The sequence below is a fragment of the Streptomyces sp. NPDC005070 genome, from assembly GCF_053600395.1.
This window is the reverse complement of the sequence record NZ_JBSFZS010000050.1, coordinates 1-56,482: the sequence shown is the minus strand read 5'-3', so window position 1 is coordinate 56,482 and position 56,482 is coordinate 1. Positions and strand designations below refer to the sequence as shown.

The following is a 56,482-nucleotide window of genomic DNA, read 5'->3' as shown; positions in this document are numbered from 1 at the left end:
CTGCGACGCGAAGGGATCACCGACTTCGTGGTCCTGGAACGGGCCGGCGGCGTCGGCGGCACCTGGCGCGACAACAGCTATCCCGGGTGCGCCTGCGACGTCCCCTCGCATCTGTACTCGTTCTCGTTCGCGCCCAACCCCGAATGGCCGCGCACCTTTTCCGGGCAGGAGCACATCCGCGCGTACCTGGAGCACGTGGCGGACGTCTTCCGGCTCCGGCCGCACCTGCGGTTCAACTCCGAGGTCACGATGATGACCTGGGACACGGACAAGCTCCACTGGCGCATCGAGACCAGCAGCGGATCCCTGACGGCGGACGTCGTGGTATCCGCGACCGGGCCGCTCTCCGACCCCAAGATCCCCTCGGTCCCGGGGGTCGACACCTTCACCGGCAAGGTGTTCCACTCGGCCCGCTGGGACCACGACTACGACCTGCGCGGCAAGCGGGTGGCCATGATCGGCACCGGCGCCTCCGCCATCCAGATCGTGCCGGCGATCCAGCAGGACGTCGCCCGGCTGACGCTGTTCCAGCGCACCCCGCCGTGGGTGATGCCGCGGGTCGACCGGGCCATCAGCGGCGCCGAGCGGTGGCTGCACCGGCGGCTTCCCTTCACCGCGCAGGCCCGGCGCGGACTGCTGTGGGGCATCCGGGAACTCCAGGTGCAGGCGTTCACCAAGCGCCCCGACGAACTCGGCCTGGTCGAGCGGCTCGCCAGGCGGAACATCTCACGCGCCGTCAAGGACCCGGAGCTGCGCGCGAAGCTGACGCCCGACTACCGGATCGGCTGCAAGCGCATCCTGCTGTCGAACGCCTACTATCCGGCGCTCACCAAGCCGAACGTGGACGTCGTCGCTTCCGGGCTCGACCGGATCGAGGGCTCCACGCTGGTCGCCGCCGACGGCAGCCGGGCCGAGGTCGACGCGATCGTCTTCGGGACCGGCTTCCACGTCACCGACATGCCGATCGCCGAACGGGTCGTCGGGGCGGACGGCAGGACGCTGGCCGAGTCGTGGAAGGACGGCATGAAGTCGCTGCGCGGAGCCACCGCGGCCGGCTTCCCCAACTGGATGACGATCACCGGACCGAACACCGGGCTCGGGAACTCCTCGATGATCCTGATGATCGAGTCCCAGCTCAACTACATGGCGGACTTCGTACGGCAACTGGGCGTCCTCGGGGGCCGCGTGGCGCTCGACGCCCGCCCCGGCGCCGTCGACGCCTGGAACCACCGGGTCCAGGAACGCATGAAGCGCACGGTGTGGAACACCGGCGGCTGCACGAGCTGGTACCTGGACGCCAACGGCGTCAACACGACCGTGTGGCCCGGCACGACGACCGAGTTCCGGGGCGCCACGCGCCGCGTCGACCTGGGGGAGTACGACGTGCTGCGCGCGGGCGAACCCGCACCGGGAGAGACGCCGGAGGCCGCCCCCGAGCCGCGTACGAAGAGCACCCGCGAGAAGAAGGTGGAGGCAGGCGCGTGAGCCGACCGACGCACGAGGCACAAGGGGCGTACGCGCCTCCCGTACCGGCGCGGGAACTGATCGCGCACTCCGCGGACGGCGCGCGACTGCACGTCGAGGTGCACGGCCCCGAGGACGCGCCCGCCGTCGTCCTCGCGCACGGCTGGACCTGCTCTACGGCCTTCTGGGCGGCCCAGATCCGGGACCTCGCGGCCGACCACCGCGTCATCGCGTACGACCAGCGCGGGCACGGACGCAGTCCCGCGAGTGACGCGTGCAGCACCGAGGCGCTCGCCGACGACCTGGAGGCGGTGCTCGCGGCCACCCTCGCGCCGGGCGAGAAGGCCGTGCTCGCGGGCCACTCCATGGGCGGGATGACGCTGATGGCGGCCTCGGCGCGGCCGCGGTTCCAGGAACACGCGGCGGCGGCGCTGCTGTGCAGCACGGGGAGTACGCGGCTCGTGGAGGAGTCGCGGGTGCTGCCGTGGCGTGCCGGGCGGCTCCGGACGCGTCTCACCGGGGCCGTGCTCGGCTCGCGCGCACCGCTCGGGCCCGTCACGCCTGTTGCCCGGCGGATCCTCAAGTACGCGACCATGGGGCCCGGTTCGTCCCCCGTGATGGTGGACGCGTGCGCGCGGATCGTGCACGCCTGTCCGCGTACCGTGCGCCACGCCTGGTCAGCCGTGCTCGCCACGCTCGATCTCGACGCGGGGGTACGGCAGTTGAGGGTGCCGACCGCGGTGATCGCGGGCAGCGTGGACCGGATGACACCGGTCGTGCACGCGCGCGCCCTCGTGGCGGCGCTGCCGAACTGTGTCGGCAGCACCGAGCTGCCGGGCCTCGGGCACATGACTCCGGTGGAGGCGCCGGAACTGGTGACCGCCCGGATCAGGGAACTCGTCGCCACGTACGCCGTGGAGACCGCGCGAGCCGAACAGGCCGAGCGGATCGCGGAGACCGCAGGAATCACGGAGACCGCAGGAATCGCGGAGACCGCAGGAATCGCGGAGACCGCAGAGATCAAGGAGGGCGCATGAGCAAGGTGAGCCTGGAAGGGCAGGTCGCCGTCGTGACGGGGGCCGCACGCGGTGTCGGTGAACTCCTCGCCCGCAAACTTTCCGCGCGCGGGGCGAAGGTCGCGCTGGTCGGACTGGAGGCCGACGAGCTCAAGCGGGTCTCCGAGCGGCTGCGCGGCGAGAGCGACCACTGGTACGCCGATGTCACCGACCACGAGGCGATGGCGCGGGTGGCCCGGGAGGTCGAGCAGCGGTTCGGGAAGGTGGACATCGTCGTCGCGAACGCCGGTGTCGCGAGCGGCGGGCCCTTCGTGGACTCCGACCCCGTCGCCTGGCGGCGGGTGATCGAGGTGAACCTGATCGGATCGGCCGTCACCGCGCGGGCGTTCCTGCCGGCGCTGACGGCGAGCCGGGGCTACCTGCTGCAGATCGCCTCGCTGGCCGCGATGACCCCCGCCCCCATGATGTCGGCCTACTGCGCCTCCAAGTCCGGTGTCGAGGCGTACGCGCACAGTCTGCGCGCCGAGGTCGGCCACAAGGGCGTCCGTGTCGGCGTCGGGTATCTGTCCTGGACCGACACCGACATGGTGCGCGGAGCCGATCAGGACGACGTGATGCGGGAGTTGCGGCAGAGGCTGCCGTGGCCGTCCAACAAGACGTATCCGCTGGGGCCGGCCGTCGACCGGATCGTGGCCGGCATCGAGCGCCGCTCCAGCCATGTGTACGCGCAGTGGTGGCTGCGCGGGATGCAGGGGATCCGGGGGTACCTGCCCGGTGTCATCGGGTCGGTCGGGCAGCGCGAGATGCGGCGGTTCGAACCGCGCCTCGGCGCGGTGCGGACCGGGCTGGTCGGGGCCGGCGGGGCGGCCGACGAGCAGGAGCGGAAGTCGACGGCTCCCTGAGGCGGGCGGAGGCGTCCCGGAGGCGTCCCGGAGGCCTGCCGAGGGCCCGCACAGGGCTTCCGGCGGGCCTCCGGAACACGTCCCACCGGCGTGTCTCACGGTGAGTGACTGACCGAAATGCGTGCTGTGTTCCTGCGTGTCAGTCTGGTCGAGGCCCGGACCTTCCCCACTCCGAGGGGGAGATCGAGGGCCGAATCCCTCACCCGCAACAGGAGTGAATCTCATGAGCATGCAGGACCAGTTCAAGGACAAGGCCGAGCGGATGAAGCAGCAGGGCAAGCCGCAGGCCAAGACGAAGACGCGCCCCGAAAGCCGCCACCCCGAAGGCCGCCAGGACGAGGCGAGCCGTCGTGCCCCGGCCGGCCGTGACGGCGCGAAGCCGGAGCCGGAGCGTGCTCAGCGGGAGGCCCAGGACCGCTTCGACCAGGACTACGACGTCTGACCGAAGCACCTGCCAGGCCTGCTCGGCCTGAATGAATGGGGCGCCCTCCTCCTGGAGGGCGCCCTGTTCGCGTGCCCGGTCTTCATGCCCGGTCTTCCTTCATGTCCGGTTTTCATGTCCGGCATGGATGTCCGGCTTTTATGTACGGCCGCGCCGGGCCGAGTCAGCTCCGCCAGCTCCGGGCTACGCCCGGGCCGGACTGGGGCGACTCGTCGGAGCCGGGAGCCGGGAGCCGGGAGCCGGGAGCCGGGGGCCGGTTCGCCGCTCCGCTCCGGTCGGGCCGGTGTCGGGTCAGTCCGGCCTCGGGGGGAGCTTCGGCCGTCGTCGGTCGGGCACGTCCGAGTGGTCCGGCGGCGAGGCCGCGGGGTGGGTGCGCAACAGGTCGAGGGAGAGCTGGATGGCGTCGTCCAACTGGGCGTGACGGCCCTCCGCCCAGTCGAGCGGGGTGCGCAGGATCTCCAAGTCCGGTGCGACACCGTGATTTTCGACGGACCAGCCGTACGCGTCGAACCAGGCGGCGTTCATCGGCACCGTGATGACCGTGCCGTCGCCGAGGCTGTGGCGGCCGGTCATGCCGACGACGCCGCCCCAGGTGCGCTGCCCCACGACCGGGCCCAGCTTCAGCAGTTTGAAGGCGGCGGTGATCATGTCGCCGTCGGACGACGTCGCCTCGTCGGCCAGCGCCACCACCGGGCCGCGCGGGGCGTTGGAGGCGTACGACACCGGCTGGGCGTCACGGGTGAGGTCCCAGCCGAGAATCGTGCGGGTCAGCTTCTCGACGACGAGTTCGCTGATGTGGCCGCCCGCGTTGCCCCGCACGTCGACGATGAGGGCCGGGCGCGAGACCTCCATCCGCAGGTCGCGGTTGAACTGGGCCCAGCCGGAGCCGCCCATGTCCGGGATGTGCAGATAGCCGCAGTGACCGCCGCTCAACTCCCGTACCACTTGGCGGCGTTTGGCCACCCAGTCCTGGTAGCGCAAGGGGCGTTCGTCGATCAGCGGGACCACGGCCACCCGGCGGGAGCGGCCCTCGCCCTCCGCCGGGGTGAAGGTCAGCTCCACCGTCGTGCCGCCCGCGCCCGCGAGCAGCGGATACGGTCCGGTGACCGGGTTCACCGGACGTCCGTCGACATGGGTGAGGACCGCGCCCTCGCGGATCCCGGCCCCGGCCAGCGGTGAACGCGCCTTGGAGTCGGAGGAGTCGCCGGGCAGGATGCGCTTGAGCATCCAGTTCCCGTCACGGCAGACGAAGTTGGCGCCCAGCAGGCCCTGCCAGCGCTGGTACTGGGGCGGGCCCTCGTTGCGGCGCGCCGGACTCACGTACGCGTGCGAGGTGCCCAGTTCGCCGAGCACCTCGCGCAGCAGGTCCGCGAACTCGTCGGGGGAGGAGACCCGTTCGACCAGGGGACGGTACTGCTCCAGGATCGCGTCCCAGTCGATGCCGCACATGTCCGGGTCCCAGTAGTAGGCGCGGATGATGCGGCCCGCCTCCGCGTACGCCTGGCGCCACTCGGCGCACGGGTTCACCTCGTGCAGGATGCGGCGCAGATCGATCCAGACGGTGGAGTCGCTGTCGCCGGACTCGGTCGACGGGACGGCGCGCAGGTCTCCCTCGTCGACGACGACCAGCCGGGAGCCGTCGCCGCTCACGGCGAACCAGTCGAGGTGGTCGACGAGTTCGGACTTCTTCGCCTTGGTGATGTTGAAGAACTCAAGGGTCGGCCGGCCGGTCGTGTCGTCGGGGTTGGCGAACGTCTCGCCCAGCGCGCCGGAGATCGGCCAGCGCAGCCAGACCAGGCCGCCGCCCGCGACCGGGCGCAGCGCCGAGTACTTGGAGGCGGTGACCGGGAAGGGCGTCACCCGGCTCTCCAGGCCTTCGAGCTCGACGGTCGTCGCGGTGCCGTCGCCGGACCCGTCCTCGACCGGGTCGAGCCCCCCGGCGACGGGCCGCCCGTCGGGGTTCAGCGCGAACGGGGAAGGGGTGGCGGAGGACAGGGGGACGAGGTAGGGGCGGCAGCCGAGGGGGAAGGACAGGTCGCCGGTGTGCACGTCGTACACGGGGTCGAAGCCGCGCCAGGAAAGGAAGGCGAGATAGCGGCCGTCGCGCGTGAACACCGGATTCTCGTCCTCGAAGCGGCCGTTGGTGACGTCGACGATGAGGCGGTCCTTTATGCGGGCCATCTTGATCTGCCGCAGGGAACGGCCGATCCCGGGGTGCGACCAGGTCAGCCAGGCGCCGTCCGGTGAGAAGGCGAGGTCCGTCACCGGCCCGTTGATGGACCGGATGAGCTCGGTGACCTCACCCGCCCCGCTCGTCGGGGCGCCACCGGATTCCACCCCGGCCCCGGTCCCCGCCCCGTCCTCGTCCCCGTCCTCCGTCCCGTCCTCGGGCCCGTTCCGCGAGGCGTCGCCGGACCCACCAGACCTACCAGAACCACTGGCCTCGTCGGCCCCACCAGATCCACCAGCCCCCTCAGCCGCTTCGACCTCCCCGGATTCCCCGGCTTCCCCGGATTCCCCGGCTCCCCCGGTCTCCCCGGATTCATCGGTCCCCCCGAGCCCATCGACCCCATCGAGTTCCTCCAGCCCGCCCAGTTCGGCACCCTCCCCCGGCTCCTCCGTGGCGTCGAGCAGCAGCAGGCGTCCGTCGTTCGAGGCGATGGCGAGGCGTTCGCCCTGCGGGTCCGACACCAGTTCCTGTACGCGTCCCAGCCGGCCGGAGGCGAGGCGACGCGGCTCGCGGGCGCCGGTCGCGCGGGGCAGGTAGGCGATCTCGACGGCGTCCTCGCCGTCCGCGTCGGTGACGTAGGCGACCTGGCCGCCCGAGCCGAGCATCTCCGGCAGCCGGACCCGTACGCCCGGGGTGTCCGCGATGGTGCGCGCGGGCCCGTCGCGATGGGTGAGCCAGTACAGGCTGCCGCGTACGACGACGGCGCTGGCCCGGCCCGTCTCGTCCACGGAGATGCTGTCCACGTGCTGCGCGGCCGGCACCGGGTACGTACGCCGTCCCGCGCGCGGACCGCCCAGCAGGACATCTAGGCGGCGGGGGACCGACTCGGGGGAGAGGTTGTCGACGATCCACAGATCGCCCGCGCACTGGTAGACGATCCGGGTGCCGTCCGAGGAGGCGTGCCGGGCGTAGAAGGCGTCGTGATCGGTGTGGCGGCGCAGGTCGGAGCCCTCGTACGTGCACGAGTAGAGGTTGCCGATGCCCTCGTGGTCGGAGAGGAACGCGATCCGCCCGTCGACGAACATCGGGCAGGCGAGATGGCCGCCGAGTTCGGCGACGAGTTGTCTGCCGTGCAGCCAGATACGGCCCATGGCCCCGCCCCGGTAGCGCTTCCAGGCGGCCGGTTCGTGCGGTGGGGTGCCGGTGAGCAGCAGGGTCTTCCGCTCGCCCGCGACGTCGGCGACGCCGATGTCCGAGACCGGGCCCCAGGGCTGTTTGCGGCCGGGGTCGCCGTCGGTGGGGACGGAGTAGGCCCAGGTGAAGTAGGAGAAGGGCTGGCCATGCGAGGCGACGGCGAGGATGTCGCCCTCGGGGGACCAGCCGCACACCTGGGTGTCGGCGCTGCCCCAGTAGGTGAGCCGGCGGCCCGGTCCGCCGTCCACCGGCGCCAGATGGATCTCCGGCACGAGGCTCCGCCAGCTCGTGTACGCGATCCGCCGGCCGTCGGGGGAGAAGCGGGGGTGGCCGACCTTCGTACGGTCGACGGTGAGCCGCCAGGCGCGTCCGCGGCCGTCGAGCGGGGCCAGCCACAGGTCGTCCTCGGTGACGAAGCACAGCCGGTCGCCGCTCAGATGCGGGAAGCGCAGATAGCCGGAGGAGTTCTCGTCCGTGGTCGCGTTCTCGTACTCGTCGCTCACCTCCCCATGCTTTTCCGCTGGAGTGGCCCCGGCAACTCGTGGCGCCGGGGGCGCGTTGTGGGACGTGGGTGCGGGCGGGGATACGGAAGGTGCGCGTGGGGGCGCGTACGTTCCCGTACGCGCCCCCACGCTCGCCCCCACACGCGCCTCCTCACGCGCCCCGCCACGGCCCCACTCGCCCCGCGCCGGTCCCACCAGTCCTACCGGTCCCACCGATCCCATCGGCCCCCGGCCGTGCGCCCCGCCTCGTCCCGGCGTGACCCAGCACACGTACGAAACGGTTTCGTTTCGCTGGTGTCCCGGGGTATCTTCAGGGACATACGAATCCATGTCGTCCGAAGCGGGAGAGGTGAGTGGGATGACTGAAGCCGCAACGGCGCGTCGCAGTCGGATCACGCCCGAGCGTGAAGCCGAGCTGTACACGGCCGTGCTCGACCTGCTTCGGGAGGTCGGCTACGACGCCCTCACGATGGACGCCGTCGCGACCCGCACCCGTTCCAGCAAGGCCACCCTCTACCGCCAGTGGGGCGGCAAGGCCGAACTCGTCGTGAAAGCACTGCGGCACCAGAAGCCGCTGAAGTTCTCCGACCTGGACACCGGGAGCCTGCGGGGCGACTTCCACGCACTGACCCTCCGGCAGGACGACTGCCAGATGGAGCGGGACTCCGCGCTGATGCGGGGCCTGGCCATGGCGGCGCACTCGAATCCGGATCTGCTGAAGGCGTTCCGGGAATGGCTGATCGAGCCGGAGATGGAAGAGCTGCGCATGGTCCTCCAGCGCGGTGTCGACCGAGGTGAGATCCGTGCGGACAACCCGGCGATGGAGTACGTGATGCACATGCTCATCGGCGCCTTCGCCGCCCGCACCATGATCGACGAGCTCCCACCGACACAGGCCTTCCTGCATTCGTATGTCGACGCCGTGGTTCTCCCCGCTCTCGGCGCCTGACGTCCCGCACCCGACCCCGCACCACCGCCACCTCTTCTCTGCAGATCTCTGCAGTCGCACCTGACGCGCCGCTCACGTCGTCGGGCTGATCCCCCCTGCCCCCACACGGGTGATCACACCAGCCCCTGCCCTTCCACGACCTGACCGGGAGTACGCCCTCGTGGCCACGTTCCTCTACAAACTCGGCCGTCTCGCCTTCCGGCGCCGGCACTTCGCCGCCCTGATATGGGTGGCCCTGCTGACGCTCGCGGGTGTCGGCGCCGCCTCCGCGCCCGTCGCGGGATCGTCCTCCTTCTCGATCCCCGGCACCGAGGCGCAGAAGGCCTTCGACCTGCTGGAGAGCCGCTTCCCCGGGATGAGCGCCGACGGAGCGACCGCGCGGGTCGTCTTCAAGGCGCCCGCCGGCGAGAAGATGGCCGACAAGGACAACAAGTCGGCGGTCGAGAAGGCCGTCAAGGTGCTCGGCACCGGTTCCGAGGTCACCTCCGTCAGCGACCCGTTCAAGACCCAGGCGGTGAGCAAGGACGGCTCGGTCGCCTACGCCTCGGTGAAGTACGAGGTCTCCGGCATGGAGCTGAAGGACGCCTCGAAGGACGCCCTGAAGGCGGCCGCCGAGGACGCGCGGCACTCCGGACTGACCGTCGAGGTGGGCGGTGACGCGCTCCAGGCGACGCCCGAGACCGGTTCCAGCGAGGTCATCGGCATCGCGATCGCCGCGGTCGTCCTCGTCATCACCTTCGGTTCCCTGATCGCCGCCGGACTGCCGCTGCTGACCGCGCTGATCGGCGTCGGCATCGGCGTCTCTACGATCACCGCGCTCGCGAGCGTGCTCGACCTCGGCTCCACCACCTCCACCCTCGCGATGATGATCGGCCTCGCGGTCGGCATCGACTACGCCCTCTTCATCGTCTCCCGCTACCGGGCCGAACTGGCCGAGGGCCGCGAACGCGAGGAAGCGGCCGGACGCGCCGTCGGCACTGCGGGTTCGGCCGTGGTCTTCGCCGGACTGACCGTCGTGATCGCGCTGGTCGGACTGTCGGTCGTCAACATCCCGATGCTCACGAAGATGGGTGTCGCCGCGGCGGGCACGGTCGCCGTCGCCGTCCTCATCGCCCTGACCATGATTCCCGCGCTGCTCGGCTACGCGGGCCGCAGGGTCCAGCCGGCCGGCCAGAAGAGCAGGCTGCTCGGCGGCGGCCGTGCCGCCAAGAAGCAGGGCAAGCCCAATATGGGCACGCGCTGGGCGAGCTTCGTCGTCCGCCGCCCGCTCGCGGTGCTGCTGCTCGGCGTGGTCGGCCTCGGCGCCGCCGCGGTTCCGGCCGCCTCGCTCCAGCTCGGCCTGCCCGACGACGGCTCGCAGCCGGTCTCCACCACCCAGCGCCGGGCCTACGACCTGCTCTCCGAGGGCTTCGGGCCCGGTTTCAACGGTCCGCTGATGGTCGTCGTCGACGCGAAGGCGAGCGACACCCCCAAGACGGTGTTCAGCACCGTTCACGACGAGATCAAGGACCTCAAGGGTGTCGTGAGCGTGAGCCCGGCGGCCCCCAACAAGGCCGGGGACACCGCGATGATCACGGTGATCGCCGACTCGAAGCCGTCCTCCGTCACGACCGAGGACCTGGTCCACAAGATCCGCGGCACCGGTGCCGACATCAAGGCCGAGACGGACGCGACCGTGCTCGTCACCGGCTCCACGGCCATGAACATCGACTTCTCGCAGAAGCTCAACGACGCGCTGATCCCGTATCTCGCGCTCGTGGTCGGTCTCGCCTTCCTGCTGCTGATCGTGGTGTTCCGTTCGATCCTCGTTCCGCTGAAGGCGGCCCTCGGCTTCCTGCTCAGCGTGATGGCGGCCCTCGGCGCGGTCGTCGCGGTGTTCCAGTGGGGCTGGCTGTCCGGCCTGATGGGCGTCGAGGAGACCGGCCCGATCATGTCCATGATGCCGATCTTCATGGTGGGCGTGGTCTTCGGTCTCGCCATGGACTACGAGGTGTTCCTCGTGACGCGCATGCGGGAGGCCTTCGTCCACGGTGAGAAGCCCGGTCAGGCGATCGTCACCGGGTTCAAGCACGGCGCGCGGGTCGTCACGGCCGCCGCCGTCATCATGATCGCCGTGTTCTCCGGGTTCATCGGCTCCAGCGAGTCGATGATCAAGATGATCGGCTTCGGTCTCGCCATCGCCGTCTTCTTCGACGCGTTCGTCGTCCGGATGGCACTCGTCCCGGCGGTGCTCGCCCTGCTCGGCAAGCGGGCCTGGTGGCTGCCGAAGTGGCTGGACCGCGTGCTGCCGAACGTCGATGTCGAGGGCGAGGGCCTGCGGGCGCTCGAGGAGAAGCCGCGTGACGGGGACCACGACCGCAAGCTGGTCGGGGTCTGACCCTCGGACGCTTCCGCGGTCCGACCTCGGCTCCCGCGGCCGGACCGTTCACCCGAGAGACCTCGCCGACGCCTCGGCGAGGTCTCTCGGGTATGTGCCGTTCCTCTAGTGCGCCACGGGCGTGGCGGCCATGTACGTACGGCGGAGGAACCGCATGAGCGCCTTCGTGTCGAGCTGGACGACCGCCACCCCTTGCGCCGAGTGGAACTCCAGGACGGCCTGGACACGGCCGCACGGCCAGATGCGGACCTCGCCGCTGTCGACGGGGACACGCAGACCCCGTTCCAGGAGTTCGCGGTCGAAGGTCCACTCGTGCGGGCCGGGCAGCGTGACGCACACCCGGCCGGGATCCGCCTCCGGGTCGTACCGGAGGGCCACCGGGACGGCCCGGTGTTCGTCGTCGAGGGAGTCGGCGGTGTCCGTCACGATATGAGCGCGGGCGTACTGTTCGACGGCGTGCATGTACCGACTCCTTACGCTGCGTCACCTATGTGGAAGATGTGAATTCCGTCACCATTCCAATGTCGCACATCTCGCGGAAACCGCTCTCCGGCCGTCCGTGACCCTCCCTCAGGGAACGCCTGCCCGCTCGCGGCGGGTCCATGTGCGCGGCGGCCGCATTCACCCCCGGCGGTCCGGGCTCCGAGGCCGGCGGACCGCTCCCGCGCGCCCGTTCGCCGCCGGTGAACTGCTCCCGTACGCCTGCCTGTCGCATGTTGTTCGCGTGTCCGCGCTCTTGCAAGTCATTCGCAACAAGGCACTATCATCGGACGGTGCACGTACCTGACGGATTCATCAATGCCCCGGTCTCCGCGGTCACAGGCGTGGTCGCCGCAGGCGCCGTCGCCGTGAGCCTGCGGGGTGCCCGCCGTGAACTCGACGAACGGACCGCGCCGCTCGCCGGCCTCGTCGCCGCGTTCATCTTCGCCGTGCAGATGCTGAACTTCCCGGTCGCCGCGGGGACCAGCGGACATCTGCTCGGCGGCGCCCTGGCCGCGATCCTCGTCGGACCCTTCACGGGCGTCCTCTGCGTCTCCGTGGTCCTGCTCATGCAGGGCATCCTCTTCGCCGACGGCGGGCTCACCGCGCTCGGCGTGAACATCACCGACATGGCGATCGTCACCACGGTCGTCGCGTACGCCGTCTTCCGCGGCCTGGTGAAGGTGCTGCCCCGCACGCGGCGCTCGGTCACCGTCGCCTCCTTCGTCGCCGCGCTGCTCTCCGTCCCGGCCGCCGCCGTCGCCTTCACCCTCATCTACGCGGTCGGCGGCACCACCGACATCGCACTCTCCAAGGTCGCCACGGCCATGGTCGGCGTCCACGTCCTCATCGGTATCGGCGAGGCCGTGATCACGGCGCTCACCGTCGGCGCCGTCATCGCCGTACGGCCCGACCTCGTGTACGGCGCCCGCGGCCTCCAGCAGCGCCTCAAGCTGCGGGTGAACGGGGAACTCGTCGACACGCCCACGGCCGCCCCCGCCCCCGTCGCGGCCCGCTCCTCGCACCGGAAGGTGTGGATCACCGGCCTGGTCACCTCCCTCGTCCTCGCCGGGTTCGTCAGCTTCTACGCCTCCGCGAGCCCCGACGGCCTGGAGAAGGTCGCCAAGGACAAGGGCATCGACGCGAAGGCCAAGGCCCACGCCTCCGACGACTCGCCGCTCGCCGGATACGGCGTCAAGGACATCTCCGACGCCCGGCTCTCCGGCGGTCTCGCCGGGGTGATCGGCGTCGGCGTCACCGTCGTCGCGGGCAGCGGCGTCTTCTGGGCGGTCCGCAGGCGCCGTACGGCCGACACCTCGCCCGCCTCCGTGCCGGAAGGCGTCTGAGGTGGGCGCGGGCCACGCCCACAAGCTGTACGTGCACGGGCACTCGCCCGTGCACGCCCTGCCGCCGCACACCAAGCTCGCCGCCACCCTCGCCTTCGTGGTCGTGGTCGTCTCCACCCCGCGCGAGGCGATGTGGGCGTTCGCGCTGTACGCCGTGCTGCTGGCCGTGGTCGCCCACCAGGCCCGCGTACCGGCGGGGGTCCTGCTGCGGCGGCTCCTGATCGAGATCCCGTTCGTCGCGTTCGCGGTGCTCATGCCGTTCGTGGCGGAGGGCGAACGGGTGGACGTGCTGGGCCTGTCCCTGAGCCTCGACGGCCTGTGGGGCGCCTGGAACGTCCTCGCCAAGGGCACCCTCGGCGTCGCCGCCTCCGTCCTGCTGGCCTCCACGACCGGACTGCGCGAACTGCTCCTAGGCCTGCAACGGCTGAAGCTCCCGCCGCTCCTCGTACAGATCGCCTCCTTCATGATCCGCTACGGCGACGTCATCACCGACGAGATGCGGCGCATGCGGATCGCGCGGGAGTCGCGCGGCTTCGAGGCGAGCGGAGTGCGCCACTGGGGGGTGCTCGCGAAATCGGCGGGCGCGCTGTTCATCCGCTCCTACGAACGCGGGGAACGCGTGCACCTGGCCATGGTGAGCCGGGGGTACGCCGGTTCCATGCCCGTCATCGACGAGGTGACCGCGTCCCGGGCGCAGTGGTCGTACGCCCTCGCCCTTCCGTTCGCCGCCCTTGTCGTATGCCTGTTGGGATGGACCCTGTGACGCCTGCCGCAACTTCCCTGGAGGTCTCCGGCCTCGCGTTCGCCTACCCGGACGGGCACCAGGCCCTGTTCGGCGTGGACTTCCGGATCGGGCGCGGCGAGCGCGTCGCCCTGCTCGGCCCGAACGGCGCCGGCAAGACCACCCTCGTCCTGCACCTCAACGGCATCCTGACCGGCGGCGCCGGAACGGTGACGGTCGCCGGACTCCCGGTCGGCAAGCGGAACATGGCGGAGATCCGGCGCAAGGTCGGCATCGTCTTCCAGGACCCGGACGACCAGCTCTTCATGCCGACCGTGCGCGAGGACGTCGCCTTCGGGCCGGCCGCCGCGGGTATGAAGGGCGCCGAACTGGAGGAACGCGTCCGCACGGCGCTGGAGCGCGTCGGCATGGAGGCCTTCGCCGACCGCCCGCCGCACCACCTGTCCTTCGGGCAGCGGCGCCGGGTCGCCGTCGCGACGGTGCTGGCGATGGAGCCGGAGATCCTCGTCCTCGACGAGCCCTCCTCCAACCTCGACCCCGCCTCCCGGCGTGAACTCGCGGACATCCTGCGCTCGTTGGACGTCACCGTCCTCATGGTCACCCACGACCTGCCGTACGCCCTCGAACTGTGCCCCCGCTCCCTCGTCCTCAGCGACGGTGTGATCGTCGCCGACGGCGCGACCGGTGACGTCCTCTCCGACGACGGGCTCATGCGCACCCATCGTCTGGAGCTTCCCTTCGGGTTCGACCCGCGCTCCGTGACAATGGGGGCGTGACGAAACAAGAGGACGTCGGGCCGCCGGCCGGGTCGCTGCTGCTCGACGACCAGTTGTGCTTCGCCCTGTACGCCGCCCAGCGGGCCGTGACAGCGGCGTACCGCCCGCTGCTGGACGAGCTCGGCCTCACCTACCCGCAGTACCTCGTCCTGCTGGTCCTGTGGGAGCGCGGCGAGACCACGGTCAAGGAACTGGGCGCCGCCCTGCACCTCGACTACGGCACGATGTCGCCGCTGCTCAAGCGGCTGGAGTCGGCGGGGCTCGTACGCCGTGAGCGCTCGGCGCACGACGAACGCTCGGTGCGTGTCGCCCTCACCGGGCGTGGCGAACTGCTCAGGGAGCGCGCGGAGGACGTACCGCAGGCGCTGCTCACGGCGACCGGCCTGAGCGAGGGCGACGTCGCGCGCCTGCGCGAGGAGCTGCGGCGGCTGGCCGAACGCGCGGAGGGCGCGGCGGCTCGCGGGCGCTGACAGTTCGTCGCCGCCCGAGGCTTCCCGAGGCCCATACCGACCGGTACCTTGTGCACGATACATTTGTGCGCGATGCGCCTGTGTGAGCTTCTGTTGCCCACTCCGGGGGAGGTCCTGCCGTGATCGACGGCGCCGTTGTCGACACCCGTCCGACGAAGATCATGTATGTCGCCGAGGCGACCGCTCACGGCGGCCGCAACGGCCATGTGACCAGTCAGGACGGGCAGCTCGAACTGAAGGTGGCGATGCCGCCGGCGCTGGGCGGCGACGGCAATGGCACGAACCCCGAGCAGCTCTTCGCCGCCGGATTCAGCGCCTGCTTCCACAACGCCCTGGTCATGGTCGGCCGTCGCGCGGGCCTCGATCTCTCCGGCTCCACCGTCGCGGCGAAGGTCGGGATCGGCCCCAACAAACTGCGCGGCTACGGACTCGCGGTCGCCCTGAGCGTCTCGCTCCCCATCGTCGACGAGGACGTGGCGGCGAAGCTCGTGGACGCGGCCCACGAGGTCTGCCCCTACTCGAACGCCACCCGCGGCAACATCGAGGTCACGATCGTGCTGGGCTAGGCGCCCTAGGAATCGAAGGCCGCGGACGCGTGTTGCACTCATTGTCGGTAGAGGTGAGGCGACAGGGAGCGCGGGCGTGGACGTGAACGGCACAGTGACGGAGGGCTTCGAACCGGTCAGGGAGGCGTTCGCGGCCAACTTCGCGACGCTGGGGGACCGGGGCGCCGCCGTCACCGTGTACCGCGACGGACACAAGGTCGTCGACCTGTGGGGCGGCACCCGTGACGTCGACGGCACCGAGCCCTGGGAACGCGACACCGCCCAGATCGTGCGCTCCGCGACCAAGGGCGTCGCCGCCGCCGTACTCCTGCTGCTCGCCCAGCGAGGACGGCTCGACCCGGACGCGCCGGTCGCCGCCTACTGGCCCGAGTACAAGGCGCACGGCAAGGAGCACACGCGCGTACGGCATCTGCTCGCGCACCGGGCCGGGGTTCCCGCCGTCGACCGCCCGCTCACCCCCGCCGAGGCCGCCGACCCCGACCTCACGGCCGCGGCCGTGGCCGCCCAGACACCCGCCTGGGCGCCCGGGGCCGCGCACGGGTACCACGCGCAGACGTACGGCTGGCTGACCGGCGAGCTGGTCCGGCGCGTCACCGGGCGCACGATCGGCCGGTGGATCGCGGAGGAGCTGGCCCGGCCCCTGGACCTCGACCTGTGGGTCGGGCTTCCGGAGGCGGTGGCCGGCCGGGTGGGCCGGGTCGCGCAGACCGAGGCACCGGCCACGCCGGGCGGCCTCAAAACCCGCCCCAAGCGGGCGGTCTCCGACGCGTACGCCGACCCCGGCAGCCTCACCCGCCGCGCCTTCGCCGCGATCACCCCGATGCCCGACGAGAACGATCCCGCCTACCGCGCCGCCGCTCTGCCCGCCTCGAACGGCATCGCGACCGCCGACGGCCTCGCCCGCTTCTACGCCGCGCTGATCGGGGAGGTGGACGGCGTCCGGCTGTTCACACCGGAGACGCTGTCGGCCGCGCGCTCGGAGCAGTCCGCGGGACCCGACCGGGTCCTCGTCGTCAACACCCGCTTCGGACTCGGCTACATGCTCCACGGCGGAGCGTCGCCGCTGCTCTCCCCGGGCTCGTTCGGCCACCCCGGCCGCGGCGGCGCCCTCGGCTTCGCCGACCCCGAGTCCGGCATCGCCTTCGGCTACGTCACCAACGGCTTCCGCAAGAGCGTGACGGCGGACCCACGGGCCCAGTCCCTGATACGAGCGGTACGCACGGCCATCACCGCGTGACCGCCCCGGCGACGCGCATCACCGTCCTACGACGTCGAAAGGATCGCGGGACGAACCGAGACGATCAGCTCTCGAAGTTTCTCGACATAGAGGCGTACGTTCTTGGAAGCGATGTCCGTGTCCGGGTGGCGGCACGCGATCCACAGCCCCTCGGGCAGCCGGTTGACCCAGGCGCACACCTGATCGCCGTACGACACACGGAGCAGCCCGTACGCCTTCTGTTCGCTCCAGTCGGCCGAACCGGGAATGAGGCGGGCGTCCACGTACGAGACGATCGAGTACAAGTCGGGTGATGTGGGGCGGAAGTCTTCGCCCAGGAGGCGCAGTACCCGGGCCAGAGGAATGCGCGCCAACGACCGATTGGCTTGCAACTGGGCCCGGACCGAGGCGAGCGCGGCGTCGAAGTCCCGTGCCGCGGGTACTTCGATCGGCGCGCCGCCGACATACCAGCCCACGGAGTCCGACCATGCGGACTTCAGCCGGGTGTGGAACGGCACGACCGTGCGGTAGACCGGTTGCCCACCGAGTTCGTGGACGATCAGACTGGTCGCGGCCAGCATGCCCACCAGGCTTCCGCCATAGGGACGGCAGTACGTCTCGAACGCCGCGGCCGCGTCCGCGTCGACGAGCGGCTCACGCATGAGCTTCTGGACGGGCAGTGCGTCGCCGGGCCGCAGGCCCAGATCGACGGGGAACTCCGGAAGCCTTCCGTCGCACCGGCCGATGAACTCCCGCCAGCGCGTGACGATCGCGTGTGTGTCGTCGATGGCGTTCGCGTTCGCCCGCTCCTGCTCGCAGAAGTCCACGTAGCTCGCGACCGGTGTGGCGGTGAGGGGCTGCCCCGCGACATGCGCCGTGTACAACTCCCGCACCTCGTAAGGGATGCGCTGCAGCGAGTAGGCGTCGACGTTGGTGTGGTCGAATGCCAGATACACGCTGGTGGAGTCCTCGCGGACGACCGCCGCGTAGAGGAGATTGGGCCAGTCGAGAGCGTCCGCCGCCTCGTCGAAACGGTCTTGCAGACGCTCGGCCAGCAGGTTCGCGTCGGTGAAGTCGCCCACCACTTCGCGGTGGAGCGTGACATCGGCCGGGTCGAGAGTGAACCGGTGCATCTCGTCGCCCGCCCACCTGAACCCGCTGCGCAGCGTCTCGTGGCGCAGTGTCCAGCCGCGGAGGGCCTGTTCCAGCATGTCGAGGTCCACGTGGCCGGGCAGGTCGAAAGCCGCACCCAGCCAGGTCGGCACGAACAAGCCCCCCTCGCGCACCGACCGCGCCGTTCTGATGTGTGACTCCTGGATGTACGCCGGCGGCCGCGGATCCGTCGGCAGCACCGTCGCCGCCGCGACGGTCGCGGGACTGAACCCCCACTCCACAAGCCGTCCAGGCCGGACCTCGCAGCGCTGAATGTCAGAAATTCGCACAGTGGCGTCTCCTTGTCGGAAATCACAGGCTTGATCACCGTGGAGTCGGTGTGCGGGCGCCGTCTGCCGTTTCGCCTGCAAATCAGCAGAAGGTGTGGCACGTCGAACGGCAAAGCGACCCGTCCATGGCCATCGCCCGGGCAGTCAACGGCCGTTCATGTGCCTGCCTGTCGGGACTGCCGCGTGCCGGGGCGAGTTGTGGACCGCCCTCACCATGGCAAGCGCGACGAGTCGTCGAACCGACAGTCACATGATCGATGGTCTCTGTCGGGCCTTTTGGACCAGCGCAGAGACTTGGAAAGGCGGTACGCCATAACCCTGTTGCGGTTCCGGCGTTTGCAGATGTGCGGGTGAGTACCCGCAGTGATGCTCAGGAAGGTATGGATCCATGAGACGGGTTACTCGAAACCGTGTGCTCGCTGTTGCCACCGCGTCCGGCGCGATGGCCGTGGCTCTTCCCGCGTCCGCCGTCTTCGCGGCCGGCGGTGCCGACGCCGAGGCCACGGCGGCCGGTTCGCCCGGGGTGCTCTCCGGGAACAACCTCCAGGTTCCGTTGTCCGCGGCGGTGAACCTCTGCGGCAACACGGTGGACGTCGTGGGGCTGCTCAACCCGGCCGTGGGCAACGTGTGCAAGAACAAGGAGACGGCCGAGGCCGACCGTGCGGAAACCGACCGCGGATCGGACACGTCAGGCCGAGCCTCGGCTGACGGCCGCGTCACGGACTCGCCCGGGCTGATCTCGGGCAACGGTCTGCAGCTCCCGATCGATCTGCCGGTGAACGTTTCCGGGAACAGTGTCAACGCGGCCGGCGTGGGCAATCCGGCGATCGGCAACCAGTCGGTCAACGGCGGTGACCACGCTCACCCTCACGTCACCCGGACGACTCCGGCCCCCGAGCCCTCGACCGCGACGCCCCCGGTCTCGCGAACCCCGGCCCCCCGGCAGCAGGCCGCTCCGGACACCCCGGACACGGCGACGTCCACGCTGGCCCACACAGGAGCGGATCTGGCCGGCCCGGCCCTCGCCGGCGGCGCCGTGTCCGTCCTCGCGGGTGCGGTCCTGTACCGCCGCTTCCGCCCAAGTCGCTGACCTGGATGCCCGTACGGCCCCATCGAATGTGTTTGGTGGGGCCCGGCGGGCTGTCGGTGCCCGTCCGCCCTCCGCGCCATGGCACCGACGTGAGCACCCCGCCACCGGAGCAGCTCGTGCGGCACGCGATGGGCCGTGAGGAACGCACGAAGGCGGCGCGAACGCTTCATGCGTCCACGCCGCCTCCGTGCCATGCGATGCAGAGGTGCCGCCGGTCAAATCAACGGGAATGCGGGTAACAGACCCTGCGCCACGCGAAGAAGCAGTGGCACCGCGCCGACGGAACGAAGGGGGCGAGCGAGCGGTCGGTCAGAGCGCCCGGCTGTTGCACCCCATCTCGGAACCGAGGTGGCTCTTCTGCGCACCCGCGGCCCCTTCGCCGTTCAGCAGGTTCCCGGCCAGGCCGGTGAGGGCGCCGACGCTGCCGAGCACCTCGATGTTCATGTCGTGCGAGCGGCACTCGACGCCCTGCGTGATGTCGATGCTGTCGCCGTCGTGGCCCGAATCGCCGTATGCGGAAGCGGTGGTGGCACCCAAGGAGCCGATACTGCCGATGAGGGCGCCCAGAAGAACGACCTTGTGCAACGTGCGCATGTGAAGCTCCTTGGAGGAAATGCGAGGTATCTGACCCGTTGAGTCAGGACTGCGGATGTGCGGGGCGGGCTGTCAGCCGAGTTGGGGAAGTCCCAGTTGTCCGACCGGAGGGGCCGCGATCTGCCCGAGGGCGACCGGAGCCAGTTCCGGTGCGCTCGCGGGCGTGATCGTCGGGTTGACGAGCGGGTTCACCTGAGGGTTGAGCTGCGGGTTCACCTGGGGGGCGACCATCATCGGCGGCTCTGCGCCGAGTACCGGGGGTACCGCTACCTGCGGGGCCACCTGCGGCATGACCTGCGGCATGACCTGAGGCACGACCTGCGTCGGCTGCGCGGGTGCGGCCTGAGCGAACTGTGCGGGTGCGGCCTGCGCCGGCTGTGCGGGTGCGGCCTGAGCGAACTGTTGCGGGTTCTGCGAGCTGGAGGCCTGGGCCGTTCCCTGTGACGAGGCCGAGGCCGAGGCGAATCCGGTCTGTTGTGGTCCTGACGGGGCGGCCTGTGGGGCTGGTTGGGGGGCCGCGATCGGAGCAGCCGACTGATCCGGAACCGACGCCGGGGTGGTGCCGATGCGCCCCTCCGGTGAGTCGGCATAGCTGCCGCCGGCGCCGATGCCGGCCAAACCGCTGGCCGCCGCCATGACGAGCGCGGCCTTGTGAAGCTTCCGCATGAAACCCTCGGTCCTTCGTTACCTGAGATGTGAGTCCATTGCATTCAATGCGGTCACGCGTGCAGTTGGTGCGTCACTCGCATCGCGCCGGAGGCTACGGTTGTCTCGAGGAGCACGCGGACTTCGTATCGGAGCCGGCAGCGGATCCTCCACCTGTCCACGGTTTACGGCCGCTGCCCGCACCTCCGGGGAACGAGGTTTCGGCGCCGTGGACACGGCACTCGACGGGGCGTCACCCGTTTGCCGTCAGCCGACCCGGGCGTCTCGGCTCGCACGCCGTATCAAATGGGTGACCGCACCCCCGCACCCGTTGCGCGGCCATGTTCCTTTCGTTCCCCACGGGGCGATAGGGATGGTCCATCGCGGCCGAATGGAGCAGAGGGACTGCGAAGACTGCGCTGCCCATCGGCACATCAGCTTCCGTGCACAGGTCAATTGAAGGGCCGAGGAAACCCATGCGTATGCTTCACAAGATCGCGCTCGTCGCCGCAACAGCCGGCGGCCTGTCCGGCGTCGGCGCCGGCGCAAGCTTCGCCGTCACCCCGGCGGCCCCCAACGGCTTTGCGCCGCACCCGGTCTCGCAGCCCGACGCCCAGGCGGCCTCGGCGTCCTCCGCCCAGGCGACCACGCGGGGCTATGGCTCGTCGGCTCCGCAACAGTTGGCACCGTCGCGTGGCACCCAGGTCTCCCCGCAGGTCAACCCGCAGCTGAATCCGCAGCTCAGCCCGCGGCTCTCTCCCGAAGCGCCGCCGAGGCAGCAGCAGAGCGCTTTGGCGGGGCAGGCCAACCTGTTCCGTCCGTACCAGGAGTGCAGCCCGCAGACCCTGCTCGATGCGAACGTCCCGGTTGCCCTGCTCGGCGCGGCCCAGACCCGGGGCGTCGAGTGCACGCAGGCCAACAGCCAGACGAATTCTTTCGCCAACGTGCAGCAGCACTGACGGAAGACCGCGTCATTGCCGGGTACGCACCGGAATCGACGCACCCTGCGATTCAGCCTTTCGGTGCTTCTGGGACATAAAGCCAGCGTGTTGTTGTCCATTCCGAGGCTTTTGTCGCTATTGTTCTGCTCGTAACCGCGATCTACCCACAGATCGCAAAACTCACCCCCACACGGAGATAAAATGCGCAAGCTTCGCAACGTTGCGGTCCTGGTCGCTGCCATCGGCAGCATCGGACTCGTTGGCGGCACGGCCTACGCCGGCGGTCACGGCGAGGGTGGCGGCGACCAGTTCAGCGTCACGCAGAGCTCCAACTGCAAGTCGCACGACCTGAACCTCGACGTCCTCGGCCAGGTCGGCGTGCTGAACGGCCTGCTGGGCAACGCCCTCAACGGCGAAGGCAACCCCGGCGCCCAGTCCACCTCCCTCGGCTCCACCATGGGTTGTAACAACAGCGCCTTCTGAAGTCCCCTCAGGCGTTGAAGACGCCTGACCATGAACGGTCCCGGCACTGGGCCCCAGGCAAAGTGCCGGGACCTTTCACGTGCGTCAAACCACTTCCGAGGCGGCCCAGCGTGGCGCTGGACCCTTCCGGGCACCCCGTTTTGGCGCCGTTGAGTCCTTCGCGTCACACAAAGGCGATCCTTCGCGGATCGCCTTCACCTCACTTCTTCCGGAGATGACATGCGCAAGCTCCGTACGGTCGCCGTCCTGGTGGCCGTCCTCGGAAACGTCGGGCTTCTGGGTGCCAGCGTCGCCCACGCGGATCAGGGCTGGGACAGGGGCGACAGCCTCAAGGTCTCGCAGCACAGCACCTGTCAGTCGCACGACCTGAACCTTGATGTCCTCGGTCAGGTCGGCATCGGCAACGGCCTGGGCGGCAACCTGCTGGGCGGCGAGGGCAGCCCGGGGGCCCAGAAGACGTCGCTGGGCTCGACCGCGGGCTGCAGCAACACGTTCGGCGGCTGAGTCCCGGTTCCGAACGTAGCAACGGCCTTCGCCTGATCCTGTACTCCGCCACGGAAGCCCGGGATCAACGCGAAGGCCGTTGCCATGAGGCTGTCGCACCACGGCGGCCGAGCCGTCCGGCAACTCCAGGGGCAGGTCGGTGAGCAGGAGGACCGGACAGGTCACGTCGCAGCCGGCGTCGAAGACGGCCGGGAAACGAAATGCTGGTCCGGGAACCTTCCCCGGACCAGCATTTTCCGTGAGCGCTCAGCCGAAGTGCGGCTTCTTGAACCCCTCAGGCAGCTTGGCCGTGTTGGAGCAGTCCACGACCGGCCCCACTTTGGCAGGTTCGTTTTCCTGGAGTTGGTCCTGCTGCGTGAGCACGTGCGGCTGGTCCGGTGTCGAGCACTGCTGGTCCTGTTTGATGACGTGCGTGCCGTCCTTGTCGGTGTACGTCTCATTCTTCTGAATGCACACGACGTCCTTCTGCGTGGCGGGGCAGGCGCCTGAATTCACCTCGGCCTGTGCATGTGTAGCGCCGAGGCAGATAGCGGCGAGGCTTCCGGCGAATGCTGCGACGGCCGCAGACTTCTGCGAAAAGAGCATGTGTTGCATTCCTTTGTGGTGAAGAATCGGATAGTCCTTTATTGACCGGCATTGCCCGCGTCGAGAAAGTCGAGCAATTTAATATTCGTCCGCCGACAGGATGGTTGTAGCCCGGACGCGACTCGGCGTCCGGGCTACCTGCACCACGGGGTATCACTCAGCGCACCGCTCGGTCCGTATCCCCGACGCTGAGTGAGGCCGCGGCGGGCCTTGACCCGGAGCTCCGGCTCTCAGGCGTTGTCATCCTGCTCCTGGGGCTGAGCCTGCTCTTGCGGCTGGCCCTGCTCCTGGGGCTGAGCCTGCTCCTGCGGTTGACCCTGCTCCTGGGGCTGGCCCTGCTCCTGCGGCTGACCCTGCTCCTGGGGCTGGCCCTGGACCTGAGGCTGGCCCTGCTCCTGCGGCTGACCCTGCTCTTGCGGCTGACCCTGCTCCTGGGGCTGGCCCTGGACCTGAGGCTGGCCCTGCTCCTGCGGCTGACCCTGCTCTTGCGGCTGAGCCTGGACCTGGGGCTGGCCCTGCTCCTGGGGCTGAGCCTGGACCTGAGGCTGGCCCTGCTCCTGGGGCTGACCCTGGACCTGGGGCTGACCCTGCTCCTGCGGCTGAGCCTGCTCCTGGACCTGCGGCTGGACCTGCTCCTGGACCTGCGGCTGGACCTGCTCCTGGGGCTGAGCCTGGACCTGCGGCTGGACCTGGACCTGGGGCTGGACCTGCGCCTGCTTCTGCGCCTGCTCCTGCGGCTGACCCTGCTCCTGCGGCAGGAAGTAGTAGCCGCCCCCGATGGCCACGGCGCTGGCAGACGAGTTGGCGACGGCCGGGACCGGTACCGGCGCGGCGTCGTTACCGTCGGCGAAGCTCATGCCGGCGCCGAGGGCGGAGAGCCCCGCGACGGCCGCCGCTACGACCATGGCGCGCTGAAACTTACGCATAGATGACCCTTTCCTGATCCAGGCATACCGCCTGGAATGACCACTTAACGTAACGGTTGCACGCCATGTGTAATCAATCTAGGATTTACGCCCCATGTCGCGCCGGAGCCCCATACGGGGTATAGGGCAAATGGCGCTGGTGGGGCGGGGTTCAGCCGTCGTGCGCTTCGGGGGAGGAGGTCGGGCGGTTCGCGCTACCTGTCGATCTGCCGAGGCGCTCCGGACGTGTCGGGCGAACAGGTCACCTGAGGGCCGATCTGCGTCGTGCCGTTGCCCATGGCGGCGGGCAGCGTCACGGCCTGCAGCGGCATGCAGGTCTCCTGATGGGGAGGGGTGCCGCGCCCGGTGCTCGCGCCTTCGACGTGCTGCACACAGATGACGTCCCCCTGGGGGTTCCGAGTGCAAGCTGCCGGGTCTCCCGCGGCGTGCGCGTACGTGATGCCCGTGGACGCCACGGCGAGGCCGCCGATGAGCCCCGAGAGGGCCGCGATCTTTTTCCTGCTGAACATAGGGTGCGTGTCCTTAGTACGGACGCCGCGGGCGCCGCTCCCCCATGATCGGCCGCGCCGCAGGCGTGGTCTCCGAAGCTGAGCCTTTTCCAACTCTCCGCGTCGGCCGGACAGTTGGCCAGACGGCGGATGACGCCGCTGGTGATGGTGCACGTGCGGGGTATGACCGGGATCAAGGCGGTCGGCTGCCTTCATTCGATCCCTTCGGGTTGACCCGAAGGGATCCCGTGCCGACCGTCGCGATGTTGACGTCGCTGATCTCAGCGGGTGAAGGCGTGGTTGAACTGGCCGCAGGTGGTGTCCCGGGTCTGACCGAGGCCGAGCACTCCGATCGGGATGTTGTTCTCCAGCACCGTCTGCGGGCTGCACTCCTGGTACGGGCGGTAGAGGTCCAACACCCGCGGTCCGTTGTCGTGGGTGTCGGCGACAGCCGTTCCGGCGCCGACGGCGGTCAGGCCACCGGCCGCTACTGCTGCTGCGAACACGACCTGCTGAAACTTACGCATGGAACCCTCGGTTCTCCGTCGCTTACACGTGATGGCTAGTCGCCTAGCGTGACGGCATGAACACTAGCAGTAGCGTCGGGATGGTTCGGCGCGCGAAGGTCATCCGTGGCCGCGAGGGAGGGGGCCCGGCGTGGACATCAACTGGCCCTACGGAAAGACGCTTTGCTGTTCGGCATACGGTATGGGCGCACCGCGGACGAGGGCCCGGCTCCGCACGCCGTCGCATCAACCCAAGCCCTCGGAACGAGAGTTAGGGCTCGCGTACATCCACCAGCGTGCCGCCCGCGTGCGCGATCAGGGTCTCCGGTTCCATCGGGAAGACGGTGAACGGGGTGCCCGCCGAGGTCCACACCGTGTCGTGGCCGAGCAGCGAACGGTCCACCAGGACACGGATCTTCGTGCGGTGCCCGAAGGGCGGTACGGCGCCGGGCCCGTACCCGGTCGACTCCCGTACGAGGAGGGCCCCGGCCCGGGTGAGCTTCGCGGCGCCCAGCTCCCGCCGTACGAGCTCCATGCCGACGTGCGCCGAGCCGTCCAGCAGGACCAGCACCGGAGCCCCGTCCGCCGCGAAGAACAGCGACTTGCAGATCTGGCTCGGCTCGCAGCCGATCGCCGCGGCGGCCTCGGCGGTGGTGCGGGCCGTGTCCGGGAAGCGCCGGACCCGCCCGATCACCTCGTCGAGGCCCAGCTCGCGCAGAGCCTCGGCGAAACGGGGGTCGGTGTCGCTCACGACGGAGGGCTGACCCTCGCCGGCGTTCTCGTCTGGGACGTTCATGTACGGCACGCTAGCGGTCTGTGTACATCCCACGCGACCTGGCCCCGAGAGGCCGCCCGGCCTCTCGCCTCAGTCCCACCAGAACCTCCACAGCGGGGCGTCGACGAGGGACGCCGCGTACCGGGGGAAGGGCGTCGGAGGGTCGTTGACGATGTTGTCGGCCGTGGTCAGCAGGTGTTCGAGGGCGACATGCGTCGCCTGCCGCTCGTCGCGCGGGGGGCTCGCGACGGACACGTACAGCGTCGATCCGATCGCGGCGACGACGCGGGCCCCGAAACGGTCCTCCCAGCTCCGCAGCAGTGCGCAGAGCAGGCGGAGGGGCGCCTCCGCGCGCCAGCCGATGACGGCGGGGATGTCCGCGCTCCGCGTGGCCTTCACGAGGGCGAGCGAGACTCCCGGTTCGCCCTCGTGCCAGAGGTGGGCGGTGACCGCCGCCAGGGCGGCCTCGTCCGGGTCGGCGTCCGAAGTGGAGAGCGTGGCGGGGGCAAGTCCCGGCCACCGGTCGAACGGCGGGCCCGGGTCGTCCTCCCAGGGCTCGATGAACTCCGCGAGATCCTCGGGGATGTCCGGTGGAGCGGAGGGCTCGGCCTGCCAGGCGAGTTGGCGTCGGCGGTACTCGCGCCACGCCTGTTCCAACTCGGCTTCGAGGTCGACGGCGGCTGTCTCGGCGGGGTCGAGCGAGTCGGGGTGGTCGTCGTCCGCGTAGCAGAGGATCGGCCTGAGGCCGGTGGCGTCCTGCTGCCGCCGGGCGCGGTTCCATGCGTCCAGCAGCGGGGTGTACGGCATCTTGTCGGCGTACCACATGACCGGTGAGCAGGCGGGCACGCCGCGGCCGGACGGCAGGCCCTCGGGAAGCGGGAACGTCATGCGCGGAGCGTAGAAGGCCCCACTGACATCGCCACCCTCCCCGACTCCCGTGTGCTCCGGGGCAGTTGCACCCCTGGGGCGGCCCGGCGCGTGCCCCGGGTGGATTCGCGGGGCCGGAGTGGTTCCCGGGGCTCGGAGTGCTTCCCGGAGTCGGGAGTGGTTCCCGGGGCCGGAGCGCTTCCCGGAGCCGGGGGTGCTTCCCGAGCCGGGGGGTGCTTCCCGGCTCGGGAGAGCGGGTGTCAGCCGCCGCTGCCCGCCTTCAGGAGGGCCGCCACGATCGGGCCCGCCGTGCTGCCGCCGTGGCCGCCCTGCTGGACGACGCCGGCTCCCGCCAGGTCGCCCTTCCACGCGGTGAACCAGCCGTTGGGCTGCTTCTGGTTGTCGACCTCGGCGGAGCCGGTCTTGGCGCCGTAGTCGGGGCCGAGTCCGGCCATGGCCTCGGCGGCGGTGCCGGCGGCGGCCGTGTACTGCATGACCTCGCGGAGCTGGGCGAGCGTGGTCGCGGACATCGTCCGGGACGCCTTGGCCAGCGTGCGGTGGTCGACCGAGGGGGCGACCAGGTAGGGCTGGTGGAAGGTGCCCGACTGGACCGTGGAGGCGACCGACGCCATGTTCAGCGGGTTCATGCGGACCCCGCCCTGGCCCATCAGCTCGGCGGCCATCTGCGCGGCGCTCTGCACCGGCACCGAGCCGTCCGCCGAGGGCACCCCGATGGCCCAGTTGTTCAGGCCCAGGCCGAAGACCTGCTGGGCCTGCTTGGTGAGGTCGTCGTCCTTCAGCTTCTTGGCCTGGGTGATGAAGGCCGTGTTGCAGGACCGCGCGAAGCTCGCCTTGAACGTGCCGTTCTTGATCTCGAAATCGTCGTCGTTGTGGAACTTCCAGCCGCCGTACGTCGCCGTCTTGGGGCAGGGGTGCGGCTTGTCGGGGGAGGCGAGGCCCTTCTCGAACAGCATCGACGCCGTGATGACCTTCATCGTGGAGCCGGGCGCGAGGGAGCCCTGGAACGCGGTGTTGAAGCCGTGGCCGCTGTTCGCGACGGCGAGGATCTCGCCCGTCGAGGGGCGCATCAGGACCACCGACGCCTTCGGCTTGGCGGCCACCAGGCGTTCGGCCTCCGCCTGGAGGGTCGGGCTGAGCGTCGTCTGCACCTTGCCCGGCGTGCCCGCGCTCAGCGTCAGCAGGGTCTTGTCGGGGGTCTTCTGGGCGCCCTTGGCCGCGGCCTTGCGGACCACGCGCAGCTCGATGCCGGCCTTGCCGCCGGCCGTCTTGCCGTACTTCTCGCGCAGCCCGTCGAGGACCGTGCCCAGGGAGGGGTACTTGGCGGCGGTCAGCTCACCGCCGTGCCGGTCGATGGCGGTGACCGGCGGCGTCCCGGCATCGCCGGTCACCAGCCGGTCGCCGTCCTGGAGGTCCGGGTGGACCACGGACGGCTTCCAGCCGACCAGCGCCACGCCGTCCTTCGCCCGCCGGACGACCGTCAGCTTCGAGGTGTACGACAGCGGCTTGGTCTTGCCCTTGTAGGTGACGGTGGCCTTGACCGTGAAGGGGACGTCGGCGCCCGAGCGCTTGCCGCCGGTCAGGGTCACGCCGCTGATGTGGGCGTCCTTGCCGAAGCCGGTCAGCGTGGTGGTGGCGGCGGCCGAGTCGTCGGTCGCCGCGGCCGCCCGGGTGACATCGCCGCCCTGCCAGGCCTTCAGGAAGGTGGTGGACGCCATGCTGATCTCGGCGGCCGACAGCGGGCCCGTCTTGACGGCCTTGCGGGTGGTGGCCGTGATCCCTTCGTCGGCCGACGCCCCGCTGCCGTAGAGGCTGTAGGCACCCAGCGCCCCGCCGACGACGGCGACAGCGATCACCCCGCCGAGCACGGCGGGCTGCTTCGTCTTCGGTCTCTCGGCGACGCGCCTTCTCTTGCCCACTGCCCTGTGTCCTCCGCCGTCCCCTGGTGCCCCGTGGTGCCCGGTGATACCCCCGTGCCTCTCGCTCCTCAACGAGAGGCACCACCCTAGGGTCCCGTCCTGTGCGGGGCGACTTCAGCCGCCCGTTCGTAGCACAGCTGCGACGATCGGTCCGGCCGCCTGCCCGCCGTGACCGCCCTCCTGGGTCATGGCGGCGGCCGCGATGTCGTTGCGGTACCCGGTGAACCAGCTGTTGGACTTGGCCTGGCCGTCGACCTCGGCGGAGCCGGTCTTGGCTCCGATGCTGCCGCCGAGCGAGGCCATCACCGGGGCCGCGGTGCCGCTGACGGCCGTGCGGTTCATCATCCCGCGGAGCTGGGCGACCGTACCGGCGGACAGGCCCTTCGCGGTGGCCAGTTCACGGTCGTCGAGAGAGCGCGGCACGATGACGGGCTGCCGGAAGACGCCCGTCATCGCGGTGGCCGTCACCGACGCCATGTTCAGCGGGCTCATCTGGACCTGGCCCTGGCCGATCATGTTGGCCGCCGTGTCCGGGCCGCCGGATGCGGGCACCGAGCCGTCGAAGGACTCGATGCCGGTCTTCCAGTTGTTCTGTCCCAGTCCGAAGCGCTGCTGGGCCTCGTTGGTGAGGGAGTCGACCTTCACCTCGTCCGCGTACTTCACGAAGGCCGTGTTGCACGAGCGCGAGAAGCTGTCGGAGAGCGTGGCGTTCAACTGCGGCTGCATGCCCTTGAGGTTGTGGAAGGTCTGGCTCTGCCAGACCGCTTCGGGCGTGCAGGGTGCGGGGCCGTTCGCTGTCGTGATGCCGTTGTCGATGAGGGTCGCCGCGCTGATGATCTTCATCGTGGAACCGGGCGCGAGTTTGCCGAGGAAGGCCGCGTTGAAACCGTCCGCGCGGTGGTTGGCGACGGCCAGTACCTCGCCGGTGCTCGGCTTCACCGCCACCACGGAGGACTCGGCGTACTGCGTGACCGCCTTCTCGGCGGCGGCCTGCACGCTCGCGCTGAGTGTCGTACGGACCTTGCCCGCCCGTCCCTTGGCGAGGGTGACCAGGGTCGTGTCGCCGCCGGTGCCCTCGGCGCCGTGCCGGATCGACAGCTCGATGCCGGGCGTGCCGCCCGCCGTGTCGCCGTACTTCTCCCGGAGCGCGTCGAGGATCGGTCCCAGGGACGGGTACTTCTCCTTCGTCAGGACAACGTTGTTCCGGTCCACGGCCTCGATCGCCGGGCTCGCCGATTCGCCCGTGACCAGGGTGTCGCCGTCCTTCAGCTCCGGGTGGACGACGGAGGGCTTCCAGCCGACCAGGGCCTTCCCGGTGGTCTCGCCGCGTACGACGGTCAGTTCGGAGTCGTACGCGAACGGCTCGGTCTTCCCGTCGTACGACACCGTCGCCTTGACGGAGAACGGGACCCGCGCCCCGGACGCGGCACCCGGGGTGATCTTCACGTCGGTCAGATGCGCGTCGTCGCGGTAGCCGGCGAGCAGCCCCTCGGCGCTCGACGCGTAGTTCGTCAGCGCGGCGGCCTCGGCCGCGTCGCCCTTCTCCCAGGCCGCGAAGAACGCGCGGCTGGTCTCCTTGACCTCGGCGCCGCTCGGCGGCCCGGTCTTCACTGCCGCGGGCCCGCCGGCTCCCGTGCCGCCGTCTCCGCTGATCGCCGTCACCACGTTGTAGGCGCCGTATCCGGCGCCGCCCACCATCACCGCGAACACGCCGCCTATGACGGCAGCCCTGGCCCCCTTGCGCATCGTGCGACCCCTCCCCGTGACCCCTCCTCCGAACTTCTGAACGCGTTCAGAAAAGTCGGTTCACCCCGCACTCTAGGCGCGGGAGGGGCTGGTGGTGCAGACCTTCGCCGAATCGTTAGCCATAAAAACGGACGCATCCGTGAACGACGTTCGCGGATGCGTCTCGATACTCCTTTTCGGCCAGTCAGGCCGCCCCGGCCCCACGGATCCAGCCACATTCGTGACCGCCCCGACCGAACGGCCGGCCCCGGTGAAGCCTTACCGGCCGGACAGGTCGACCACCAGATCGCAGTGCGGATCGTCCGGGGCCGGCCGCTGGTACTGCTCTTCCCCGAGGAGGGAGCGCACGGAGGCGATCAGCGCGGTGTGCGGCGTCTCGGTCAGGCGGATGTCCGCGCCGATGATGCCGGGCCGGTCGGGACGCTGCACGTACAGACGCAACAGGTGCTCGCCGTGCATCAGGAAGCCGATCAGGAAGGGGTTCTCGTCGTCGCCGGGGTCGGACAGAGCGCGCACGACGGTGAGCGCCCGGCCCTGTTCGGGTTCCGGGTCCGGGGTGATCTCCTCGGGACGCAGGCGGATGAGCGTCATTCCCATGACCTCGTCGACATCGCTGCTGCTGTAGATCCGGGGTCCGGTCAGGACCGTACGCAGCAGGCCGGGGATCCAGTAAGGGGTCACCGTGTCGTGGGGGATCTCGTAGAGCAGGTTCATGACGTGCTCGCCCTCTCCGGCACGGATGGCGATCCGTACGGCGCCGGGCGCGGGCAGGACACCGAGCAGGCGGCAATGGTCTGCGATCGGGGCATTCAGGTGGTACAGAAGCCGGCGGGTGACGTCCGCCTGCTGCTCTCGGTCTTCCGGATCTCTCACGCATGCATCCCTGCGGGGCGCTCGTTGTTTCGCCGGTTGTGGCGACGGGGGCGCGGCAGACCGTCGCGCCCCCGCTTTGTGTCTGTCCGGCTAGACCCAGGTATCGAGCCACATCCGGGAGCGCCACTGTTCGATCGGGATCGCCGTGCCCGTGTACAGGGGCCAGAAGTAGATGAAGTTCCAGAGGATCAGGAGGACCAGGACGCCGGCTCCGGCCGCGCCGATCACCCGGCGGCGTTCTCCGGAGCCGGGTGGGCCGAGGATCGCGCCGATCATCATCGTCACGGCGAGGCACAGGAACGGGACGAAGACGACGGCGTAGAAGAAGAAGATCGTGCGCTCCTGGTACATGAACCAGGGGAGATAGCCGGCCGCGATGCCGCAGGCGATGGCGCCCGCCCGCCAGTCGCGGCGGAAGGCCCAGCGCCACAGCACGTACAGGACCGCGAAGCAGGCGGCCCACCACAGCAGGGGCGTGCCGAGCGCCAGCACCTCGCGGGCGCACTTGTCGCCCGCGTCCGCCGGGCAGCCGTCCTTGCCGGGCAGCGGGGACTCGTAGAAGTACGAGACCGGGCGGCCCGCGACGATCCAGCTCCACGGATTGGACTGGTAGGTGTGCGGCGACGACAGCCCGACGTGGAACTTGTAGACCTCGTGCTCGTAGTGCCACAGGCTGCGCACCCAGTCCGGCAGGAAGGTCCAGTTGCCGCCCTTGCCGTCGGTCAGGGCCCAGTTGCGGAAATAGCCGCCCTTGCCGTTGTCCGGCGACAGGATCCAGCCGGTCCAGGAGACCAGGTACACGGACAGGGCGACCGGGACCGTCGCCAGGAACGTGATGCCCGTGTCGCGCCACAGGGCCGACTTCAGGTAGGGCTGCCGGGCGCCCGCGACCCGGCGCGAGGCCGCGTCCCACAGGACCGCCATCACACAGAACGCGGCGAGGACGTACAGCCCGTTCCACTTGGTGCCGATGGCCAGGCCCAGCATCAGGCCCGCCGTCCAGCGCCAGGGCCGCCAGCCGAGACGGGTCGTCTCGGCGATGTGGGCGTCGGGACGGACCAGGCCGTCCTCGTCGGCCGGCAGCGCCGCCGCCAGTCTGGCCCGCGCCCTGTCCCGGTCCACGACCAGACAGCCGAAGGCCGCCAGCACGAAGAACATCAGCACACCGTCGAGCAGCGAGGTGCGGCTCATCACGAAGTGCAGACCGTCCACCGCCATCAGCAGACCCGCGAGGCAGCCGAGGAACGTCGAACGGAACAGCCGGCGCCCGATCCGGCACAGCAGCAGCACCGACAGCGTGCCGAGCAGCGCCGTCATGAAGCGCCAGCCGAAGGGGTTGAAGCCGAACATCCACTCGCCGAGCCCGATGACGTACTTGCCGATCGGCGGGTGCACGACATAGGCCGCGTCGGTCGGGACCTTCACATGCCCGTTGCTCCGAAGGATCAGATCATTGGCGTCCTTCGTCCAGTTGACCTCGTAGCCGCGGTGGAAGAGCGCCCAGGCGTCCTTCGCGTAGTACGTCTCGTCGAATATCACCGCCTTCGGGCTGCCCAGGTTCCAGAACCGCAGCAACCCGGCGAGCAGGGTCACCAGGAGCGGGCCCACCCAGCCCGACCAGCGGTTGAAACGGTCGGCGGCCCCCTGACGCAGCCCGAGCGCGGCCCAGATCCCCGGGCCTGGCTGGGCATACGGCGGTACGAGCCGGTCGCGCACATCACTTCGGGGCGGCGCCGTGTAGCCGAATCGGCGCAGCCGCTGCTGCCACGACGGCCGCCGAGCGTCGGCGGCCTGGCCCTGCCCCTGCCGGGTGTCCGTGGAGGACGCGGTACTGGTCACCGCGCCATCGTAGGGAACAGGTCTGTGGGAGTCCCGCGCATGGGCCCCTTCCGGTCGGATGAGCTTGCCGGGCCGCACCCCTGCGAGGATGGGACCGTGACAGGAATCCTTGTGTTGGCAGGCACTCCCATCGGCGACATCTCGGACGCGCCGCCACGGCTCGCCGCGGAACTGACCGGGGCCGATGTCGTCGCCGCCGAGGACACCCGCAGGCTGCGCCGGCTCACCCAGGCCCTCGGCGTCCAGCCGACGGGGCGGATCGTGTCGTACTTCGAGGGGAACGAGGCAGCACGGACCCCGGAACTCGTCGAGGCGCTCGTCGGCGGGGCGCGGGTCCTGCTCGTGACCGACGCCGGGATGCCGTCCGTGTCGGACCCCGGCTACCGGCTGGTCGCGGCCGCGGTCGAGAAGGACATCAAGGTCACCGCCGTCCCCGGCCCCTCCGCCGTGCTCACCGCGCTCGCGCTGTCCGGCCTGCCCGTCGACCGCTTCTGCTTCGAGGGCTTCCTGCCCAGGAAGGCCGGCGAGCGGCTGTCCCGGCTGCGGGAGGTCGCCGAGGAACGCCGCACGCTCGTCTACTTCGAGGCGCCCCACCGGCTCGACGACACCCTGGCCGCCATGGCGGAGGTCTTCGGCACCCAGCGGCGCGCCGCCGTCTGCCGCGAACTGACCAAGACGTACGAGGAGATCAAGCGCGGCCCGCTGGGCGAGCTGGCCGCCTGGGCCGCCGAGGGGGTCCGCGGCGAGATCACCGTCGTCGTCGAGGGCGCCCCCGAGAAGGGCGCCGAGGAGCTGGACGCCGCCGAGCTGGTGCGCAGGGTGCGGGTGCGCGAGGAGGCGGGGGAGCGGCGCAAGGAGGCCATCGCCGCCGTCGCCGCCGAAGCGGGCCTTCCCAAGCGGGACGTCTTCGATGCGGTCGTGGCGGCAAAGAACGCCGAACGAAGCGGCCCATAGAAGGGCAAAGGACTATCGTGAAAAGCAAAGATCAGGCCGTGTGACAGGAGCCTTCCGACAAGGAAAGGCCAAAACGACTCCAACACTCGGCAGGCCGGATGCGTTCGCGCCGGGAGAGGCGTCCACTGGACGAAGGGACGCACCCGTCCCTCGCCTCCGGCGAACCGGTGGAATTCCGGGGGAATTCCACCGACGGGGGTGCTTGTCCAGCGGACAAGAGGAGCGGCTGGCATGAGTGAGACCACAGGACGGACCGGGGGCAGCGCCGCCGGTCAGGTCACCGAACAGACCAGGCATCGCGGCACGGCGACAGGCGTCGTTCACGAATCGTATTCCTTCGCCTGCATGCGCTGCGGGCACGGCTGGGAGCAGTCGTACGAGATCGAGCACCACCGCGACACGGAAGGCTCCGAGTACGTCGTGTACGTGGCGGAGGGCGAGGTCGTGCCGTCGCCGCTCAGCCGGCCCAGCTGCCTGAACTGCGACAGCCACGTGGTGCGCATCATGCGCGCCGGTCAGGTGTCCTTCGCCCTCGACTCGATGCGCTCCGCGACCCACCGCGCGCCCAAGCCCGTGCCGCCGCGCCGGTCCGAGGACGGCGCGGAGGGGGAGACCCGGACCGGGATCTCCTCCGACACCCCGCAGGAGCCGCGCCACTGGCATCTGTCGGACCTGCTGCACCCGTTCCAGCACCGCCGGGCGGGCTGACCCCGGCGGCCGGACCCCGGGACGGTCTGCCTGTTCCCGGGCGTGAGCCGCAGGACGGTCTGCCCGCTCCCGGGTGGAGACCCAGGACGGTCTGCCCGCTCCCCGCGAGGTGAGGCCGGGCATGCCCCTTTCGTAGGATCGGGGCATGCCTTCCGCCTCCTCCGCCTCCGACAAGAACGCCGCACCGCCGCTCCCCGAGCCCCTGCGCGTTCCCGTGGCCGACTCGCACACCCACCTCGACATGCAGTCCGGCACGGTCGAGGACGCCCTGGCCAAGGCCGCCTCCGTCGGCGTGACGACGGTCGTCCAGGTCGGCTGCGACGTGAAGGGCTCCCGCTGGGCGGCCGAGACGGCGGCCACGCACGACGCCGTCCACGCCACCGTCGCCCTGCACCCGAACGAGGCACCGCGCATCGTGCTGGGTGACCCTGGGGGCACCTCCCAGCCCCCTGGGGCTGGGGGAGGTTGGTCGAGGCAGGGCGCGCGGGTGCCGGGTGGCGACGCGGCCCTGGACGAGGCACTCGCCGAGATCGACCGGCTCGCCGCGCTGCCGCACGTGAAGGGCGTCGGCGAGACGGGCCTCGACCACTTCCGCACCGGGCCCGAGGGCAAGGAGGCGCAGGAGCGCTCCTTCCGCGCCCACATCGAGATCGCCAAGCGGCACGGCAAGGCCCTGGTCATCCACGACCGCGACGCCCACGCCGACGTCCTGCGCGTCCTCGCGGAGGAGGGCGCCCCCGAGCGGACCGTCTTCCACTGCTACTCGGGCGACGCCGAGATGGCCGAGGTGTGCGCCCGCGCCGGCTACTTCATGTCCTTCGCCGGCAACATGACCTTCAAGAACGCCCAGCCGCTGCGCGACGCGCTGGCCGTGGCCCCGCTCGAACTCGTCCTCGTCGAGACCGACGCGCCCTTCCTGACCCCCGCGCCGTACCGCGGACGGCCCAACGCTCCGTATCTCATTCCGGTCACGGTGCGCGCCATGGCCGCGGTGCGGGGGATCGACGAGGACACGCTGGCGACCTCGATCTCCGCCAACACCGCGCGCGCGTTCGATTACTGATCCATAACGGTTTCCGGGGTTCTTCCCGGCCATGCGGGGGTCTTCGGCGAGGGAGTTTCGCGACACAGCGTAGCCGCGTTGCTTGGGAGAGTGACGATCGCTCCGCTAGGTTCTGGTCGCCCGATCCGGACTCTGGAGCGTGTCGTCGTGAGCAGCTCGCGGTACGAGCCGTACGAGACGTACGGACCGAACGGTGGCCCCGAGGTCACCACTGTCGTCACCGGCGCCGCCGCCGTGGCCGGTGCGCCCACCGTGGCGGCCCCCCTCGGCGTGGCCGGCCCACCCGGCTGGTCCGGAGTGTTCGGACCGCCCGGAGTGTCCGGCACGGCCGACGCGTCCGCCGCACCCGGGGCGGCCGGTGCGACGCGGGCCGACCAGGAGGGGTACCTCGGTCACGGGGAGTACCGGCGGTACGAGGCGGGGAGGGACGCCGGTCACCAGGCGTACGCGGGTCACGAGGCGTACGCCGGTCATGAGGCGTACTCCGGCCATCCGGACCAGGCCTATCCCGGTCATCCCGGTCATCCCGGGCATCCCGGGCATCCCGGCCATGAGGCCTACCCCGGCTATGAGGGCCACTCCGGCCACCTGGGCGACGAGGGCCACTCGGGCCATGAGGGTCACTCCGGCCCCCTCGGCCACGAGAGCCACTCCGGTCACCAGGACCCCTTCGCCGCGTACGACCGGTACTCCAGCCCCCCGGCGTACCGGGCCCACGAGCAGCCGTACGTCACCGTCCCCCCGGAGCCCTGGGGCCCCGCCTACGCGCCGCGTACCGCCGGGCCCGCGGTGCCGGCGGCGCCCCCCGCCGCCCTGTACGCCGTACAGGGCGTGCGCGGCGCACGGGGCGGACGCACCGTGCCGGTCGCGCCCGACGCGCCGACCGAGCCCCGCCTGCCGCGCCCGCTGCCGGACACCCTGGTCACCGGCACCCCCTGGGACGGCACCGACGGCGGGCGGGAAGGCGGGCGCGGTACGGGCGGCCGGGCCGAGGCGCGGCGCGCGGCCCGGCGCAAGCGGGGCCCCGGGCGCCCCGAGACCCAAGCCCTGCGCCGGCTGATCCCGCAGGCCCTGGTCGTGGCCTTCCTGGCCGGTGGCACCTCCGCGTTTGTCGCCAACGACAAGGCGATCGAGCTCAGCGTCGACGGCAGACCGCGCACCCTGCACACCTTCGCGGACGACGTGACGGAACTGCTCGCCGACGAGGGAGTCGAGGTGGGCGCGCACGACATGGTCGCGCCGGCCCCCGGCACCGCCCTCGCCGGCGGGGACGAGGTCGCCGTGCGCTACGGGCGTCCGGTGCACCTCACCATCGACGGGGAGCGGCGCAGGGTGTGGACGACGGCGCACACCGTGGACGGAGCGCTCGGTCAACTGGGGGTGCGTGCCGAGGGCGCCCATCTGTCGGCCTCGCGCTCCCGGCCCATCGGGCGGGAAGGGCTGGAGCTCGACGTACGGACCGAACGCGCGGTCACGATCATGGCCGACGGCCGGGCACGGACGATCCGCACCAACGCGGCGAGCGTCGCGGAGGCCGTACGGGAGGCCGGGATCACCCTGCACGGACAGGACATGACCTCCGTACCGGCCGGGAGCTTCCCGCGGGACGGGCAGACGGTCACCGTCCTGCGCGTCACCGGGGCCAGGGAGGTCCGCGAGGAACGGATTCCGTTCGAGGTGCGGCAGGCGGACGACGACTCGCTGTTCAAGGGCGTCGAGGTCGTCGACCACCCCGGCCGGTACGGGGCGCGGCGCCTCACGTACACCCTGCGTACCGTCAACGGCGTCAGACAGCGGCCCCGGCTCGATGACTCCGAGGTGGTGCGGGAGCCGCAGCCCCGGCTGGTCAGGGTCGGCACGAAGCCGCATCCCCCGTCCCGCGGCGGCGCCGACCACCTGAACTGGGCGAGCCTCGCCGCCTGCGAGTCCGGCGGCCGGCCCGGCGCCGTGGATCCGTCCGGCACCTACGGCGGCCTCTACCAGTTCGACACCCGCACCTGGCACACCCTCGGCGGCAGCGGGCGCCCCCAGGACGCCTCGGCCGCGGAGCAGACGCGCAGGGCCAAGAAGCTGTACATGCGCCGCGGGGCGACCCCCTGGCCGCACTGCGGACCGCGCCTGCACCGCTGACACCCGAGGCGCCGGGCCGCGGCTGCACGGCCCGGGTCCGGCCCCCGTACCCTTGGCTCGTGACCAGCCCCACCTCCGACGCCCTCCTGGGCCCCGCCGAGATCCGCGAACTCGCGGCCGTCCTCGGCGTACGGCCCACCAAGCAGCGCGGCCAGAACTTTGTGATCGACGCGAACACCGTGCGCCGCATCGTGCGGACCGCGGAGGTGCGGCCCGACGACGTGGTCGTGGAGGTGGGCCCCGGCCTCGGCTCGCTGACGCTCGGCCTGCTGGAGACGGCCGACCGGGTCGTCGCCGTCGAGATCGACGACGTCCTCGCGAGCGCGCTCCCGGCGACGGTCCAGGCCCGTATGCCGCAGCGCGCCGACCGTTTCGCGCTGGTGCACTCCGACGCCATGCAGGTTCAGGAACTGCCGGGTCCGCCGCCGACCGCACTCGTCGCGAACCTCCCGTACAACGTCGCCGTGCCCGTCCTGCTGCATATGCTCGACACCTTCCCGACCATCGAGCGCACCCTCGTGATGGTCCAGGCGGAGGTCGCCGACCGGCTCGCCGCGCCGCCCGGCTCGAAGGTGTACGGCGTGCCGTCGGTGAAGGCGAACTGGTACGCGGACGTGAAGCGGGCCGGCTCCATCGGGCGCAACGTCTTCTGGCCGGCGCCCAACGTCGACAGCGGTCTCGTGGCGCTCACCCGACGCACCGAGCCGATCAGCACGACGGCCACGAAGCGCGAGGTGTTCGCCGCGGTGGACGCCGCCTTCGCCCAGCGCCGCAAGACGCTGCGCGCCGCCCTCGCCGGGTGGGCCGGTTCCGCGCCCGCCGCCGAGGCCGCGCTCGTCGCCGCCGGTATCTCGCCGCAGGCCCGCGGGGAGTCGCTGACGGTCGAGGAGTTCGTCCGCATCGCGGAGAACCGCGCGGCGGCGGACCGCGGCGACACCGGCCCGGGCCGGGACGACGCCGGGAACGCCACCGAGAGCGGCGCCACCGAGCGCGGCGCCCCCGAGACCGCCCCCGAGAACGAGGAGTCGACCCAGCCGTGACGGAGACGGTGACGGTACGCGTCCCTGCCAAGGTCAACGTCCAGCTCGCGGTCGGCGGCGCACGCCCCGACGGCTTCCACGACCTGGCCAACGTCTTTCTCGCGGTCGGCCTGTACGACGAGGTGACGGTCACCCCGGCGGACGAGCTGCGCGTCACCTGCGCGGGCCCGGACGCCGGCCAGGTGCCCCTGGACCGCACCAACCTCGCCGCCCGCGCCGCCCTGGAACTCGCCCGCCGCCACGGCATCGACCCCGCCGTCCATCTCCACATCGCCAAGGACATCCCCGTCGCCGGCGGCATGGCCGGAGGCAGCGCGGACGGAGCGGGCGCGCTGCTCGCCTGCGACACCCTGTGGGGCACGAACAGCTCGCGCGAAGAACTCCTCGACATCTGCGCCGAGTTGGGCAGCGATGTGCCGTTCTCCCTGGTGGGCGGGGCGGCGCTCGGTACCGGCCGGGGCGAGAAGCTGCGCCTCCTGGACGTCGGCGGGACCTTCCACTGGGTGTTCGCGATGGCCGAGCGCGGGCTGTCGACCCCGGCGGTCTTCCGGGAGTTCGACCGGATGAACGAGGGCGTCCGCGTCCCGGAGCCGGTCGCCTCGCAGGACCTGCTGGACGCGCTGGCGAAGGGCGACGCCGGAGCCCTGGCGCGCACCGTCTCCAACGACCTCCAGCCCGCGGCGCTCTCCCTCTTCCCGGCCCTCGCCGACACCCTCGCGGCGGGCCGCGCGGCCGGCGCGCTCGCCGCGCTCGTCTCCGGGTCGGGCCCGACCACGGCGTTCCTCGCGCCGGACGCGGAGTCCGCGCGGGCCATCGGCCAGGCCCTCCACGCCTCGGGCACCTGCCGCGCGGTGCGCGTCACGCGGTCCCCGGCGCCCGGAGCGACCGTGCTCGGCTGAGGGGGCGCGGTCCGCGCGGCGGGGGACGCCCGCCGCGCGGACTACCCTTGAGGGTCGATCGTCCGGTCGATCGTCCCCGTTGTTCAGGAGAGAAATGGCCGTCAACCTGGTCAATGTCGAGTCCGTCAGCAAGGTGTACGGCACCCGTGCACTGCTCGACGGAGTCTCCCTCGGCGTCAGCGAGGGCGACCGCATCGGCGTGGTCGGCCGGAACGGCGACGGCAAGACCACCCTGATCCGCATGCTCGCCAAGCTGGAGGAGCCCGACACCGGCCGTGTCACGCACTCCGGCGGCCTGAACGTCGGCGTGCTCACCCAGCACGACTCGCTCGACCCCACGGCCACCGTCCGCCACGAGGTCATCCGCGACATGGCCGACCACGAGTGGGCGGGCAACGCCAAGATCAGGGACGTACTGACGGGTCTTTTCGGCGGTCTCGACCTGCCCGGGTTCCCGCAGGGGCTCGACACCGTGATCGGCCCGCTCTCCGGTGGCGAGCGGCGCCGTATCGCGCTGGCGAAGCTGCTCATCGAGGAGCAGGACCTGATCATCCTCGACGAGCCCACCAACCATCTGGACGTCGAGGGCATCGCCTGGCTCGCCCAGCACCTGCGCGAACGCCGTTCCGCGCTGGTCTGCGTGACCCACGACCGGTGGTTCCTCGACCAGGTCTGCACCCAGATGTGGGACGTGCAGAAGGGCGCGGTCTACGAGTACGAGGGCGGCTACACCGACTACGTGTTCGCCCGCGCCGAGCGCGAGCGCATCGCCGCGACCGAGGAGGTCAAGCGCCAGAACCTGGTCCGCAAGGAGCTGGCCTGGCTGCGTCGCGGCGCGCCCGCCCGTACCTCCAAGCCGCGCTTCCGCGTCGAGGCCGCCAACGAGCTGATCGCCGACGTGCCGCCGCCCCGCGACAAGAGCGAGCTGATGCGGTTCGCCAACTCCCGGCTCGGCAGGACCGTCTTCGAGCTGGAGGACGTCACCGTGCAGGCCGGGCCCAAGGTGCTGCTCAAGCACCTGACCTGGCAGCTCGGTCCCGGCGACCGCGTCGGCCTGGTGGGCGTCAACGGCGCGGGCAAGACCTCGCTGCTGCGGGCCCTGGCCGAGGCCGCCCGCACCGAGGGCGAGAAGCAGCCCGCCGCCGGCCGGATCGTCACCGGCAAGACCGTCAAGCTCGCCTATCTCTCCCAGGAGGTCGGCGAGCTCGACCCGAACTGGCGTGTGCTCCAGGCCGTCCAGGCCGTCCGCGACCGCGTCGACCTCGGCAAGGGCCGCGAGATGACCGCGGGGCAGCTCTGCGAGACGTTCGGCTTCAACAAGGAGAAGCAGTGGACGCCGGTCGGGGACCTCAGCGGTGGTGAGCGCCGCCGGCTGCAGATCCTGCGCCTGCTGATGGACGAGCCCAACGTCCTCTTCCTCGACGAGCCGACGAACGACCTCGACATCGAGACCCTCACCCAGCTCGAGGACCTCCTCGACGGCTGGCCCGGCTCCATGATCGTGATCTCCCACGACCGTTTCTTCATCGAGCGCACCACGGACGACGTGTTCGCGCTCCTCGGCGACGCCACCCTGAGGATGCTTCCGCGCGGTATCGACGAGTACCTGGAGCGGCGCAAGAAGATGGAGGAGGCGGCCGCGGCCACCGTGCTCGCCGCCGCTCCCGCCCCGGCGAAGGCCGCGTCGGCCGCCGACGCCCGCGCCGCGAAGAAGGAGCTCCAGAAGATCGAGCGGCAGCTCGACAAGATCTCCGAGAAGGAGACGAAGCTGCACGCCCAGATCGCCGACAACGCCACCGACTTCGGCAAGGTCGCCCAACTCGACGCCGAACTGCGCGAGTTGGCGGGCGAGCGGGAGGAACTGGAAATGCGCTGGCTGGAGCTGGCGGAAGACGCGTGAGGTGGAGGGGCAACCGCCCCTCGTACGACGTGCGGTGCCTCCCGGGCGCGGAGGCATCGCACGCCCGGCGCACGCGTCCGGCGTGTACGGCCCGCGCGAAGGGCGCGCAAGTGCCCCCGAGCGCCCCCGAGTTGCCTGAAGCGCCCCTTACGGTGGCCGTCCCGGGCCGGTGAACTCGCCTCACGCGCCCGGCGTGAAGGGCGCGTGAAGACGCGTAACGGCGGCATCACAGCCCGGTCCTCCCTTGGGAACAGGGCGCGCACCGACCCCCTGCCCGCGCCCCCCGGAGTGATAGAAAGAGCGGTCTGAGAACAGTCTGAGATCCACCGGACGAGGCGCGAATCGGGCGCCGCCGGTGGAGGGGTCACATCAGTGAAGAGGGGGACGCGCTGATGAGTCAGCCGCCGAGTCAGCCACCGCAGGGCGGTTTCGGAGCACCGCAGGACCAGCCGACGGGTGGTGCCGGCGCCTCGCCGGACCCGCGATCGCAGGGGGGATTCGGCGCGCCGCAGAGCACGCCCCCGAACACGCCTCCCGCGCCGCAGGGCACGCCCCCTCCTCCCGCGCAGCCGCCCCAGGCGCCCGCGCCCCAGAACACCCCGCCCGCCGGACCCCCGCAGCCCGGCTACGGATACCCGCAACAGCCCGGGCCCTACACCCAGTCGGGCCCGTACGGACAGCCGCAGCAGCCCGGCCCGTACGGACAGCAGCAGGGCCCCTACGGACAGCCCGGGCCGCACGGATACGGGCAGCAGCAGGGGTACGGCTATCCGCCGCAGGCGCCCTACCCGGGCGGACCCGGCACTCCGCAGCCCGGCGGTCCCGGCGGCGGCTCGAAGAACCCGTTCAAGGGGAAGCCCGCGCTCGTCATCGCCGCGGCGGTGGCCGGTCTGCTCGTCGTCGGCGGCACCGTCTGGGCCGTCACCAGCGGTGGTGACGACAAGAAGCCCGTCGCCAAGGAGAGCCCGAGCCACAGCCCGTCCGCGTCCGCGCCCGCCTCGGACGATCCGGCCAACCCCGGTGACGGCAGTGGTGACGGCGGCGAGGAGAACGACGACCTGAACGCCGGCCGCAAGGCGGGCGAGGCGAAGGTCCTCTGGTACAAGTCGGCGCCGGACGCGCCCGGTTCGGGCGCGGACGCTCCCGGGATGTGGATCACCGGCAAGGCAGCGGTGAAGGCGGCGTACAAGCAGCTCTTCGCGTTCGACGTGAGCGACGGCAAGCCCGCCTGGCCCGCGCTGACCTTCCCGCAGAAGATCTGCGCGGTCACCCCGCAGAAGACGGCCGACGACAAGGTCGTCATCGCCTACATGAGCGGCTCCGCCAGCAGCGCGAAGTGCAACCAGCTCCAGCAGATCGACCTGAACACCGGGGCCAAGGGCTGGACCGCGCAGGTCGCGGAAGGCGACCTGTTCGACAGCACGATCTCGCTCGAACTGTCCATCACCGGGGAGACGCTGACGGTCGGCCGTTCGATGTCGGGAACGGCGTACGACGTCGCCGGCGGCAAGAAGCTGTGGGACAAGAAGAAGTACGGCTCCGGCTGCTACCCGGCGGGATTCGCGGGCGGCTCCAAGCTGCTGTCCGTCTCGTCCTGCGGGGCCGGCAGCAGCACCGAGCACGACGAGGTGCAGGAGCTGGACCCGGCCACCGGCAAGGCCCGTTGGACGAAGAAGATCCCCAAGGGCTGGCGGGTCGGGCGTGCCTACTCCGTGGACCCGGTCGTGCTCTACCTGACGAACGACGCGAAGAAGAAGGTGAACATCACCGTCCTGAAGGACAACGGCGACCTGCGCTCCGAGCTCAGCAGTGACGACGGCTTCGCTCCCGAGTGCGGCTTCGCGATCCTCGACCGCGACCTGGCGGGCTGCTTCGGTGCCGTCGCCGACGCCGACACGCTCTATCTGCCGACCGAGGCGAAGACCGGCCCCAACGAGGTCGTCGCGTTCAACCTCGCGACCGGCAAGGAGAAGTGGCGCGTCAAGTCCCCGACGGACGCGACGATGATGCCGATGAGGACGGACGGCGGCGCGCTCATCGCCTACGTCGAGGCGTCGTACGACGGGGGCGGCCGCGTCGTGTCGATCCCGACGGGCGGCACCGGCCACACGCCCACGAAGCTGCTCCAGAATCCGCAGGGCACCGCGGCCATCGAGGCCGGCTTCTACTCCAAGGCCGTCGACTTCGTGGACGGACGGTTCTACATCTCCACGACCCGGCTGACGGGCAACGACGAGGCGAAGGAGAAGCTGATGCTGGCCTACGGCAAGTGACCGACGCCTCCGCCCCGTTCCGTCGCGTCCCGCACGCGCACAGGCCCGCCGTCCCTTCGCATTCCGAGGTATTCACGTCATGAGTCAGCCGCCCCCGCCGCCGAACGAGCCCCCGAAGGGCTTCGGCGCACCGCAGGAACCGTCCCCGGGCTCTCAGCAGAGTCCGGGCGGGGCAGACCCCGAGCCCGGCGGTTTCGGCGCGCCGCAGGACCCGCCCGCGCAGGGCTTCGGCGCCCCGCAGGAGCAGCCCGCCGGCGGTTTCGGTCCGCCGACCCCTCCGCCCGCCGCCGCGGGCCCCGGCTACGGCTACCCCCAGACGCCCCCGCCGGCGTCCCCGCAGCAGCCGTACGGTTATCCGCAGACGCCGCCCCCGGGCCAGCCGGGCTACGGCTACCCGGGCCAGCCGCAGGCTCCGTACGGTGCTCCGGGCCAGCCGCAGCCCCCGTACGGCGCCGCCGGACAGCCGAGCCCGTACGGCTACCCGCAGCCGCAGACCATGCCGATGCAGCCCCAGGCCCCGCAGGGGAGCGGCGGCCGGAAGATCAACAGCCAGGTGCTCATCATCGTGGCGGCCGTGGTGGCCGTCGCTCTGATCGTCGGCACCGGAATCGTGTACTCGCAGCGCTCCGACGGGGGCAACAAGCACGACGTCGGGAAATCGGGCGGCGTCACCGGCGGGAACGGCGACGACAAGGGCGGTGACAAGAAGGGCACCGACGGCGGGGAGAAGGCGCCGGCGAACACCAACTCCGACCTGCTCTTCCAGATCCCCGCTCCGGCCGTGCCGAAGGACATCACCAGCGTGACCACGTCCGGCTCCTGGCTCACCGACAAGGTGTACGCCAAGACCGGCAACGCCGAGATCAACGGCTACGACCCGAAGACCGGCGCCAAGACCTGGACGATCAAGCTCCCCGGCCCGGTGTGCCAGGCCAGCCTGCACAGCACGGACGCCAACCGCTCGGCGATCATCTACGAGCCGGCCATGCCCACCAAGGCGCAGCCCTCGCACGGATGCAGCCAGCTCGCCGCGATCGATCTCGACGCGGGCGCCAAGCTCTGGACCCGGACGATCAAGTCCGGTGACCAGGAGATCAACCTCGACAACGTGACGATCAGCGGGAACACGGTCGCCGCGGGCAGCACGGGTGGCGGCGGAGCGTTCGACATCTCCACCGGCAAGGCGCTGTGGGCGCCCAAGACGGGCGACAGCTGCTACGACTCCGGTTACGGCGGCGGCGCGAAGCTGGTCGCGGTCCGCAAGTGCGGCGAGTACGGCAGCACGCGCCAGCTCCACATCCAGAGCATCGACCCGAAGTCCGGGAAGGTGATCTCCGAGTACAAGATGTCGCCCGGCATCGAGTATGCCAGCGTCGTCTCCACCGACCCGCTGGTCGTGGCGGCCGACGTCGGCGACTCGGCCGGTGACGGCAGCGGCATCTCGGACTTCTTCTCCATCGACAACAAGACCGGCAAGCTGCGGGCGAAGATCTCGGCCCCCGGCAAGACGTACGCGGCCAAGTGCGACGGCATCACCAAGATCGAGTTCTGCAAGTCGCTCGCCGTCGGCAACGACAAGCTGTACATCCCGACCGAGGAGCACGACGGCTCCGGTGACTACAGCCGGACCAACGAGATCGTCGCCTTCGACCTGGCCACCGGGAAGCAGACCGGCCAGCGCGCGGACGCGGGTGACGGCTACAGCATCACCCCGCTGCGCATGGACGGCACCAGCCTCCTCGCGTACAAGCGGCCGCCGTACGACAAGGGCGGGCAGATCGTCAGCATCGACGGAACCTCCTTCAAGGAGACGACGCTGATGGAGAACCCGGCCACCCAGTCGACGCGTGACGCGGAGTCGAGCATGCTCCCCGACTACGCCGAGATCCTCTACGCCGACGGCAGGCTGTACATGTCCCAGGTCTACGCGGACAAGCCGACCTCCGCGACGGACAAGGCGTACCTGGCGATCGCCTTCGGAACGAAGTAACCGTCACCTTTCGAGTGAACCAAAGTGATCATCTTCGAAAGAATGCGGTGATCGTTTCCCCGGATTGATTTGTTCGGGCCGAAACACCGTGTGCGGCCCCGTCCCTGTTCAGGGCCGGGGCCGTACGCGTACCCCGCATCACTTCCTATTGGGTGGGATTTCGATATTCCGGGGCACTTCTCTCCAGTAGGGGAAGCGCAACGTCGAACAAGCGTGTAGCTTCCGGGGGATGGAGAGCCGGGGGGCTCCTTTCCACGGGGAACCAGTGGGGATGCTCGGGGGGACTGGGGGGTTGCCTGATGGGAGTCCGGCTCATGGTGGTCGACGACCACCGACTGCTCGCCGAGGCGTTGGCCTCGGCTCTGAAGCTGCGCGGGCACCGGGTGCTCGCCGCGGCGGCGCCCGCCGCGGGGGCGGCGGAGCTGGTGATCACACGGGCACCCGAGGTGTGCCTGATCGGCACGGCGACACCCGCCGAGCCGGGGATCTTCGACCCGGTGGTGCGGATCAAGCGGGAGCGTCCGCAGGTGGCCGTCCTGGTGCTCGGACCGGTGCCGAACCCGCGTGGGATCGCCGCCGCGTTCGCCGCCGGCGCCTCCGGCTACGTACGCCATGACGAGCGCATCGAGGGTGTCGAGCGCGCGATCATGAAGGCGAGGGCGGGCGAGGCGGCCGTGGCCCCGCAACTGCTCCAGGGCGCCTTCAGCGAACTGCTCAATCCCGCCGCCCAGCCCGACGACGAGGGCCAGCGGCTGCTCCAGATGCTCACACCCCGCGAGGTGGAGGTCCTGGTGCGCGTCGCCGACGGCGAGGACACCCGGCTCATCGCGGCCGGAATGGGCATCGCCCCGTCCACGGCCCGCACCCACGTCCAGCGGGTCCTGATGAAACTGGGTGTGGGCTCCCGCCTGGAAGCGGCGGCACTCGCGGCCCGCACCGGCCTGTTGGACCGCGCGGGCCCGATCCCGGCCCAGAGTCCCCACGGCCCCATGGACACCACCCGCTGAGACATACGGGCTCGACGCGTCCACGAGTCGACGGTGCTACGAGGAGGGGGGCTTCCCCTCCTCGAAGCTCGCGAAGTACGCGGCGGCCATGTCCTCGTCCCCGTGACCGAGGGCGCCGGCGCGGCCGAAGCGTTCGGCGGCGGCCTCGGCCACGTCGAGGCGCACGCCGTGCCGCTGCCCCGCCCGCACGATCAGGCGGGCGTCCTTCTCGGCCGTGGTGACGGCGAAGCTGGCCGGGGACAGCCGGTCCTCCAGGACAAGGCTGGCCTTGGCGCGCAGATAGCCCATGTCGAGCGGCCCGTCCGCGATGAGGCCGAAGAAGTCCTCCGGGTCCACCCCGAGGCCCTTGGCCAGGGCGAGCACCTCCCCGGTCGCGGCGGTGGCGGCGAGGACCCAGCTGTTGGCGACGAGCTTGAGCCGGGTGGCGCTGCCCGCCGCGCCGTCCTCGCCGGTCCACACCGTACGGGCGCCGACGGCGTCGAAGACGGGCGTCACGGTGTCGCGGGCCGCGCTCGGGCCGGCGGCGAGCACGGTGAGCTGCCCGGCCTCGGCGGGTGCGCGTGTCCCGAGGACGGGTGCGTCGAAGAAGGGGAGCTCGTGCGTGCCGGCGAACTCGGCGAGCTCGCCGAGGGCTTCGGTCCCGGCGGTCGTGGACTGCACCCAGACGGCCCCCGCGCGCAGCCCGGGTGCGGCCTGGCGCATGACGTCGAGGGCGGCCGGGCCGTCGTGGACCATGGTCAGGACGACGTCGGCGCCCCGCACGGCCTCCTCCGGGGTGTCCGCGACGTGCGCGCCGTCGGCGGCCAGCGGCTCGGCCTTGTCCCGGGTACGGTTCCAGACCCGCACATCGTGCCCGGCCCGCACGAGATTCCGGGCCATGGCGGCCCCCATGATGCCGGTGCCGAGAACACTGACAGTGAGTTTGTCGGTCATGGGGTCATCCTTCCCCGTCGATCCCGTTCCGTATGTGGTTCAGGAGGTGGACAAGGGCGCCCGGGGCGGTCGAGAGACGGGTGTCCGGGGTGTCGCTCTCACGGAGGTGGACGAGGCTGGGGGTGGCGGCGAGTTCGAGGCAGTCGTTGCCCTCACCGCCGCCGGAGAAGGAGGACTTCTGCCAGTTGGCGGGGTTGGTCATGACGTTGCCTCACAGTTCCTTCGCCAGCTTGCGGATGAAGTCGCGCGAGCGCCCGGGGCTCAGTGACGATTCCTCAACCCTACGGAAGAGTGCTCGGAAGTGGGCCAGTTGGGCCTCGGAGTCGATGAACCCGGTGCCGTGTGGCGCGTCGCGTACGACGGTGTCCAAACGGTGCACGGGACCTCCGAGATGGCCCATCGCGCTGCCGGCGCCGGCGAAGCCGTCCACATCGAAGGGGATGATTCGAACGGTGACGTGCTCCGATTCCGAGTGCTCCAGGATGCCTTCCAACTGGGCTCGCGCGACCGCACGGTCGCCCACACGGATCCGTAGCGCGGCCTCATGGATTACGGCCTCGTAGCTGATCGGGTCGGGCCGGTCGATGACCACGCGACGCTTCATCCGGTGGCTCACCCGGGCGTCCACCTCGCTCCGAGGGAGTTCGGGCGCCATGTACGAGAAGAGGGCGCGCGCGTAGTCCTCCGTCTGCAGAAGTCCCGGAACGTGAATGACGGCCACGTCGTGGCGGAACGCCGCGTGGTGGTCGAGCTCGGACAAGTCGAGAAACGAGGTGGGCAGCACGCCTCGGTACTCCTCCCACCAGCCTCTCGTACGGTCCGCTGCCATCCCGACGAGGGCGTCGATCAACTCCCCGTCCGCACAAGCGCAGTGAGCCACCAGCCTGCGCAGACGTTCCTCGTTGATACCCGAGCTGCCTGCTTCGATCTGGCTCATGTGGGTCGAGCTGGAGCCGAGCAGCCCTGCCACTTCCCGCGCGGACTTGCCCGCGGCTTCCCGCAGTCGGCGCAGTTCGGTGCCCAGGCGTACCTGCCGTGCCGTCGGCTGATTCCGCATCGTCATCCAGTGCCGCCTCCTCAAGGACCCTGAAAACGGGCGGGGTTGCCCTCCCCGTTCGGGTGCCAGATTACGCGTGAGGGTTGCAGGGGTAGGAATTCCTACCCTACCGTCAGTGATGCGACGCACACGCTGCGGAACCTCGGGGTACCCGGAAGCGCACCACTCCGTCCTGCCACGGCGGCTGTGACACGGCCACCGCCCGCGCCCCCAGCGAACTCTCGACTCCCCACACTCGAACCGGAGTTCAGCCATGTCTGCACATGAACCCTGGACCTACTCCCTGCACATCCCCCACGACACCCGAGCCGTCACCGTCTGCCGTCGTACCGTTCGCCTGGTCCTGACCCTGCACGGCCTGATCCGTCTCGCGGACCTCGCCGAGCTGCTGGCGGCGGAGCTGGTCTCCAACGCCGTACGGCATACGAAGGGCCCCGCGGCCCTGCGGCTGGCCTGGCGGGGCGGGGTGCTGCGGATCGGAGCCTGGGACGCGAGCCCGCTGCCCCCGCCGTACGATCTGCCGGTCACCTCCGACGCCGAAGCGGGCCGGGGTCTGGTCCTGGTCCGCGCCTGCGCCGACGACTGGGGCTGGCATCCGCTGCGCCAGGGCGGCGACACCGGCAAGTACGTCTGGTGCGAGCTGGCCGCCGCCTAGCTCGTCAGCAGCCGTCCCGGAGGATCTGCCGGGCCATCGCCGTGCGCGCGTCGGCCAGTTCCTCGGCGATCCGGCGCTCCCGCTCGTCGTCGGACACGACCGCCGGGGGCACGGCATCTCCGATGAGCAGGCACGCGTGGCGCAGATGGGTCGGGGGGTGGGCCGCGTCGACGCTGTGGCCCCGTAGTACGCCGACCCTGCGCAGACGTTCGCGCTCGTGGTCCGGAACCGACGCCAGGTCCGCGGCGAGGCGTTCCCACAGTTCCTCCGCCCAGGCGGTGGTCTGCTGCCTGCCGCGCGGGCCGCTCAGGGCGGCGCGGTTGACCTCGCGTCGGAGTGTCACGGCGGCTGAATCCGAGATCAGCAGCCCATCCATGAGTTCCAGCGCTGCCTGGGTGGACCCGGCTCGGGCGGCGACGCGGTCGGCGAGGTATTCGGCCCGCTGAGTGGCGCGCAGGGTCAGTTGGTCGAGGAGCGTCAGGACGCCGCGGACGAGCAGACGGGGCAGGACGTAGAGCAGATTGAGGAGGAGCTTGAGCGCGCCGGAGTCGTCCAGCGGCTCGCGGTCGACCGGTTGGAAGTAGTAGTGCCAGATGGTCAGCGAACGGAAGGCGGCTGCGACGACCGTGCCGTGACGGGTGTCCCCGTTGACGTAGTGGCCCATTTCGTGGCCCAGCAGCGCGATCCGCTGCTGCGGTGTGAGGCCTTCCCACAGAGGCAGTCCCAGGGTGAGGAGCCGGCGCCCCCGCACGCCGTAACTCTCCACGCCCGCGTTGGCCTCGGCGTCGACGGCGATCGCGTCGACCCCGCGGGTGCCGGCCACGCGGGCGACCTCGTCGACGAGGGCGAAGAGTTCGGGCGCGTCGGCACGGCGCAGGACGGGGGTGTTCTTCGGCAGCCGTTCGAACCGGGGCCGCAGCGACCATCCCAGGGCGAGCAGGATCGCTCCGGGGACCATTCCCCAGCCGCCCCATCCCCGGACGAGGAGCCAGACGCCTCCCGCGGTCACGGCCAGGGTCAGGGCGTGGACGACGAGTGCGACCGCGACGGCGAGGACGGCCGAGGGATCGCGTCGGGCCCTCAGGTTCCCGCCGGAGTTCAGCTCCGCCAGCAGTCGCTCACCGTGCCGCTGCGCCAGGGCACGTCGGGCCCTGGCGAGCCGTCCCTGCTTCTCCTCCGGCCGTCCCGGGTCGATGTTCCAGTCACAGGCCGCGCACCACGTGACGAACCGGGCGTCGCACCGGATCTCGGCCCCGCACTCCGGACATGGCTGAACTGTTTCCGCTGCGGCGGTGCGCATCGCTGACTCTCCCCTGCCCCACGGCCCCTCCCCAGAGGCCGTCCGTACCTGTCCCGGCGAAGGAGATCACAGAGGTGTGGCGACGTAAAGGGCCAGGTCCGGGCGCCTTTCCGGCGCCGGGGCCGGAGTTCGCCGGGAACTTCGGCCCCGGGTGCGGGAGTCAGGCCTTCGGCGGAGCGTGCTCCTCGGCCGGGGTCTCCGGGGTCGGGGCCGGGAGCGGGCGCAGCCACAGCCAGGCCAGGAAGAACAGGCCGAGGGCCAGCATGCCGAGGCCTGTCCAGAGGTTGATGTTGATGTCGCCGGCCTTGGCGAGGTCGGCGTCGGAGGCCGTGATGCCGGCGATGGTGACGATGACTCCGTAGATCACGAACAGGCCGCCGATGATGCGGCGGATGTCGAACAGGCGGGCGGCGGTCGCGGACTGCTTCTCAAGGTCCGAGACCTCGCGCTGCGCGTCGCTTTCCGAATAGTCGGACATGGTTTCCTTCTTCTCCCTCGTCGGAGTGGGCCGGGACTCGTCGGAACGAGGTCAGAACGAGAACGGGATGTAGCAGACGGCGGCCAGGATCACGGCGCCCCAGCCCAGCAGCGCCGGCCTGCGGTACCAGGCGTCGTCACCGGCGGCGGGCGGCTCGGCCATGCCGGGGGACACCGTGCCGTAGACCAGGCCCTCCAACTCCCGCGCGGGCTTGGGGGCGGTGAAGAGCGAGACCCCGACCATCACCACGCCACCGGCCACGAAGGCGACGATCGCGGAGACGAAGTTGGCGCCCTGGTCGGAGGGGAAGCCGATGATGCCCTGCTTGTAGAAGACGAAGTAGTTCACCATCGCGGCCGTCGTGCCGGCCAGCAGGCCCCAGAAGCCCGACTTCACCGACGCCCGCTTCCAGAACATGCCGACGATGAAGACCGCGAACATCGGCACGTTGAAGAAGGAGAAGAGCGTCTGGAGGTAGCTCATGATGTTGGAGAAGGACGAGGCCAGGAAGGCCGTGCCGATCGACGCCAGGACGCCGATCACCGTGATCAGCCGGCCGAAGCGCACGTAGTAGGAGTCCTCGCGGCCCTTGATCACGTACTTCGCCCAGATGTCGGTCGTGAAGACCGTGTTGAAGGACGAGACGTTGGCCGCCATGCCCGCCATGAACGCGGCCAGCAGACCGGTCACCGCGATGCCGAGGACACCGTTCGGCAGCAACTCCTGCATCAGATAGGGGATCGCGTCGTTGTACTGGAGATCCGAGCCGGGGGTGCCGATCTTCGGGACCAGGACGGCCGCCACCAGGCCCGGGATCATCACCAGGAACACGATGAAGATCTTCGGGTAGGCCGCGATCAGCGGGGTGCGCCGGGCCGCCGAGAGATTCTTGGCCGACAGCGCGCGCTGCACCTCGGCGAAGTTCGTCGTCCAGTAGCCGAAGGACAGCACGAAGCCGAGGCCGAGCACGATGGTCAGCCAGTTGGCGCCGAGCGGGTTGGCGCTGCCGATGCCCGTACCGCCCCAGGCCGTCGTGAAGTCGGCGCCGTGGGTCTTGTCGAGGGAGTCGGTCAGACCGTCCCAGCCGCCCACCCGGTGCAGGCCGAGCACGGCGATCGGGATCAGGGCCGCCAGGATCACGAAGAACTGGAGCACCTCGTTGTAGATCGCGGAGGACAGACCGCCGAGGGTGATGTACGCCAGGACGAAGAACCCGGCGACCACGATCGCCACCCACTGCGGCCAGCCGAGCAGCGCCTCGACCACGATCGCGAGCGAGTAGAGGTTGACGCCGGCGATGAGGACGGCGGCGAAGGCGAACAGGACAGAACTCAGCAGGTGCGCCCACCTGTCGAAGCGCAGGAGCAGGAACTCGGGGACCGAGCGGACCTTGGAGCCGTAGTAGAACGGCATCATCACCAGGCCCAGGAAGACCATCGCCGGGATGGCGCCGATCCAGTACCAGTGCACGGTGTAGACGCCGTACTGCGCGCTGTTGGCGGCCATGCCGAGGATCTCGGTGGCGCCCAGGTTGGCCGAGATGAACGCCAGGCCGGTGATCCAGGCCGGCAGTGAGCGCCCGGACAGGAAGAAGTCGAGGCTCGTCCGCACCGAGCGGCGGGCCGCGAAGCCGATGCCCAGGACGACCACGAAGTAGATGCCGAGGATTGTGTAGTCGAGTGCGTTCGTGGGGAGACGCAGCTCGGCGGCGAGCAGGGTGCCCGGTTGGGGCGGATGTGTGGGGGACTGCATCAGAACTCGCTTCGTCGCGTGAACCAGTCGGAGCGGGACGCATGCCTCCACATTCAGGAAATACGCCCTTCCGATGGTGTCCTTTGTTTGATTGTGACGTTGACTGTGGTGGTGGCTTGTGGTTTGTTGTGTTGGGTTATGTTTGAAGGTTTGATCGGGTGTTGATGGGGAGTCCGACTGTGAAGAAGACCTCGACCCGGCTCGCCGACGGTCGTGAGCTCATCTACTACGACGCGGGCGACGACCAGGTGCGCGACGCGGTGGACCGGCGTCCGCTCGATCCGACCGTCACCACCTCTCAGGTGCGCCGCGACCCGCTGCTCGGCGACTCGGTCGCGATCGCCTCGCACCGCCAGGGGCGCATCTACCACCCCCCGGCCGACGAGTGCCCGCTGTGCCCGTCCTCGGGCGACCGGCTGAGCGAGATCCCCGACTCCTCGTACGACGTCGTCGTGTTCGAGAACCGCTTCCCCTCGCTGGCCGGCGACTCCGGCCGCTGCGAGGTCGTCTGCTTCACCTCCGACCACGACGCGTCCTTCGCGGACCTGACGGAGGCACAGGCGGCCCTCGTCCTGGAGGCCTGGACGGACCGCACCGCCGAACTCTCCCATCTGCCCTCCGTCCAGCAGGTCTTCTGCTTCGAGAACCGCGGCGCCGAGATCGGCGTGACGCTCGGTCACCCGCACGGGCAGATCTACGGCTACCCCTTCACCACGCCGCGTACCGCCCTCATGCTGCGCTCGCTCGCCGCGCACAAGGAGGCGACCGGCGGGGCGAATCTGTTCGACGAGATCCTCGCGGGGGAGATCGCCGACGGCTCGCGCGTCGTCCTGTCGAGCGACCACTGGGTCGCCTTCGTCCCGTACGCCGCCCACTGGCCCTACGAGGTCCACCTCTACCCGCGCCGCCGTGTGCCCGACCTGCTCGGCCTCGACGAGGACGCGCGCACAGAATTCCCCCAGGTCTATCTGGAACTCTTGAGACGCTTCGACCGGATCTTCGACGCGGGGGACGGTGGAGAGGAAGGGGCCGGAGAGCCGCCGACGCCGTACATCGCGGCGTGGCACCAGGCTCCCTTCGGCCCGCTGGAGGAGTTCGAAGGCGTCAACCGGGACGACTTCGCGCTCCACCTCGAGCTTTTCACCATTCGCCGCACTTCCGGCAAGCTGAAGTTCCTCGCGGGTTCCGAGTCCGGCATGAACGTGTTCATCAACGACGTGCCGCCGGAATCCGCGGCTCAGCGACTGCGAGAGGTAGCGAGTTCATGAGTGGGAAGTACCTGGTCACGGGTGGAGCCGGCTATGTGGGCAGCGTGGTCGCGCGCCACCTGATCGAGGCGGGCCACGAGGTCACCGTCCTCGACAACCTCTCGACGGGCTTCCGCGAGGGCGTGCCCGCCGGTGCCGCCTTCGTCGAGGGCGACATCCGCGACGCCGCCAAGTGGCTGGACCCCTCGTACGACGCCGTCCTGCACTTCGCCGCGTTCTCGCAGGTCGGCGAGTCCGTGGTCAAGCCCGAGAAGTACTGGGACAACAACGTCGGCGGCACCATGGCCCTGCTCGCCGCGATGCGCGACGCGGGAGTGCGCACGCTGGTCTTCTCCTCCACCGCCGCGACCTACGGCGAACCCGAGACCACCCCGATCGTGGAGTCCGCGCCGACCCGGCCCACCAACCCCTACGGCGCCTCCAAGCTCGCCGTCGACCACATGATCACCGGCGAGGCCGCGGCGCACGGACTCGGCGCCGTCTCGCTGCGCTACTTCAACGTGGCCGGCGCCTACGGCGAGAGCGGCGAGCGGCACGACCCCGAGTCGCACCTCATCCCGCTGGTCCTCCAGGTCGCGCAGGGCCGCCGCGAAGCGATCTCCGTCTTCGGCGACGACTACCCGACGCCGGACGGCACCTGCGTCCGCGACTACATCCATGTCGCGGACCTCGCCGAGGCGCACCTGCTGGCCCTTTCGGCAGCGACCCCCGGCGAGCACCTGATCTGCAACCTCGGCAACGGCAACGGCTTCTCCGTCCGCGAGGTCATCGAGACGGTGCGCCGGGTGACCGGACACCCGATCCCCGAGGTCGTGGCACCGCGCCGCGGCGGGGACCCGGCGGTCCTGGTCGCCTCGGCCGAGACCGCCCGGGAGCGGCTCGGCTGGAACCCGTCCCGCGCGGATCTCGCGGGGATCGTCGCGGACGCGTGGGAGTTCGCACAGAACACAGCGAAGGGATAGCGGGTGGAGCGGGTGGAGCAGGTGGGGGTACGTGGGGTACGTGAGGGCTTCGAGGAGCTGTACGGCGCCGCGCCCGAGGGAGTCTGGGCGGCGCCCGGCCGGGTCAACCTGATCGGCGAGTACACGGACTTCAACGAGGGGTTCGTGATGCCGTTCGCGCTGCCGCACACGGCGGTCGCGGCGGTGTCCCGCCGGTCCGACGGAGTGCTGCGGCTGCACTCCGCGGACATCGAAGGACCCGTCGTCGAGCTGCGCGTCGACGAACTGACGCCCCGGTCGGACACCGGCTGGGCCGCCTATCCGGCGGGTGTGGTGTGGGCGCTGCGCGAGGCAGGACACGCCGTCGTCGGCGCGGACATCCACCTGGCCTCCACGGTCCCCACCGGCGCCGGGCTGTCCTCCTCGGCGGCCCTGGAGGTCGTCACCGCCCTCGCCCTCGACGAGCTGTACGGACTCGGGCTCACCCGGCCCGAGCTGGCACGGCTCGCCCAGCGCGCGGAGAACGACTTCGTCGGCGTGCCCTGCGGGGTCATGGACCAGACGGCGTCGGCGTGCTGCACCGAGGGCCACGCCCTGCACCTCGACTGCCGTGACCTCTCCATCCGCCAGATCCCCTTCGACCTCGCCTCCCAGGGCCTCGAACTCCTCGTCGTCGACACCCGGGTGAAGCACGCGCTCGGCGACGGGGCGTACGCCGAGCGGCGTGCGGGCTGCGAGGAGGGGGCGCGGCAGCTCGGGGTGTCCCATCTGCGCGATGTCCCCTACGAGGAGCTCGACGCGGCGCTCGCCCGTCTCTCCGACGAACGCGTCCGTCGCTATGTCCGCCATGTCGTCTCCGACGACCACCGGGTGGACCGGGTCGTCTCCCTGCTGGACGCGGGGGAGGTCCGGGCGATCGGGCCGGTCCTGACGGACGGTCACGCCTCGCTGCGTGACGATCTGCGGATCTCGTGCGCCGAGCTGGATCTCGCGGTTTCGGCGGCGAACTCCGCGGGGGCCCTCGGGGCGCGGATGACGGGGGGTGGGTTCGGGGGGTCCGCTGTCGTGCTGCTCGAAGCCGCCGACGTCGACACGGTCACCAAGGCGGTCACGGAAGCGTTCGCCGCGGCGGGCTTCACCGCTCCCCGGGTGTTCCCGGCGGTTCCCTCGGCGGGGGCCCGGCGTATCGGCTGAGCACGGACTTCTTTCGCCCCCTCCGCCCCTACCCGTCCCGTACCCGGGGGCGCTGCCCCCGGACCCCCGCTCCTCAAACGCCGGAG

At 70.7% G+C, this 56,482-nt stretch carries 51 protein-coding genes (1 of these 51 cut by a window edge); 31 read left to right on the top strand and 20 right to left on the bottom strand.

Going from position 1 to position 56,482, the window contains the following annotated elements; all coding sequences use genetic code 11:
* The 4 genes from ACWEBX_RS19000 to ACWEBX_RS18985 all read left to right on the top strand — a co-directional run.
* Positions 1-1,485, top strand: the 3' portion of a protein-coding gene (locus ACWEBX_RS19000) for a flavin-containing monooxygenase (protein ID WP_451885982.1). 72 nt of this gene lie to the left of the window's left edge; 1,485 of the gene's 1,557 nt are visible here — the last part of the coding sequence; the start codon falls outside the window, past its left edge; the stop codon is at positions 1,483-1,485.
* Positions 1,482-2,501, top strand: a complete 1,020-nt coding sequence (locus ACWEBX_RS18995; protein ID WP_451885981.1) for an alpha/beta fold hydrolase — start codon at positions 1,482-1,484, stop codon at positions 2,499-2,501. The genes ACWEBX_RS19000 and ACWEBX_RS18995 overlap by 4 nt, the downstream gene beginning before the upstream one ends.
* Complete coding sequence (locus ACWEBX_RS18990; RefSeq protein WP_451885980.1) at positions 2,498-3,382, top strand: SDR family oxidoreductase; 885 nt, start codon at positions 2,498-2,500, stop codon at positions 3,380-3,382. Before ACWEBX_RS18995 ends, ACWEBX_RS18990 begins: the two co-directional genes overlap by 4 nt.
* A 223-nt stretch (positions 3,383-3,605) precedes the next feature.
* Positions 3,606-3,824, top strand: a complete 219-nt coding sequence (locus tag ACWEBX_RS18985; protein WP_451885979.1) for a hypothetical protein — start codon at positions 3,606-3,608, stop codon at positions 3,822-3,824.
* Positions 3,825-4,115: 291 nt separating this feature from the next.
* On the opposite strand, the gene ACWEBX_RS18980 is transcribed toward ACWEBX_RS18985, so the two are convergent.
* On the bottom strand, positions 4,116-7,691 hold the full coding sequence (locus ACWEBX_RS18980) for a S41 family peptidase (protein WP_451885978.1): 3,576 nt from the start codon (positions 7,689-7,691) through the stop codon (positions 4,116-4,118).
* 358 nt (positions 7,692-8,049) lie between these two features.
* Between ACWEBX_RS18980 and ACWEBX_RS18975 the strand changes: the two genes are divergently transcribed.
* Together ACWEBX_RS18975 and ACWEBX_RS18970 are read left to right on the top strand one after the other, a co-directional pair.
* On the top strand, positions 8,050-8,640 hold the full coding sequence (locus ACWEBX_RS18975) for a TetR/AcrR family transcriptional regulator (protein ID WP_451885977.1): 591 nt from the start codon (positions 8,050-8,052) through the stop codon (positions 8,638-8,640).
* A 160-nt stretch (positions 8,641-8,800) separates the two neighbouring features.
* Complete coding sequence (locus ACWEBX_RS18970; RefSeq protein ID WP_451885976.1) at positions 8,801-11,017, top strand: MMPL family transporter; 2,217 nt, start codon at positions 8,801-8,803, stop codon at positions 11,015-11,017.
* A gap of 105 nt (positions 11,018-11,122) precedes the next feature.
* Here ACWEBX_RS18970 and ACWEBX_RS18965 read toward each other — a convergent pair whose 3' ends face one another.
* Positions 11,123-11,479 (bottom strand): SsgA family sporulation/cell division regulator, encoded by a 357-nt coding sequence (locus ACWEBX_RS18965; RefSeq protein ID WP_451885975.1) that lies wholly within the window; start codon positions 11,477-11,479, stop codon positions 11,123-11,125.
* A 311-nt stretch (positions 11,480-11,790) separates the two neighbouring features.
* On the opposite strand from ACWEBX_RS18965, the gene ACWEBX_RS18960 reads away from it, so the two are divergent.
* The 6 genes from ACWEBX_RS18960 (at position 11,791) to ACWEBX_RS18935 (ending at position 16,634) form a co-directional block, all read left to right on the top strand.
* Positions 11,791-12,843 (top strand): energy-coupling factor ABC transporter permease, encoded by a 1,053-nt coding sequence (locus tag ACWEBX_RS18960; protein ID WP_451885974.1) that lies wholly within the window; start codon positions 11,791-11,793, stop codon positions 12,841-12,843.
* A 1-nt stretch (position 12,844) separates the two neighbouring features.
* The gene (cbiQ, locus tag ACWEBX_RS18955) at positions 12,845-13,606 is read left to right on the top strand and encodes a cobalt ECF transporter T component CbiQ (RefSeq protein WP_451885973.1); all 762 of its coding nucleotides are present in this window, start codon (positions 12,845-12,847) and stop codon (positions 13,604-13,606) included.
* Positions 13,594-14,361, top strand: coding sequence for an energy-coupling factor ABC transporter ATP-binding protein (locus ACWEBX_RS18950; protein WP_451885972.1), 768 nt, complete (start codon positions 13,594-13,596; stop codon positions 14,359-14,361). The genes cbiQ and ACWEBX_RS18950 overlap by 13 nt, the downstream gene beginning before the upstream one ends.
* A complete protein-coding gene (locus tag ACWEBX_RS18945; RefSeq protein WP_451885971.1) occupies positions 14,358-14,831 on the top strand; it encodes a MarR family winged helix-turn-helix transcriptional regulator in 474 nt (157 codons plus the stop codon). The genes ACWEBX_RS18950 and ACWEBX_RS18945 overlap by 4 nt, the downstream gene beginning before the upstream one ends.
* A gap of 161 nt (positions 14,832-14,992) precedes the next feature.
* The gene (locus ACWEBX_RS18940; protein ID WP_451885985.1) at positions 14,993-15,397 is read left to right on the top strand and encodes an organic hydroperoxide resistance protein; all 405 of its coding nucleotides are present in this window, start codon (positions 14,993-14,995) and stop codon (positions 15,395-15,397) included.
* Between the two features lie 76 nt (positions 15,398-15,473).
* Complete coding sequence (locus ACWEBX_RS18935) at positions 15,474-16,634, top strand: serine hydrolase domain-containing protein (RefSeq protein WP_451885970.1); 1,161 nt, start codon at positions 15,474-15,476, stop codon at positions 16,632-16,634.
* Positions 16,635-16,660: 26 nt separating this feature from the next.
* Here ACWEBX_RS18935 and ACWEBX_RS18930 read toward each other — a convergent pair whose 3' ends face one another.
* Positions 16,661-18,055: a condensation domain-containing protein gene (locus ACWEBX_RS18930; RefSeq protein ID WP_451885969.1), complete on the bottom strand. Its 1,395-nt coding sequence runs from the start codon at positions 18,053-18,055 to the stop codon at positions 16,661-16,663.
* Positions 18,056-18,443: 388 nt separating this feature from the next.
* Here ACWEBX_RS18930 and ACWEBX_RS18925 point away from each other — a divergent pair, with 388 nt between their 5' ends.
* A complete protein-coding gene (locus tag ACWEBX_RS18925; RefSeq protein ID WP_451885968.1) occupies positions 18,444-19,145 on the top strand; it encodes a chaplin family protein in 702 nt (233 codons plus the stop codon).
* A gap of 309 nt (positions 19,146-19,454) precedes the next feature.
* On the opposite strand, the gene ACWEBX_RS18920 is transcribed toward ACWEBX_RS18925, so the two are convergent.
* Positions 19,455-19,739 carry a hypothetical protein gene (locus tag ACWEBX_RS18920; protein ID WP_451885967.1) on the bottom strand — a complete coding sequence of 95 codons (285 nt, stop codon included), beginning with the start codon at positions 19,737-19,739 and terminating at the stop codon, positions 19,455-19,457.
* 72 nt (positions 19,740-19,811) lie between these two features.
* The gene (locus tag ACWEBX_RS18915) at positions 19,812-20,405 is read right to left on the bottom strand and encodes a hypothetical protein (RefSeq protein WP_451885966.1); all 594 of its coding nucleotides are present in this window, start codon (positions 20,403-20,405) and stop codon (positions 19,812-19,814) included.
* 461 nt (positions 20,406-20,866) lie between these two features.
* Between ACWEBX_RS18915 and ACWEBX_RS18910 the strand changes: the two genes are divergently transcribed.
* From ACWEBX_RS18910 to ACWEBX_RS18900, 3 genes are all read left to right on the top strand, one after another.
* Complete coding sequence (locus ACWEBX_RS18910) at positions 20,867-21,343, top strand: hypothetical protein (RefSeq protein WP_451885965.1); 477 nt, start codon at positions 20,867-20,869, stop codon at positions 21,341-21,343.
* 183 nt (positions 21,344-21,526) lie between these two features.
* Positions 21,527-21,808: a hypothetical protein gene (locus ACWEBX_RS18905; protein ID WP_326787257.1), complete on the top strand. Its 282-nt coding sequence runs from the start codon at positions 21,527-21,529 to the stop codon at positions 21,806-21,808.
* Between the two features lie 219 nt (positions 21,809-22,027).
* The gene (locus ACWEBX_RS18900) at positions 22,028-22,312 is read left to right on the top strand and encodes a hypothetical protein (RefSeq protein ID WP_451885964.1); all 285 of its coding nucleotides are present in this window, start codon (positions 22,028-22,030) and stop codon (positions 22,310-22,312) included.
* A gap of 246 nt (positions 22,313-22,558) precedes the next feature.
* Here the strand turns inward: ACWEBX_RS18900 and ACWEBX_RS18895 are convergent, their stop codons facing one another.
* Positions 22,559-22,897: a hypothetical protein gene (locus ACWEBX_RS18895; RefSeq protein ID WP_451885963.1), complete on the bottom strand. Its 339-nt coding sequence runs from the start codon at positions 22,895-22,897 to the stop codon at positions 22,559-22,561.
* A gap of 269 nt (positions 22,898-23,166) precedes the next feature.
* Here ACWEBX_RS18895 and ACWEBX_RS18890 point away from each other — a divergent pair, with 269 nt between their 5' ends.
* Positions 23,167-23,829 (top strand): hypothetical protein, encoded by a 663-nt coding sequence (locus ACWEBX_RS18890; protein WP_451885962.1) that lies wholly within the window; start codon positions 23,167-23,169, stop codon positions 23,827-23,829.
* A gap of 188 nt (positions 23,830-24,017) precedes the next feature.
* On the opposite strand, the gene ACWEBX_RS18885 is transcribed toward ACWEBX_RS18890, so the two are convergent.
* The 8 genes from ACWEBX_RS18885 to ACWEBX_RS18850 form a co-directional block, all read right to left on the bottom strand.
* A complete protein-coding gene (locus tag ACWEBX_RS18885) occupies positions 24,018-24,332 on the bottom strand; it encodes a hypothetical protein (RefSeq protein WP_451885961.1) in 315 nt (104 codons plus the stop codon).
* Positions 24,333-24,592: 260 nt separating this feature from the next.
* Positions 24,593-24,838, bottom strand: a complete 246-nt coding sequence (locus ACWEBX_RS18880; protein WP_384801454.1) for a hypothetical protein — start codon at positions 24,836-24,838, stop codon at positions 24,593-24,595.
* 250 nt (positions 24,839-25,088) lie between these two features.
* Positions 25,089-25,613 (bottom strand): YbaK/EbsC family protein, encoded by a 525-nt coding sequence (locus ACWEBX_RS18875; RefSeq protein WP_451885960.1) that lies wholly within the window; start codon positions 25,611-25,613, stop codon positions 25,089-25,091.
* Positions 25,614-25,682: 69 nt separating this feature from the next.
* A complete protein-coding gene (locus ACWEBX_RS18870; protein ID WP_451885959.1) occupies positions 25,683-26,480 on the bottom strand; it encodes a DUF4253 domain-containing protein in 798 nt (265 codons plus the stop codon).
* Positions 26,481-26,719: 239 nt separating this feature from the next.
* Positions 26,720-28,396, bottom strand: coding sequence for a penicillin-binding transpeptidase domain-containing protein (locus ACWEBX_RS18865; protein WP_451885958.1), 1,677 nt, complete (start codon positions 28,394-28,396; stop codon positions 26,720-26,722).
* A gap of 114 nt (positions 28,397-28,510) precedes the next feature.
* Positions 28,511-30,142: a penicillin-binding transpeptidase domain-containing protein gene (locus ACWEBX_RS18860; RefSeq protein ID WP_451885957.1), complete on the bottom strand. Its 1,632-nt coding sequence runs from the start codon at positions 30,140-30,142 to the stop codon at positions 28,511-28,513.
* Positions 30,143-30,400: 258 nt separating this feature from the next.
* The gene (locus ACWEBX_RS18855) at positions 30,401-31,015 is read right to left on the bottom strand and encodes a hypothetical protein (RefSeq protein WP_451885956.1); all 615 of its coding nucleotides are present in this window, start codon (positions 31,013-31,015) and stop codon (positions 30,401-30,403) included.
* Between the two features lie 90 nt (positions 31,016-31,105).
* Positions 31,106-32,854, bottom strand: coding sequence for a dolichyl-phosphate-mannose--protein mannosyltransferase (locus ACWEBX_RS18850; protein WP_451885955.1), 1,749 nt, complete (start codon positions 32,852-32,854; stop codon positions 31,106-31,108).
* A 96-nt stretch (positions 32,855-32,950) separates the two neighbouring features.
* On the opposite strand from ACWEBX_RS18850, the gene rsmI reads away from it, so the two are divergent.
* The 10 genes from rsmI (at position 32,951) to ACWEBX_RS18800 (ending at position 46,818) form a co-directional block, all read left to right on the top strand.
* Positions 32,951-33,808: a 16S rRNA (cytidine(1402)-2'-O)-methyltransferase gene (gene rsmI, locus ACWEBX_RS18845; RefSeq protein ID WP_451885954.1), complete on the top strand. Its 858-nt coding sequence runs from the start codon at positions 32,951-32,953 to the stop codon at positions 33,806-33,808.
* Positions 33,809-34,039: 231 nt separating this feature from the next.
* The gene (locus ACWEBX_RS18840; RefSeq protein ID WP_451885953.1) at positions 34,040-34,516 is read left to right on the top strand and encodes a hypothetical protein; all 477 of its coding nucleotides are present in this window, start codon (positions 34,040-34,042) and stop codon (positions 34,514-34,516) included.
* Between the two features lie 145 nt (positions 34,517-34,661).
* Entirely contained in the window at positions 34,662-35,579 is a 918-nt protein-coding gene (locus tag ACWEBX_RS18835) for a TatD family hydrolase (protein WP_451885952.1), read from the top strand.
* 588 nt (positions 35,580-36,167) lie between these two features.
* Positions 36,168-37,709: a ubiquitin-like domain-containing protein gene (locus tag ACWEBX_RS18830; RefSeq protein ID WP_451885984.1), complete on the top strand. Its 1,542-nt coding sequence runs from the start codon at positions 36,168-36,170 to the stop codon at positions 37,707-37,709.
* Between the two features lie 59 nt (positions 37,710-37,768).
* Entirely contained in the window at positions 37,769-38,749 is a 981-nt protein-coding gene (gene rsmA / locus ACWEBX_RS18825; RefSeq protein WP_451885951.1) for a 16S rRNA (adenine(1518)-N(6)/adenine(1519)-N(6))-dimethyltransferase RsmA, read from the top strand.
* A complete protein-coding gene (locus ACWEBX_RS18820) occupies positions 38,746-39,648 on the top strand; it encodes a 4-(cytidine 5'-diphospho)-2-C-methyl-D-erythritol kinase (RefSeq protein ID WP_451885950.1) in 903 nt (300 codons plus the stop codon). Before rsmA ends, ACWEBX_RS18820 begins: the two co-directional genes overlap by 4 nt.
* Positions 39,649-39,742: 94 nt before the next feature.
* Positions 39,743-41,548, top strand: a complete 1,806-nt coding sequence (locus tag ACWEBX_RS18815) for an ABC-F family ATP-binding cassette domain-containing protein (protein ID WP_451885949.1) — start codon at positions 39,743-39,745, stop codon at positions 41,546-41,548.
* 392 nt (positions 41,549-41,940) lie between these two features.
* The gene (locus tag ACWEBX_RS18810) at positions 41,941-43,821 is read left to right on the top strand and encodes an outer membrane protein assembly factor BamB family protein (protein ID WP_451885948.1); all 1,881 of its coding nucleotides are present in this window, start codon (positions 41,941-41,943) and stop codon (positions 43,819-43,821) included.
* A 79-nt stretch (positions 43,822-43,900) separates the two neighbouring features.
* Positions 43,901-45,811, top strand: coding sequence for an outer membrane protein assembly factor BamB family protein (locus ACWEBX_RS18805; RefSeq protein WP_451885947.1), 1,911 nt, complete (start codon positions 43,901-43,903; stop codon positions 45,809-45,811).
* 299 nt (positions 45,812-46,110) lie between these two features.
* On the top strand, positions 46,111-46,818 hold the full coding sequence (locus ACWEBX_RS18800; RefSeq protein ID WP_451885946.1) for a helix-turn-helix transcriptional regulator: 708 nt from the start codon (positions 46,111-46,113) through the stop codon (positions 46,816-46,818).
* A gap of 36 nt (positions 46,819-46,854) precedes the next feature.
* Here the strand turns inward: ACWEBX_RS18800 and ACWEBX_RS18795 are convergent, their stop codons facing one another.
* From ACWEBX_RS18795 to ACWEBX_RS18785, 3 genes are read right to left on the bottom strand one after another with little or no spacing between them, the layout of a single operon-like run.
* Complete coding sequence (locus ACWEBX_RS18795) at positions 46,855-47,751, bottom strand: NAD(P)-dependent oxidoreductase (protein WP_451885945.1); 897 nt, start codon at positions 47,749-47,751, stop codon at positions 46,855-46,857.
* Positions 47,752-47,755: 4 nt separating this feature from the next.
* Positions 47,756-47,953 (bottom strand): DUF397 domain-containing protein, encoded by a 198-nt coding sequence (locus tag ACWEBX_RS18790; protein ID WP_451885944.1) that lies wholly within the window; start codon positions 47,951-47,953, stop codon positions 47,756-47,758.
* Positions 47,954-47,962: 9 nt separating this feature from the next.
* Positions 47,963-48,814 (bottom strand): helix-turn-helix domain-containing protein, encoded by an 852-nt coding sequence (locus ACWEBX_RS18785; RefSeq protein WP_451885943.1) that lies wholly within the window; start codon positions 48,812-48,814, stop codon positions 47,963-47,965.
* A gap of 247 nt (positions 48,815-49,061) precedes the next feature.
* On the opposite strand from ACWEBX_RS18785, the gene ACWEBX_RS18780 reads away from it, so the two are divergent.
* A complete protein-coding gene (locus tag ACWEBX_RS18780; RefSeq protein WP_451885942.1) occupies positions 49,062-49,463 on the top strand; it encodes an ATP-binding protein in 402 nt (133 codons plus the stop codon).
* Between the two features lie 4 nt (positions 49,464-49,467).
* Here ACWEBX_RS18780 and ACWEBX_RS18775 read toward each other — a convergent pair whose 3' ends face one another.
* The 3 genes from ACWEBX_RS18775 to ACWEBX_RS18765 all read right to left on the bottom strand — a co-directional run bounded on the left by ACWEBX_RS18775 (position 49,468) and on the right by ACWEBX_RS18765 (position 52,993).
* Positions 49,468-50,763, bottom strand: coding sequence for a M48 family metallopeptidase (locus ACWEBX_RS18775; RefSeq protein WP_451885941.1), 1,296 nt, complete (start codon positions 50,761-50,763; stop codon positions 49,468-49,470).
* A 160-nt stretch (positions 50,764-50,923) separates the two neighbouring features.
* Positions 50,924-51,241, bottom strand: a complete 318-nt coding sequence (locus tag ACWEBX_RS18770) for a hypothetical protein (protein WP_451885940.1) — start codon at positions 51,239-51,241, stop codon at positions 50,924-50,926.
* 51 nt (positions 51,242-51,292) lie between these two features.
* Entirely contained in the window at positions 51,293-52,993 is a 1,701-nt protein-coding gene (locus ACWEBX_RS18765) for a sodium:solute symporter family protein (RefSeq protein ID WP_451885939.1), read from the bottom strand.
* Positions 52,994-53,172: 179 nt separating this feature from the next.
* Here ACWEBX_RS18765 and galT point away from each other — a divergent pair, with 179 nt between their 5' ends.
* Genes galT through galK form a run of 3 tightly spaced genes read left to right on the top strand, consistent with a single transcriptional unit; the run spans position 53,173 to position 56,396 of the window.
* Positions 53,173-54,261, top strand: a complete 1,089-nt coding sequence (gene galT, locus ACWEBX_RS18760) for a galactose-1-phosphate uridylyltransferase (RefSeq protein WP_451885938.1) — start codon at positions 53,173-53,175, stop codon at positions 54,259-54,261.
* Positions 54,258-55,223, top strand: coding sequence for a UDP-glucose 4-epimerase GalE (gene galE / locus ACWEBX_RS18755; RefSeq protein WP_451885937.1), 966 nt, complete (start codon positions 54,258-54,260; stop codon positions 55,221-55,223). Before galT ends, galE begins: the two co-directional genes overlap by 4 nt.
* 21 nt (positions 55,224-55,244) lie before the next feature.
* Complete coding sequence (galK, locus tag ACWEBX_RS18750) at positions 55,245-56,396, top strand: galactokinase (protein ID WP_451885936.1); 1,152 nt, start codon at positions 55,245-55,247, stop codon at positions 56,394-56,396.
* Positions 56,397-56,482: the final 86 nt, after the last annotated feature.

Bases quoted from the DNA above. Each gene is read 5' to 3' on its own strand.
- ACWEBX_RS18990 (WP_451885980.1), top strand. From the start codon at position 2,498: ATGAGCAAGGTGAGCCTGGAAGGGCAGGTCGCCGTCGTGACGGGGGCC.
- ACWEBX_RS18985 (WP_451885979.1), top strand. From the start codon at position 3,606: ATGAGCATGCAGGACCAGTTCAAGGACAAGGCCGAGCGGATGAAGCAG.
- ACWEBX_RS18975 (WP_451885977.1), top strand. From the start codon at position 8,050: ATGACTGAAGCCGCAACGGCGCGTCGCAGTCGGATCACGCCCGAGCGT.
- ACWEBX_RS18965 (WP_451885975.1), bottom strand. From the start codon at position 11,479: ATGCACGCCGTCGAACAGTACGCCCGCGCTCATATCGTGACGGACACC.
- ACWEBX_RS18950 (WP_451885972.1), top strand. From the start codon at position 13,594: ATGGACCCTGTGACGCCTGCCGCAACTTCCCTGGAGGTCTCCGGCCTC.
- ACWEBX_RS18940 (WP_451885985.1), top strand. From the start codon at position 14,993: ATGTATGTCGCCGAGGCGACCGCTCACGGCGGCCGCAACGGCCATGTG.
- ACWEBX_RS18925 (WP_451885968.1), top strand. From the start codon at position 18,444: ATGAGACGGGTTACTCGAAACCGTGTGCTCGCTGTTGCCACCGCGTCC.
- ACWEBX_RS18920 (WP_451885967.1), bottom strand. From the start codon at position 19,739: ATGCGCACGTTGCACAAGGTCGTTCTTCTGGGCGCCCTCATCGGCAGT.
- ACWEBX_RS18915 (WP_451885966.1), bottom strand. From the start codon at position 20,405: ATGCGGAAGCTTCACAAGGCCGCGCTCGTCATGGCGGCGGCCAGCGGT.
- ACWEBX_RS18910 (WP_451885965.1), top strand. From the start codon at position 20,867: ATGCTTCACAAGATCGCGCTCGTCGCCGCAACAGCCGGCGGCCTGTCC.
- ACWEBX_RS18905 (WP_326787257.1), top strand. From the start codon at position 21,527: ATGCGCAAGCTTCGCAACGTTGCGGTCCTGGTCGCTGCCATCGGCAGC.
- ACWEBX_RS18900 (WP_451885964.1), top strand. From the start codon at position 22,028: ATGCGCAAGCTCCGTACGGTCGCCGTCCTGGTGGCCGTCCTCGGAAAC.
- ACWEBX_RS18895 (WP_451885963.1), bottom strand. From the start codon at position 22,897: ATGCTCTTTTCGCAGAAGTCTGCGGCCGTCGCAGCATTCGCCGGAAGC.
- ACWEBX_RS18885 (WP_451885961.1), bottom strand. From the start codon at position 24,332: ATGTTCAGCAGGAAAAAGATCGCGGCCCTCTCGGGGCTCATCGGCGGC.
- ACWEBX_RS18880 (WP_384801454.1), bottom strand. From the start codon at position 24,838: ATGCGTAAGTTTCAGCAGGTCGTGTTCGCAGCAGCAGTAGCGGCCGGT.
- ACWEBX_RS18875 (WP_451885960.1), bottom strand. From the start codon at position 25,613: ATGAACGTCCCAGACGAGAACGCCGGCGAGGGTCAGCCCTCCGTCGTG.
- ACWEBX_RS18870 (WP_451885959.1), bottom strand. From the start codon at position 26,480: ATGACGTTCCCGCTTCCCGAGGGCCTGCCGTCCGGCCGCGGCGTGCCC.
- ACWEBX_RS18860 (WP_451885957.1), bottom strand. From the start codon at position 30,142: ATGCGCAAGGGGGCCAGGGCTGCCGTCATAGGCGGCGTGTTCGCGGTG.
- ACWEBX_RS18840 (WP_451885953.1), top strand. From the start codon at position 34,040: ATGAGTGAGACCACAGGACGGACCGGGGGCAGCGCCGCCGGTCAGGTC.
- ACWEBX_RS18835 (WP_451885952.1), top strand. From the start codon at position 34,662: ATGCCTTCCGCCTCCTCCGCCTCCGACAAGAACGCCGCACCGCCGCTC.
- ACWEBX_RS18815 (WP_451885949.1), top strand. From the start codon at position 39,743: ATGGCCGTCAACCTGGTCAATGTCGAGTCCGTCAGCAAGGTGTACGGC.
- ACWEBX_RS18810 (WP_451885948.1), top strand. From the start codon at position 41,941: ATGAGTCAGCCGCCGAGTCAGCCACCGCAGGGCGGTTTCGGAGCACCG.
- ACWEBX_RS18805 (WP_451885947.1), top strand. From the start codon at position 43,901: ATGAGTCAGCCGCCCCCGCCGCCGAACGAGCCCCCGAAGGGCTTCGGC.
- ACWEBX_RS18800 (WP_451885946.1), top strand. From the start codon at position 46,111: ATGGGAGTCCGGCTCATGGTGGTCGACGACCACCGACTGCTCGCCGAG.
- ACWEBX_RS18795 (WP_451885945.1), bottom strand. From the start codon at position 47,751: ATGACCGACAAACTCACTGTCAGTGTTCTCGGCACCGGCATCATGGGG.
- ACWEBX_RS18790 (WP_451885944.1), bottom strand. From the start codon at position 47,953: ATGACCAACCCCGCCAACTGGCAGAAGTCCTCCTTCTCCGGCGGCGGT.
- ACWEBX_RS18785 (WP_451885943.1), bottom strand. From the start codon at position 48,814: ATGACGATGCGGAATCAGCCGACGGCACGGCAGGTACGCCTGGGCACC.
- ACWEBX_RS18780 (WP_451885942.1), top strand. From the start codon at position 49,062: ATGTCTGCACATGAACCCTGGACCTACTCCCTGCACATCCCCCACGAC.
- ACWEBX_RS18775 (WP_451885941.1), bottom strand. From the start codon at position 50,763: ATGCGCACCGCCGCAGCGGAAACAGTTCAGCCATGTCCGGAGTGCGGG.
- ACWEBX_RS18770 (WP_451885940.1), bottom strand. From the start codon at position 51,241: ATGTCCGACTATTCGGAAAGCGACGCGCAGCGCGAGGTCTCGGACCTT.
- ACWEBX_RS18765 (WP_451885939.1), bottom strand. From the start codon at position 52,993: ATGCAGTCCCCCACACATCCGCCCCAACCGGGCACCCTGCTCGCCGCC.
- galE (WP_451885937.1), top strand. From the start codon at position 54,258: ATGAGTGGGAAGTACCTGGTCACGGGTGGAGCCGGCTATGTGGGCAGC.